Origin of the sequence: Aeromonas sp. R4-1 (genome assembly GCF_040908325.1) — a bacterium.
Classification (GTDB): domain Bacteria; phylum Pseudomonadota; class Gammaproteobacteria; order Enterobacterales; family Aeromonadaceae; genus Aeromonas; species Aeromonas veronii.
Map to the genome: position 1 here is coordinate 1 of NZ_JBFODM010000075.1, position 55,021 is coordinate 55,021.

At 58.8% G+C, this 55,021-nt stretch carries 53 protein-coding genes and 7 tRNA genes (1 of these 60 cut by a window edge); 29 read left to right on the top strand and 31 right to left on the bottom strand.

Going from position 1 to position 55,021, the window contains the following annotated elements; all coding sequences use genetic code 11:
• Positions 1 to 1,027: ISAs1-like element ISAs1 family transposase (locus tag AB5Y90_RS13195; RefSeq protein ID WP_368166602.1), on the bottom strand; the 1,027-nt coding region annotated here is incomplete at its 3' end.
• Between the two features lie 88 nt (positions 1,028 to 1,115).
• Between AB5Y90_RS13195 and AB5Y90_RS13200 the strand changes: the two genes are divergently transcribed.
• Positions 1,116 to 1,292 (top strand): DUF2065 domain-containing protein, encoded by a 177-nt coding sequence (locus tag AB5Y90_RS13200; RefSeq protein WP_368167005.1) that lies wholly within the window; start codon positions 1,116 to 1,118, stop codon positions 1,290 to 1,292.
• 81 nt (positions 1,293 to 1,373) lie between these two features.
• On the opposite strand, the gene ispB is transcribed toward AB5Y90_RS13200, so the two are convergent.
• Complete coding sequence (ispB, locus tag AB5Y90_RS13205) at positions 1,374 to 2,345, bottom strand: octaprenyl diphosphate synthase (protein WP_019444890.1); 972 nt, start codon at positions 2,343 to 2,345, stop codon at positions 1,374 to 1,376.
• 242 nt (positions 2,346 to 2,587) lie between these two features.
• Here ispB and rplU point away from each other — a divergent pair, with 242 nt between their 5' ends.
• The 4 genes from rplU (at position 2,588) to AB5Y90_RS13225 (ending at position 6,314) form a co-directional block, all read left to right on the top strand.
• On the top strand, positions 2,588 to 2,899 hold the full coding sequence (rplU, locus tag AB5Y90_RS13210; RefSeq protein WP_005304210.1) for a 50S ribosomal protein L21: 312 nt from the start codon (positions 2,588 to 2,590) through the stop codon (positions 2,897 to 2,899).
• A 17-nt stretch (positions 2,900 to 2,916) separates the two neighbouring features.
• Positions 2,917 to 3,174, top strand: coding sequence for a 50S ribosomal protein L27 (gene rpmA, locus AB5Y90_RS13215; protein WP_005339028.1), 258 nt, complete (start codon positions 2,917 to 2,919; stop codon positions 3,172 to 3,174).
• Between the two features lie 200 nt (positions 3,175 to 3,374).
• Complete coding sequence (gene cgtA, locus AB5Y90_RS13220) at positions 3,375 to 4,577, top strand: Obg family GTPase CgtA (RefSeq protein ID WP_005339026.1); 1,203 nt, start codon at positions 3,375 to 3,377, stop codon at positions 4,575 to 4,577.
• Positions 4,578 to 4,943: 366 nt separating this feature from the next.
• Positions 4,944 to 6,314, top strand: a complete 1,371-nt coding sequence (locus AB5Y90_RS13225) for a YjiH family protein (protein ID WP_005339025.1) — start codon at positions 4,944 to 4,946, stop codon at positions 6,312 to 6,314.
• Positions 6,315 to 6,398: 84 nt separating this feature from the next.
• Here the strand turns inward: AB5Y90_RS13225 and AB5Y90_RS13230 are convergent, their stop codons facing one another.
• A complete protein-coding gene (locus AB5Y90_RS13230; RefSeq protein WP_368166957.1) occupies positions 6,399 to 6,737 on the bottom strand; it encodes a hypothetical protein in 339 nt (112 codons plus the stop codon).
• Positions 6,738 to 7,041: 304 nt separating this feature from the next.
• Here AB5Y90_RS13230 and AB5Y90_RS13235 point away from each other — a divergent pair, with 304 nt between their 5' ends.
• From AB5Y90_RS13235 to AB5Y90_RS13245, 3 genes are all read left to right on the top strand, one after another.
• Positions 7,042 to 8,031, top strand: coding sequence for a luciferase-like monooxygenase (locus tag AB5Y90_RS13235; RefSeq protein ID WP_100646708.1), 990 nt, complete (start codon positions 7,042 to 7,044; stop codon positions 8,029 to 8,031).
• A 3-nt stretch (positions 8,032 to 8,034) separates the two neighbouring features.
• On the top strand, positions 8,035 to 8,481 hold the full coding sequence (locus AB5Y90_RS13240) for a VOC family protein (RefSeq protein WP_307895426.1): 447 nt from the start codon (positions 8,035 to 8,037) through the stop codon (positions 8,479 to 8,481).
• Between the two features lie 123 nt (positions 8,482 to 8,604).
• Positions 8,605 to 9,105, top strand: a complete 501-nt coding sequence (locus tag AB5Y90_RS13245) for a 2TM domain-containing protein (protein WP_201945831.1) — start codon at positions 8,605 to 8,607, stop codon at positions 9,103 to 9,105.
• Positions 9,106 to 9,230: 125 nt separating this feature from the next.
• On the opposite strand, the gene AB5Y90_RS13250 is transcribed toward AB5Y90_RS13245, so the two are convergent.
• The 6 genes from AB5Y90_RS13250 to lptD are packed head-to-tail and all read right to left on the bottom strand — an operon-like array spanning position 9,231 to position 16,013.
• Entirely contained in the window at positions 9,231 to 10,052 is an 822-nt protein-coding gene (locus AB5Y90_RS13250) for a symmetrical bis(5'-nucleosyl)-tetraphosphatase (RefSeq protein ID WP_307895425.1), read from the bottom strand.
• Positions 10,053 to 10,058: 6 nt separating this feature from the next.
• A complete protein-coding gene (gene apaG / locus AB5Y90_RS13255; protein ID WP_158111936.1) occupies positions 10,059 to 10,421 on the bottom strand; it encodes a Co2+/Mg2+ efflux protein ApaG in 363 nt (120 codons plus the stop codon).
• 4 nt (positions 10,422 to 10,425) lie between these two features.
• Entirely contained in the window at positions 10,426 to 11,238 is an 813-nt protein-coding gene (gene rsmA / locus AB5Y90_RS13260) for a 16S rRNA (adenine(1518)-N(6)/adenine(1519)-N(6))-dimethyltransferase RsmA (RefSeq protein ID WP_040065075.1), read from the bottom strand.
• On the bottom strand, positions 11,228 to 12,223 hold the full coding sequence (gene pdxA, locus AB5Y90_RS13265; protein ID WP_158111937.1) for a 4-hydroxythreonine-4-phosphate dehydrogenase PdxA: 996 nt from the start codon (positions 12,221 to 12,223) through the stop codon (positions 11,228 to 11,230). The genes rsmA and pdxA overlap by 11 nt, the downstream gene beginning before the upstream one ends.
• Positions 12,223 to 13,521, bottom strand: a complete 1,299-nt coding sequence (gene surA / locus AB5Y90_RS13270) for a peptidylprolyl isomerase SurA (protein ID WP_005349338.1) — start codon at positions 13,519 to 13,521, stop codon at positions 12,223 to 12,225. Before surA ends, pdxA begins: the two co-directional genes overlap by 1 nt.
• Positions 13,522 to 13,547: 26 nt before the next feature.
• Positions 13,548 to 16,013, bottom strand: a complete 2,466-nt coding sequence (lptD, locus tag AB5Y90_RS13275) for an LPS assembly protein LptD (RefSeq protein WP_368166959.1) — start codon at positions 16,011 to 16,013, stop codon at positions 13,548 to 13,550.
• Positions 16,014 to 16,187: 174 nt separating this feature from the next.
• Between lptD and AB5Y90_RS13280 the strand changes: the two genes are divergently transcribed.
• Genes AB5Y90_RS13280 through djlA form a run of 3 tightly spaced genes read left to right on the top strand, consistent with a single transcriptional unit; the run spans position 16,188 to position 18,716 of the window.
• Entirely contained in the window at positions 16,188 to 17,198 is a 1,011-nt protein-coding gene (locus tag AB5Y90_RS13280) for an aminoglycoside phosphotransferase family protein (RefSeq protein ID WP_368166961.1), read from the top strand.
• Entirely contained in the window at positions 17,195 to 17,863 is a 669-nt protein-coding gene (gene murU / locus AB5Y90_RS13285; RefSeq protein ID WP_120414851.1) for an N-acetylmuramate alpha-1-phosphate uridylyltransferase MurU, read from the top strand. The genes AB5Y90_RS13280 and murU overlap by 4 nt, the downstream gene beginning before the upstream one ends.
• A 19-nt stretch (positions 17,864 to 17,882) precedes the next feature.
• On the top strand, positions 17,883 to 18,716 hold the full coding sequence (djlA, locus tag AB5Y90_RS13290) for a co-chaperone DjlA (protein ID WP_201952633.1): 834 nt from the start codon (positions 17,883 to 17,885) through the stop codon (positions 18,714 to 18,716).
• 81 nt (positions 18,717 to 18,797) lie between these two features.
• Here the strand turns inward: djlA and AB5Y90_RS13295 are convergent, their stop codons facing one another.
• On the bottom strand, positions 18,798 to 20,249 hold the full coding sequence (locus tag AB5Y90_RS13295; protein ID WP_368166962.1) for an aminoacyl-histidine dipeptidase: 1,452 nt from the start codon (positions 20,247 to 20,249) through the stop codon (positions 18,798 to 18,800).
• Positions 20,250 to 21,195: 946 nt separating this feature from the next.
• On the opposite strand from AB5Y90_RS13295, the gene gpt reads away from it, so the two are divergent.
• From gpt to AB5Y90_RS13320, 5 genes are all read left to right on the top strand, one after another.
• Positions 21,196 to 21,663, top strand: a complete 468-nt coding sequence (gene gpt / locus AB5Y90_RS13300) for a xanthine phosphoribosyltransferase (protein ID WP_005339007.1) — start codon at positions 21,196 to 21,198, stop codon at positions 21,661 to 21,663.
• Positions 21,664 to 21,835: 172 nt separating this feature from the next.
• The gene (gene frsA / locus AB5Y90_RS13305; RefSeq protein WP_005349360.1) at positions 21,836 to 23,104 is read left to right on the top strand and encodes an esterase FrsA; all 1,269 of its coding nucleotides are present in this window, start codon (positions 21,836 to 21,838) and stop codon (positions 23,102 to 23,104) included.
• A 62-nt stretch (positions 23,105 to 23,166) separates the two neighbouring features.
• On the top strand, positions 23,167 to 23,559 hold the full coding sequence (gene crl / locus AB5Y90_RS13310) for a sigma factor-binding protein Crl (RefSeq protein WP_005339003.1): 393 nt from the start codon (positions 23,167 to 23,169) through the stop codon (positions 23,557 to 23,559).
• A gap of 179 nt (positions 23,560 to 23,738) precedes the next feature.
• Entirely contained in the window at positions 23,739 to 24,842 is a 1,104-nt protein-coding gene (gene proB / locus AB5Y90_RS13315) for a glutamate 5-kinase (RefSeq protein ID WP_236367563.1), read from the top strand.
• A gap of 34 nt (positions 24,843 to 24,876) precedes the next feature.
• Positions 24,877 to 26,130, top strand: coding sequence for a glutamate-5-semialdehyde dehydrogenase (locus AB5Y90_RS13320; protein WP_307895420.1), 1,254 nt, complete (start codon positions 24,877 to 24,879; stop codon positions 26,128 to 26,130).
• 97 nt (positions 26,131 to 26,227) lie between these two features.
• Here the strand turns inward: AB5Y90_RS13320 and AB5Y90_RS13325 are convergent, their stop codons facing one another.
• The 5 genes from AB5Y90_RS13325 to rsgA are packed head-to-tail and all read right to left on the bottom strand — an operon-like array spanning position 26,228 to position 29,062.
• On the bottom strand, positions 26,228 to 26,617 hold the full coding sequence (locus tag AB5Y90_RS13325) for a hypothetical protein (RefSeq protein WP_368166963.1): 390 nt from the start codon (positions 26,615 to 26,617) through the stop codon (positions 26,228 to 26,230).
• Positions 26,618 to 26,619: 2 nt separating this feature from the next.
• Positions 26,620 to 26,871 carry a DUF2960 domain-containing protein gene (locus tag AB5Y90_RS13330; protein ID WP_201952613.1) on the bottom strand — a complete coding sequence of 84 codons (252 nt, stop codon included), beginning with the start codon at positions 26,869 to 26,871 and terminating at the stop codon, positions 26,620 to 26,622.
• Entirely contained in the window at positions 26,861 to 27,130 is a 270-nt protein-coding gene (locus tag AB5Y90_RS13335; protein WP_005349372.1) for a VF530 family DNA-binding protein, read from the bottom strand. The genes AB5Y90_RS13330 and AB5Y90_RS13335 overlap by 11 nt, the downstream gene beginning before the upstream one ends.
• On the bottom strand, positions 27,127 to 27,999 hold the full coding sequence (gene asd / locus AB5Y90_RS13340) for an archaetidylserine decarboxylase (protein ID WP_026034874.1): 873 nt from the start codon (positions 27,997 to 27,999) through the stop codon (positions 27,127 to 27,129). Before asd ends, AB5Y90_RS13335 begins: the two co-directional genes overlap by 4 nt.
• Before the next feature lie 28 nt (positions 28,000 to 28,027).
• The gene (gene rsgA / locus AB5Y90_RS13345) at positions 28,028 to 29,062 is read right to left on the bottom strand and encodes a small ribosomal subunit biogenesis GTPase RsgA (protein ID WP_041202348.1); all 1,035 of its coding nucleotides are present in this window, start codon (positions 29,060 to 29,062) and stop codon (positions 28,028 to 28,030) included.
• A 91-nt stretch (positions 29,063 to 29,153) separates the two neighbouring features.
• On the opposite strand from rsgA, the gene orn reads away from it, so the two are divergent.
• From orn to AB5Y90_RS13385, 8 genes are all read left to right on the top strand, one after another.
• Positions 29,154 to 29,699, top strand: coding sequence for an oligoribonuclease (gene orn / locus AB5Y90_RS13350; RefSeq protein ID WP_368166965.1), 546 nt, complete (start codon positions 29,154 to 29,156; stop codon positions 29,697 to 29,699).
• A 178-nt stretch (positions 29,700 to 29,877) separates the two neighbouring features.
• A tRNA-Gly gene (locus AB5Y90_RS13355) sits at positions 29,878 to 29,953 on the top strand.
• Between the two features lie 37 nt (positions 29,954 to 29,990).
• Positions 29,991 to 30,066: transfer RNA gene (locus AB5Y90_RS13360), tRNA-Gly, on the top strand.
• A gap of 33 nt (positions 30,067 to 30,099) precedes the next feature.
• A tRNA-Gly gene (locus AB5Y90_RS13365) sits at positions 30,100 to 30,175 on the top strand.
• A 25-nt stretch (positions 30,176 to 30,200) separates the two neighbouring features.
• Positions 30,201 to 30,276: transfer RNA gene (locus tag AB5Y90_RS13370), tRNA-Gly, on the top strand.
• A gap of 24 nt (positions 30,277 to 30,300) precedes the next feature.
• Positions 30,301 to 30,376 (top strand) — tRNA-Gly (locus AB5Y90_RS13375).
• 24 nt (positions 30,377 to 30,400) lie between these two features.
• Positions 30,401 to 30,476: transfer RNA gene (locus AB5Y90_RS13380), tRNA-Gly, on the top strand.
• A gap of 24 nt (positions 30,477 to 30,500) precedes the next feature.
• Positions 30,501 to 30,576: transfer RNA gene (locus tag AB5Y90_RS13385), tRNA-Gly, on the top strand.
• 381 nt (positions 30,577 to 30,957) lie between these two features.
• Here AB5Y90_RS13385 and AB5Y90_RS13390 read toward each other — a convergent pair.
• From AB5Y90_RS13390 to AB5Y90_RS13400, 3 genes are all read right to left on the bottom strand, one after another.
• Positions 30,958 to 31,167, bottom strand: a complete 210-nt coding sequence (locus AB5Y90_RS13390) for a cold-shock protein (protein WP_005338972.1) — start codon at positions 31,165 to 31,167, stop codon at positions 30,958 to 30,960.
• 274 nt (positions 31,168 to 31,441) lie between these two features.
• The gene (locus tag AB5Y90_RS13395) at positions 31,442 to 32,110 is read right to left on the bottom strand and encodes a LysM-like peptidoglycan-binding domain-containing protein (RefSeq protein ID WP_307895418.1); all 669 of its coding nucleotides are present in this window, start codon (positions 32,108 to 32,110) and stop codon (positions 31,442 to 31,444) included.
• A 99-nt stretch (positions 32,111 to 32,209) separates the two neighbouring features.
• Positions 32,210 to 34,312 carry a methyl-accepting chemotaxis protein gene (locus AB5Y90_RS13400; protein ID WP_201952605.1) on the bottom strand — a complete coding sequence of 701 codons (2,103 nt, stop codon included), beginning with the start codon at positions 34,310 to 34,312 and terminating at the stop codon, positions 32,210 to 32,212.
• 276 nt (positions 34,313 to 34,588) lie between these two features.
• Here AB5Y90_RS13400 and gltX point away from each other — a divergent pair, with 276 nt between their 5' ends.
• Positions 34,589 to 36,004, top strand: a complete 1,416-nt coding sequence (gene gltX, locus AB5Y90_RS13405) for a glutamate--tRNA ligase (protein WP_368166967.1) — start codon at positions 34,589 to 34,591, stop codon at positions 36,002 to 36,004.
• Between the two features lie 172 nt (positions 36,005 to 36,176).
• Here the strand turns inward: gltX and AB5Y90_RS13410 are convergent, their stop codons facing one another.
• The 3 genes from AB5Y90_RS13410 to ettA form a co-directional block, all read right to left on the bottom strand.
• The gene (locus tag AB5Y90_RS13410; protein WP_005343409.1) at positions 36,177 to 37,520 is read right to left on the bottom strand and encodes an NCS2 family permease; all 1,344 of its coding nucleotides are present in this window, start codon (positions 37,518 to 37,520) and stop codon (positions 36,177 to 36,179) included.
• 264 nt (positions 37,521 to 37,784) lie between these two features.
• Entirely contained in the window at positions 37,785 to 38,114 is a 330-nt protein-coding gene (locus AB5Y90_RS13415; RefSeq protein ID WP_005343410.1) for a hypothetical protein, read from the bottom strand.
• A gap of 93 nt (positions 38,115 to 38,207) precedes the next feature.
• A complete protein-coding gene (gene ettA / locus AB5Y90_RS13420) occupies positions 38,208 to 39,875 on the bottom strand; it encodes an energy-dependent translational throttle protein EttA (protein WP_160881513.1) in 1,668 nt (555 codons plus the stop codon).
• 242 nt (positions 39,876 to 40,117) lie between these two features.
• On the opposite strand from ettA, the gene AB5Y90_RS13425 reads away from it, so the two are divergent.
• Positions 40,118 to 40,693 carry a Crp/Fnr family transcriptional regulator gene (locus AB5Y90_RS13425; protein ID WP_368166968.1) on the top strand — a complete coding sequence of 192 codons (576 nt, stop codon included), beginning with the start codon at positions 40,118 to 40,120 and terminating at the stop codon, positions 40,691 to 40,693.
• A 57-nt stretch (positions 40,694 to 40,750) separates the two neighbouring features.
• Entirely contained in the window at positions 40,751 to 41,314 is a 564-nt protein-coding gene (locus AB5Y90_RS13430) for a YgjV family protein (protein ID WP_307895417.1), read from the top strand.
• 8 nt (positions 41,315 to 41,322) lie between these two features.
• Here the strand turns inward: AB5Y90_RS13430 and AB5Y90_RS13435 are convergent, their stop codons facing one another.
• The 5 genes from AB5Y90_RS13435 to AB5Y90_RS13455 all read right to left on the bottom strand — a co-directional run bounded on the left by AB5Y90_RS13435 (position 41,323) and on the right by AB5Y90_RS13455 (position 45,828).
• On the bottom strand, positions 41,323 to 42,174 hold the full coding sequence (locus AB5Y90_RS13435) for a lytic transglycosylase domain-containing protein (protein ID WP_201992298.1): 852 nt from the start codon (positions 42,172 to 42,174) through the stop codon (positions 41,323 to 41,325).
• 155 nt (positions 42,175 to 42,329) lie between these two features.
• Positions 42,330 to 42,518, bottom strand: a complete 189-nt coding sequence (locus AB5Y90_RS13440) for a hypothetical protein (RefSeq protein ID WP_201992297.1) — start codon at positions 42,516 to 42,518, stop codon at positions 42,330 to 42,332.
• Positions 42,519 to 42,722: 204 nt separating this feature from the next.
• On the bottom strand, positions 42,723 to 43,328 hold the full coding sequence (locus AB5Y90_RS13445) for a DUF2076 domain-containing protein (protein WP_307895415.1): 606 nt from the start codon (positions 43,326 to 43,328) through the stop codon (positions 42,723 to 42,725).
• A gap of 110 nt (positions 43,329 to 43,438) precedes the next feature.
• Complete coding sequence (locus AB5Y90_RS13450) at positions 43,439 to 44,452, bottom strand: NAD-dependent epimerase (RefSeq protein ID WP_368166971.1); 1,014 nt, start codon at positions 44,450 to 44,452, stop codon at positions 43,439 to 43,441.
• Complete coding sequence (locus tag AB5Y90_RS13455) at positions 44,449 to 45,828, bottom strand: UDP-glucose/GDP-mannose dehydrogenase family protein (protein WP_368166972.1); 1,380 nt, start codon at positions 45,826 to 45,828, stop codon at positions 44,449 to 44,451. Before AB5Y90_RS13455 ends, AB5Y90_RS13450 begins: the two co-directional genes overlap by 4 nt.
• A gap of 243 nt (positions 45,829 to 46,071) precedes the next feature.
• On the opposite strand from AB5Y90_RS13455, the gene AB5Y90_RS13460 reads away from it, so the two are divergent.
• Positions 46,072 to 46,683: a YitT family protein gene (locus AB5Y90_RS13460; RefSeq protein WP_005349421.1), complete on the top strand. Its 612-nt coding sequence runs from the start codon at positions 46,072 to 46,074 to the stop codon at positions 46,681 to 46,683.
• A gap of 101 nt (positions 46,684 to 46,784) precedes the next feature.
• On the opposite strand, the gene AB5Y90_RS13465 is transcribed toward AB5Y90_RS13460, so the two are convergent.
• The 5 genes from AB5Y90_RS13465 to AB5Y90_RS13485 all read right to left on the bottom strand — a co-directional run bounded on the left by AB5Y90_RS13465 (position 46,785) and on the right by AB5Y90_RS13485 (position 52,941).
• Positions 46,785 to 47,816: an ABC transporter ATP-binding protein gene (locus AB5Y90_RS13465; protein ID WP_307895412.1), complete on the bottom strand. Its 1,032-nt coding sequence runs from the start codon at positions 47,814 to 47,816 to the stop codon at positions 46,785 to 46,787.
• Positions 47,813 to 48,871 carry an ABC transporter ATP-binding protein gene (locus AB5Y90_RS13470; RefSeq protein ID WP_368166974.1) on the bottom strand — a complete coding sequence of 353 codons (1,059 nt, stop codon included), beginning with the start codon at positions 48,869 to 48,871 and terminating at the stop codon, positions 47,813 to 47,815. The genes AB5Y90_RS13465 and AB5Y90_RS13470 overlap by 4 nt, the downstream gene beginning before the upstream one ends.
• Before the next feature lie 31 nt (positions 48,872 to 48,902).
• On the bottom strand, positions 48,903 to 50,720 hold the full coding sequence (locus AB5Y90_RS13475; protein ID WP_368166975.1) for an extracellular solute-binding protein: 1,818 nt from the start codon (positions 50,718 to 50,720) through the stop codon (positions 48,903 to 48,905).
• 149 nt (positions 50,721 to 50,869) lie between these two features.
• The gene (locus tag AB5Y90_RS13480) at positions 50,870 to 51,913 is read right to left on the bottom strand and encodes an ABC transporter permease (RefSeq protein ID WP_368166977.1); all 1,044 of its coding nucleotides are present in this window, start codon (positions 51,911 to 51,913) and stop codon (positions 50,870 to 50,872) included.
• A gap of 2 nt (positions 51,914 to 51,915) precedes the next feature.
• Positions 51,916 to 52,941, bottom strand: coding sequence for an ABC transporter permease subunit (locus tag AB5Y90_RS13485; RefSeq protein WP_031227629.1), 1,026 nt, complete (start codon positions 52,939 to 52,941; stop codon positions 51,916 to 51,918).
• A 739-nt stretch (positions 52,942 to 53,680) separates the two neighbouring features.
• Here AB5Y90_RS13485 and AB5Y90_RS13490 point away from each other — a divergent pair.
• Positions 53,681 to 55,021, top strand: the 5' portion of a protein-coding gene (locus AB5Y90_RS13490) for a TonB-dependent receptor (protein WP_058057271.1). Its footprint extends 1,185 nt past the window's final position; the window shows 1,341 of its 2,526 coding nt (coding positions 1–1,341); it begins with the start codon at positions 53,681 to 53,683; its stop codon lies off the right edge, out of view.

The following is a 55,021-nucleotide window of genomic DNA, read 5'->3' on the forward strand; positions in this document are numbered from 1 at the left end:
GAGCACCACAATTGCTCTGTTTTACGATATTCAATACGAACCGCCGGAATAGCGCCATATTCTCGACCGCATCCTCCATCGCTATCCTGGAAGCATCCTCGTTGAACACCACATCAAGAATGTAATGCTGGCTGTTCTCTATCCGCCAGTGCTGCCGTATATAGTGCCCTAGCAGCTTGTGCTTGGGGGATAACGAGCTGACATAGTAAGAGGTATCTACCGTTCCTTTTCCGTTGGCGCTGCGGTGACGCTCAACGGCAATGATGCTGCGGATTGTCGGCCATTTCTCCGTCAACTCTGGCGGTAATTTGGCTTTTAATTGAAACACATAACGCTCTTCCTGGCGGCCATGTCCACTCTCTTTGTGCTCGACGACAATCTTCTCTTTCTGGGCGTCAAACAGTGACTGGAATTGCGATTGAACCGCTTGATACAGCTTCGGTTGATTATTCTTGACCTGTACCACTACATGAGCCTTCTTCTCGCTGATTTTCTCCAGTGTCTCACGCTGACAATGCAACGCATCGAGTGTGACAACGGCTCCTTTTAGCTCAAGAATGTCCAGCATATCTTTGACGGTTTCGATTTCCCCCTTCTTGTTAGGGGTTGCTTTCTGGCTTAACACCAGCCCATTTTCGGTATCGTAAGCCGTGACCAACTGAAGCGCATCCTTGGCATTTCCCCGAAAGGAGCCGCGTAACACCTTGCCATCAAAGGCAATGATGGGTTTGCCCTGATGAGTGCGCTGTTCATTGACCCAGCACAGCAACGCTTCAAGCAAGGTATCGATGACAATGCAGCGCAGAATGCGGGCAACCGTGTGACGCCGCGGGATGCCGTTGGCAAAGGGGCGATGCTGACGGAGCCAATCGATCTTTGAATCGCCATAGGTTTCGATGTCATTCCAGCCCTCGGCACCACTCATGATGGCACTGATGACAAGGAACATGACATCAACCAGGTTATGTTTACGATTGATCTCAGAGCGAGTTTCTTCGACAAGGGTAAGGTGTTCAATCAACGTCATAGCGCGTGCCTCCTGCATGGAGACGCGATTAGATCACAGACGATCTGCCTGTTCAAATTTCATTAACAAAGTGCGATCCCGCCCTGCCATGCTGATGGGGTTGGGATTGCTGTTGTTGTTCGAGGGGCTCGGCCCGCTGTTGATGCCCAGGGCATGGCAGCAGATGTTGCGGTTGCTGAGCGATCAGCCACCGGAGCAGTTGCGCCGTATCGGCGGCTCGCTAGTGGTGGCTGGTAGCGTGATCCTCTGGATGCTGAGTCGCTGAGTCTGTCGCAATGAACAGTTCAGCAGATAGTAGACAATAAAAAAGAGGCCGAAGGCCTCTTTTTTCATGCATCTCGTTTACTCAGGCACTGCGCTGCACAGCCATGTGGGCCAGTGTTTCCAGCGCCTGTTTGTGCGGGGAGTCCGGCAGGATGGCGAGGGCGGCAATGGCCTTGTCGGCCTCTTCTCTGGCACGCATGCGGGAGTACTCCAGCGCGCCAGTGCGGTCGAGAATGCCGAGGATTTGCTCAAGATGCTCCATGCCGTTGCGGTGCTCGATGGCATCGCGCACCAGCTGGCGCTCTTCCGGCGTGCCCACTTCCATGGCGCGCAGCAGCGGCAGGGTCGGTTTGCCTTCGGCTAGATCGTCGCCGACGTTCTTGCCCATCTCTTCGCTCTGGGAGCAGTAGTCCATCACGTCATCGATGATTTGGAACGCGGTGCCCAGATACTTGCCGTAATCGGTCATGGCCTGTTCGACGGGCTCCGGCTGATGGGTCAGCACGGCGGCGAGTCGGGTAGCGGCCTCGAACAGCTTGGCGGTCTTGCAGTAGATGACCGTCATGTAGCTCTCTTCGGTGGTGTCCGGATCGTTGCAGTTCATCAGCTGCAACACTTCCCCTTCGGCGATGGTGTTGGTGGCATCCGAGAGGATCTCCATCACCCGCAGGTTGGAGAGTTCGGCCATCATCTGGAAGGAGCGGCTATAGAGGTAGTCACCGACCAGCACGCTGGCGGCATTGCCAAACATGGCGTTGGCGGTCTCCCGGCCGCGGCGCAGGTCGGATTCGTCGACCACGTCGTCATGCAGCAGGGTAGAGGTGTGAATGAATTCGATGATGGCGGCCAGTTTCAGGTGATCCTCACCCTCATAGCCCAGCGCACGCGCAGCCATCACGGTCAGCATGGGGCGCATCCGTTTCCCGCCGGCGCTGACAATGTAGAAACCCAGCTGATTAATCAGACTAACGTCGGACTGGAGTCGGGCCAGGATCAGTTCATTGACCGCCGTCATGTCGGCGGCACAGAGCGCACGGATAGTCTGTTGGTCCATAAGTCTCGTAACGTGACAGCAGCAATAACTGCGATTTTAGTAATGGCAGGGATTCTACACGATTTCACAATGGGTTACAGTTAGGCGTTTATCCACGGCGGCAGATATGCGCACAAAATAAACTTTTTGCTAAATTGGCCTTGCCTGAGCAGATCGATTTGCGTAGAATGCCCGCCCATTGTTATAGGTTTTTGCGCATGTCTAGCCTTGAGCAAAAGACATGCCTTTACGGAGTTAATCAAATGTACGCGGTATTCCAAAGCGGCGGAAAACAACACCGTGTGGCCGAAGGTCAAATCGTTCGTCTGGAAAAGTTGAACGTTGAGACTGGCGCTACCATCGACTTCAACGAAGTTCTGATGGTTGCTGCAGGCGACACTTTTAAAGTAGGTGCTCCTTTCGTTGAAGGTGGCAAGGTTGTAGCTGAAGTTGTGGCTCACGGCCGTGGCGAGAAAGTGACTATCGTCAAGTTCCGTCGTCGTAAGCACCATCGTAAGCAAGCGGGCCACCGTCAGTGGTTCACTGAAGTCAAAATCACTGGCATCAGCGCTTAATTAGAGGAGTCCGATAAATGGCACACAAAAAAGCTGGCGGTTCATCCCGCAACGGTCGCGATTCTGAAGCTAAACGCCTGGGCGTGAAGCGTTTCGGCGGCGAAACAGTTCTGGCTGGCAGCATCATCGTTCGTCAACGTGGTACCAAGTTCCACGCTGGCACCAACGTTGGTCTGGGCAAGGATCACACCCTGTTCGCTACCGCGACTGGTAAAATCCTGTTCGAAGTTAAAGGTCCGCTGAATCGTAAGTACGTTAGCATCGTTGCTGAGTAATTACGGACCGCAAGGATCCGAAGCCCCGCCAACAGGCGGGGCTTTTGTTTTTCTGACGTCTTTCTGATGTCGTTGACGAAAAAACGGAACGCAGCTGACTTTGGCTCTGACGGGCATGATTGGCAAGATGCGTATCGCCCGCAGGGGTCTGTACCACTATAATTGCGTATCGGTTTTTCGAATTAAGGTGACGGTTACCTATGAAGTTTGTTGATGAAGTCCAGATTCGAGTCGATGCCGGTGACGGTGGTAACGGTTGTGTAAGCTTTCGCCGTGAAAAATATATTCCCAACGGTGGTCCGGACGGCGGTGACGGCGGTGACGGTGGCGACGTATATCTGATCGCCGACGAGAACCTCAATACCCTGATCGACTACCGTTTCGAGCGTTTCCATGCTGCCGAGCGCGGTGAGAATGGCCAGAGCGCCAACTGTACCGGTCGCCGCGGCAAGGACAAGATCCTGCGTGTGCCGGTCGGTACCCGAGCGACCGATGAAGATACCGGTGAACTGCTGGGGGATCTGACCCACCACGAGCAGAAGCTGCTGGTTGCCAAAGGTGGTTTCCACGGTCTGGGCAACACCCGCTTCAAGAGCTCCGTCAACCGTGCTCCCCGCCAGAAGAGTAACGGTACTCCGGGTGAAGTGCGTACCCTGAAGCTGGAGCTGCTGCTGCTGGCCGATGTCGGCATGCTGGGTCTGCCCAACGCAGGCAAGTCTACCTTTATTCGCGCCGTTTCTGCGGCTCGCCCGAAAGTGGCTGATTACCCCTTCACTACCCTGGTACCGAACCTGGGTGTGGTGCGTGGTGAAAACTCCCGCTCCTTCGTGATCGCCGATATCCCGGGTCTGATCGAAGGTGCTGCCGAAGGCGCAGGTCTGGGTATCCGCTTCCTGAAACACCTCGAGCGTTGCCGCGTGCTGATCCACCTGGTGGATATCTGCCCGGTTGATGGCTCCGATCCTGCTGAAAATGCCGTGACCATCGTCAAGGAGCTGGAGAAGTACAGCCCGGAACTGGCTGGCAAGCCGCGCTGGTTGGTGTTTAACAAGATGGATCTGATCCTGGAAGAAGAAGCCCAGGAGGTGATGGATCGCGTCAAGGCGGCCCTGAACCACGAAGGTCCGGTCTATGCCATCACTGCCATCAGCAAGGAAGGCACCAAGAAGGTCTGCTACGACATTCTGGATCTGCTGGATACCATGCCCCGTCAGCTGGCGGAAGATGCCAAAGACGCCATCGAGAAGGTGGAGTTTAAGTGGGACGACTACCACAAGAACCAGCTGGCCAAGGCTGAAGCGGAAGCACTGGCTGCCTCTCTTGCCTTCGATGAAGGGCTTGATGATGACGATTGGGATGACGACGAAGATGATGGCGTTGAAGTCATCTACGTCCGTGACTGATCCCCGTCACTCTCATTGAAAACCGGAGCCTGAACAGGCTCCGGTTTTTTTATGTCTATCGAGCAGCAACTCATTAGATATATTTATGATGTCACTTATTGCCTGCCACTGATAACCGATTATACTGCCCACCAAAATTAACAATAACGAAACAATCATCTGGCGATGTCGATTGAATCGATATGCGCAGCTGTATCTTATTGTTTTAATGGAAGGTTTGCCTGTGGAGATATTTATGCGCAGATTTCTGCCTTAAGGGCTTGTTTGTGCATTTTTTTAGAGTATTCTTGCGCCCGTTTTGCCGGTTAATGCATGAATACGCAGGTTGGCCTGGCTAGGGAAAAGTAACATTAGGGCAGTTATATCATGTTGGAAAAGAGTCTCGAAGCACCTGCGGTCAATACTCGCCGTAACTTGTTGATGTTTCTGGTTCCGTCACTTATCGGGATCCTGTTGTTCATGACGCCGGTCGTCTATGACGGTAACGTCACCATCCCGGTGGCCGTGCTGGCCAAGCTGGTGCAGCGTGTTTTTGCCGATTATCTGGTCGCCATGGTCAGTGCGGTGATCACCACCACCATGCTGATGACGGTGATTGCCTGGTTGTTCAAGCCGGCGATTCTGGTGCGTCGTCCTTTCCTCAACAGCTTGTTCAATGTCTCCCCTTTCTGGGCCTGCGTGCGGGTATTGGGCGGTATCTTCGTGCTGCTGACCTTCTTCCAGGTGGGGCCAGAGGTGCTTTACTCCGGCGCAACCGGTGGACTGGTGCTCAACGATCTGCTGCCGGTGCTGTTTTCGGTCTTCATTTTTGCCGGCCTGCTGCTGCCGTTGCTGCTCGATTTCGGGCTGCTGGAATTTGTCGGCACCATGATGACCCGCATCATGCGTCCGGTCTTCCGGTTGCCGGGCCGCTCCGCAGTGGACTGCTTTGCCTCCTGGCTTGGCGATGGCAGCGTCGGCATCCTGCTGACCAGCAAGCAGTACGAAGGGAAGTTCTATACCCAGCGTGAAGCCGCGGTGATTGGCACCACTTTCTCTGCGGTCTCCATCACCTTCTGTCTGGTGGTGATCTCCCAGGTGAAGCTGGAGCACATGTTCGTCCCCTTCTACCTGACCGTCTGTCTGGCGGGCGTGGTTGCCGCCATCGTGGTGCCGCGTCTGCCGCCGCTCTGCTGGAAGAAGGACATCTATGCCGATGGCACTCCCCTGTGCCGCAAGCAGGAAGCAGTGCCGCACCAGCACAGCGTGATGAGCTATGGCTTCGAGCGGGCGCTGACCAAGGCTGACAGCATGACTGATCTCGGCGCAGTCGCACGGGAAGGGGTGAAGAATGCACTGGATATGGTGTTTGGCGTGCTGCCGGTGGTGATGGCGATCGGTACCTGTGCCCTGATGCTGGCCGAGCACACCCCTATCTTCAACTGGCTTGGCGCCCCGTTTGTCCCCTTGCTGGAGCTGCTGCAACTGCCGGAGGCGGAAGCGGCTTCCAAGACCATCATGGTCGGTTTTGCCGATATGTTCATTCCGGCGGTGCTGGCCTCGACCATCGAGAGTGACATGACCCGCTTCGTGATTGCCGCCATGTCGGTAACCCAGCTGATCTATATGTCGGAAGTGGGCGCCCTGCTGCTGGGCAGCAAGATCCCGGTCAAGTTGTGGGAGCTGTTCGTTATCTTCCTGCTGCGCACTCTGGTTACCTTGCCGGTTATTGCCGGGGTGGCACACCTGCTGTTCTAAGGGCGCAGCGCAGTGAAAAACGGTCAACCTCGGTTGACCGTTTTCTTTTTCGCAGTAACGGGAGAGAGTACCCCTTCGGTTGGCTCAGCCTGTAGTGACGGGACACTGGATGGTCAGCGAGTGAATTGTGTTGGCGATGCGATAGGGCTTGGCTGCCTTGTAGACCTTCTTCTCGTCGTCATAGCTTCCCCCCAGATACTGGGTGCTGTAGAGCGTCTGCTGGCGACGGTCGGTCTCCTTGTAACCTTGCGGGCAGGTCTGGTTGGCCTGCTGGAAGCAGGCTTTCATGCTGCTGCACTCGATGTAGAAGCCGCGCTGGCTGGTATCGGTAAGGTGCACCGGGGTGACGGTAGGGGCGGGGGGAGACAACAGGGCGCAACCGGAGAGCGTCAGCACGCCCAGCAGAACGAGATGTTTTGACATAGATAACCTGAACAGTGTGGTGTGACAAAGAGTGAGGGGGAGTCTATTGCTCCCCCTTCGCTATAGGGGCACCGTTATAACCAGCCAGGGGCGCTCAGGCCAGCCCGCAAATGTAAGAAAATATGACGCCCCCTGGGCATGCGCGGCCAGCAGGATGAGCGTTCAAACAATACTTGCCTGAGATTTGTTCCGTTCGATTGCTGCCGCTTGGCAGGCAGAGTGTGGCAGGAGATAGTGATTCATTCAGGTATCCCGTGCTACATTGCCCCACTTGTTACTGGCCTGTAAATCAATGGAGTGACCCATGTCTGCCATCCCCTATTCCGTGCTCGATCTGGTGCCTGTTGCCGAGGGTTCCGTGCCTGCCGAGTCGTTTCGCCGTTCACGGGATCTTGCCTGCCATGCCGAGGGTTGGGGTTACCAGCGCTACTGGCTGGCCGAACATCACAACATGCCGGGCATTGCCAGTGCCGCCACCTCGGTGCTGATCGGTCATCTGGCCGAAGCCACCACCACTCTGCGGATCGGGGCGGGTGGCATCATGCTGCCGAACCACTCGCCGCTGGTGATTGCCGAGCAGTTTGGCACCTTGGCTTCGCTCTATCCCGACCGCATCGATTTGGGCCTTGGTCGCGCCCCCGGTACTGATCAGCGCACCATGCGGGCGCTGCGACGTATGCGCAGTGGCGAGGTGGATGATTTCCCAGCCGATGTGCGCGAGCTGATGAGCTACTTTGGCGACGATATTGGCGCCGTGCAGGCGGTGCCCGGCCAGGGGCTGCATCTGCCTATCTGGCTGCTGGGTTCCAGCCTTTACAGCGCGCAACTGGCGGCGGTGATGGGCTTGCCGTTCGGTTTTGCCTCCCATTTCGCGCCCGCCATGCTGCTGCAGGCGCTGGAGATCTACCGCAGCCAGTATCGCCCCTCTGCGCGCTGGCCCAAGCCCCATGCGGTGGTCTGCATCAACATGATCGCCGCCGACAGCGAGCGGGAGGCCCGCTTCCAGTTCACTACCGTGCAGCAGCAGTTCTTGCGCCTTCATCGCGGTGATGCGGGCAAGCTGCCCGCGCCGGTCGTCCAGCTTGGCGACGAGTGGGCGCCCCGTGAGCTGATTGCGATGGAGCAGACCTTGGCCCGCTCGCTAGTGGGCAACCCGGAGCAGGTTCGTCATGGCCTCAAGGCGCTGCTGGCGGAAACCCGCGCCGATGAGCTGATGTTCAATGGGCCCATCGTCGATCATCAGGCCCGGCTGCGCTCCTTTGAAATTGCCGCCGAGCTGATGCAGAGCCTGTAAGCCATGACGAACCCTACTGTCGCGGTGGATGAGGTGTATTGGAATCCCATGGTACCAGAGCTGTCGGTTACCGATCTGGCTCGATCTCTGGTTTTCTATACCGGTTTGTTGGGCTTCTCGGTCCGCTATCGGCGCGATGACCCTCCTTTTGCTTATCTTGAACAGCAACAGGTACAACTGATGCTGGAGCAGGTACATCCGGCGGGTTGGCAGGTCGGGGCGCTGGAGCCACCGTTCGGTAGGGGGATCAATCTGCAGATGGAGCTTACCGAGATCCCGCCGCTACTCGACCGATTGCAGGCCGCCGAGATTGCACTTTTCCGGCAGCCCACTGAGGTCTGGTATCCAGTGGGCGAGATGCTGGCCGGGCAGCGCGAATTTTTGCTGCAGGATCCCGATGGTTATCTGTTACGGTTTGTGCAATCTCTGGGGGAACGAGCGGCTGGCTGACAAGATCAAAATCTTAACCATCTGATTTTAAAGGACTGTCAGATGTATGTCGGCTATCTGTCGTGTCACCTTTCGCGGCGTAAGCCCTATGCTGGCCCTGTCAATTACCACAAGGAGTTCGAGATGATCGTCAGGAAGTTGAGATTGCAACGGGGTTGGTCTCAGGATCAGTTGGCAACGTTGACTGGTTTGAGTGTCCGCACTATCCAGCGGATCGAGCAGGGGCAGCAACCCGGACTGGAATCTCTCAAGGCCCTGGCCGCAGTCTTTGAACTCGATGTGGCTCAACTGGATGGGTCAGAGCAACAGGAGCGCGAGATGAGAGGAAGTGACACTATGGGGCAGGATGCGGTGCAGGTATCGGCAGAGGAGCGGGCGGCAATGCGCTATGTGGAGGCGCTCAAGGGCTTCTATCACCATGTTGCCAGCTACGTGGTGGTGATCTGCGGGCTGTTTGTCATCAACTACCTGAGCAATCCGGAGTACATCTGGGCCTGGTGGCCGGCGCTGGGGTGGGGACTGGGGTTGGCGTCCCATGCTGTTCGGGTGTTTCAGCCCTTCAAACTGTTTGGCCCGGAGTGGGAGCGGCGCCAGATCGAGAAGCGGCTGGGGCGCAAGTTGTAACTTCATTCGCCGGAAAACAGGGAACCTAAAACAGCAAGCCCGGCAGATTGCCGGGCTTTGTTCTTGGAGCGGGTTGTAGCCATCCGTGCGGCAGCGATCGCGACCGCCTGATTGCAGTGCTACCCCTAGCTGGCGTGAACCGGGCAGGGGGTGGTGATCAGGGCATCATCCTCGTAGCGCCACAGGGTCAAGTTGTTGCCCCAGACACAGCCGGTATCGAGCGCTTTGATGTCGCTCTTGCCGGTGTTGCCCATCAGGGCTGCCCAGTGGCCGAACACCAGAATGGGGTCATCCACGTGGTGTTCGCGCTGTTCGAACCAGGGACGCAGCCCCGGGGTCGACTCCTTGGGCCCCTTCTTGCATTTGAAGTCGAGTCGGCCATCGAAGTAGCAGAAGCGCATCCGGGTGAAGGTGTTGATGATGTAGCGGTAGCGGTCGATCCCGACCAGATCATCTTTCCAGCCATCGGGCTGGTCGCCGTACATGTTGTGCAGCAGCCAGCTGTACTGGTCACCGCGCAGCAGGCTCTCTACCTCGCGGGCGCAGTTGCGGGCGGTGCGGACATCCCATGCGGGGGAGATCCCGGCATGCACCATCATGATGGGGAGATCCGGATGTTCGGCCAGCAGCGGGCGGTGGCGCAGCCACTCCAGCAGTTCATCCCGATCAGGGGCATCCATCAGGCTTTGCAGCTTGTCTTTCTTCTTGAGCGGTGCAACGCCATCAGCGACAGCCAGCAGGTGCAGGTCGTGGTTGCCGAGCACGCTGACGGCACGGTTGCCCAGCCCTTTGACAAAACGCAGGGTATTGAGGGAGTCCGGGCCGCGGGCGACCAGATCGCCGCAGAGCCAGAGCACGTCATTTTCGGGATCGAACGCGGCAAGATCCAGCAGACGGCGTAAGTCGTCGTAACAGCCCTGGATGTCACCGACAAAACAGTTCGCCATGAAACCTCAGTTGATAATATTGGGGATGGCCAGCGTGAAGGGGGCGATGGGCGCCTCAAACTGCTGACCAGAGCCATCTTGCAGGGTATAGCTCCCTTCCATCACCCCAAGTGGGGTCGCCAGCGGCACGCCGCTCTGGTAGCGGTAGGTCTCACCTTCGGCAATGACGGGTTGTTCCCCGACCACGCCCGAGCCTGCCACTTCCAGCATCTTGCCATTGGCATCGGTGATGAGCCAGCGCCGATGCAGCAGTTGCACCGGGCCAGGCCCCAGATTCTCAATCTCGATCAGATAGTGAAACTGGTAAGGGTCTTTGGAGCCCGCCACATACAGGGGGTATGGACGGATCTCGATGTGCGGGAGTGCCACCGGATCAGGCCTGTTGCTGATCCGCCAGCCAGTTGGCGATCATGACAAACTGCTCGAGGGAGAGATTCTCAGGGCGCAGGTTGCCATCGATACCAAGCTCGGTCAGCTGGGCGTCGGTGATGAAGTTGGAGAAGCTGTTGCGGATGGTCTTGCGACGCTGGCCAAAGCCTTCGGTACAGACGCGATTCAGACAACGAATGTCTTTTGCGACTATGGTCGGATTCTTGTGCGGGATCAGGCGAACTACGGCCGAGTCCACCTTTGGCGCCGGTTTGAAGGCGCCCGGACCCACTTCTAGCACAGGCACCACCTGGCAGTAGTACTGGGTCATCACGCTCAGCCGGCCATAAGCCTTGCTGCCCGGGCCTGCGGCCAGACGCAACACCACTTCCTTTTGCAGCATGAAGTGCATGTCTTCTACCCGATCAGCGAACTCGCACAGGTGGAAGATGAGCGGGGTGGAGATGTTGTAGGGCAGGTTGCCGAAGATGCGCAGCGGCCCCTTGCCTTCACCCATCAGGGTACTGAAGTCGAAGCGCATGGCGTCCGCTTCGATGACGGTCAGCTTGTCTTTGAGAGTCGGGTGCTCGCGCAGGCGAGCTGCCAGGTCCCGGTCAAGCTCGACCACGGTCATTTTGTCCATCTGGGCGGCGACCGGCTCGGTCAGCGCGGCCAGACCCGGACCGATCTCCACCAGATTCTGACCCGGCTGTGGGTTGATGGCGGCGACGATCTGATCGATCACATACCGGTCGTGCAAGAAGTTCTGACCGAAACGCTTACGGGCTGTGTGGCCCATGTGCACCTTACTGCTCATATCTTTTTTTCTCTACCATCTTGATGGCGTGGTTAATCGCGGTGACAAGGCTGCCCGGATCAGCCAGGCCCTTGCCTGCCAGATCCAGCGCGGTGCCGTGATCCACCGAAGTGCGGATGAAGGGAAGCCCCAGGGTGATATTGACCGAACTGCCGAAGCCCTTGTATTTGAGCACAGGCAGCCCCTGGTCGTGGTACATGGCGAGTACCGCATCCGCATCCTTGAGGTATTTCTCCTGGAACAGGGTGTCGGCCGGCAACGGGCCGACCAGATCGATCCCTTCCTGGCGCAGGGTGGCTAGGGCGGGTTCGATCACGTCAATTTCTTCACGTCCGAGATGGCCACCTTCCCCTGCATGGGGGTTGAGGCCGCAGACGTAAATACGGGGTTTGGCGATGCCAAACTTGGTGGCGAGATCCTCGTTGAGGATCCGGATCACCTTGCCGAGGCGATCCTCGGTGATGGCCATCGCCACATAGGCCAGCGGAATATGGGTGGTCGCCAGTGCGACCCGCAGCCCCTCGGTTGCCAGCATCATCACCACATCGGCGGTGTTGGATTGCTGGGCAAAGAACTCGGTGTGGCCGCTGAACGAGACCCCGGCCTGGTTGATGATCCCCTTGTGCACCGGCCCGGTCACTACGGCGGCAAATTCGCCGCTCATGTTGCCATCGCAGGCACGCTGCAGGGTCGCCAGCACATAGGCGCCATTGCCTTCGTTCAGCTCGCCCGGCACCACGGGGGCGCCGAGGGTGACCGGACAGACGGTCAGGGTGCCCGCCCGCTGCGGATGAGCAGGGGCGGTTGCGTCATAGGGCTCAAGCTCGATGCTGAGCCCCAGCAGGGCGGCCCGCTCGCGCAGCAGCGCCGGATCGGCGATCACCACCAACTGGTGGGGCCAATCCTGCCGGGCAATCTGCAGCACCAGATCCGGGCCGATCCCGGCCGGTTCGCCCGGGGTAACGGCAAGGCGACGGCAGCTCATCAGCTACCGGCTCCTTCGATCTGGATGTAGGCCTCATCACGCAGCTCATCCAGCCACGCCTGGGACTCTTCCACGAAGCGGCGATTGTAGATCAGCTGGTAGGCGCGCTGCTCCTGAGCCTTGTCGGTCGCATCCTGGCTGCGGCGATCTTCCACCTGCACGATGTGCCAGCCGTGGCTGGTACGGAACGGGGCACTGATCTGGCCCGGTTGCAGACGGTTGACCATGTCGCGGAACTCGGGGACATAGACGTTGGGATCAGACCAGCCCAGTTCGCCACCCTGCACCGCAGAGCCCGGATCTTCGGAGTACTTCTCCGCCATGCTGGCGAAGCTTGCCTTGCCGCTCTTGATGTCGTGCAGAATGCCATCCAGCATCCCCTTGGCTTTCTCTTCGCTCAGGATAATGGACGGCTTGATCAGGATGTGGCGGGCTTTCACCTCGGTCTGCATCACTTGCTGCTGACCCTTGGTGTCGAACACCTTGACGATGTGCAGGCCGGCACCGGAGCGCAGCGGGCCGACGATGTCGCCCTTCTTGGCACCCTGTACCGCTTCCGCCATCAGGGTCGGCATCTCTTGCGGGCTCATCCAGCCCCAGTCGCCCCCTTCCAGCGCCTTGGGTCCGTTACTCTCGGCAATGGCCAGTTTGCGGAAGTCGGCACCTTGCTTGAGGGCGGCCAGAATGCGCTCGATCTTGCTCTTGGCGGCATCCAGCTGGGCGGCAGTGGGGTTGTCCGGCAGGGCAATCTGGATATGGCCGACGTGGTATTCGTTCTGCTGTTGACCCTGTTTCTTCAGGATCTCCACCACCTGCTTCACCTCCTGCTCGGAGATGTTGATACGGCGGCGCACCTGGTTGCGGCGCACCTCGTTCATCAGGATCTCGCGGCGAACCTCTTCCCGATACTGGGCATAGGTCATCCCTTCACGGGCGAGCTGAGCGCGCAGCTGATCCAGGGTCATCTTGTTGTCGGCAGCGATGCCCTGAATAGCCTGTTCCAGCTGGGTATCGCTGATCTTCAGCCCCTGGCGCTCTGCCAGTTGCAGCTGCAGGCTCTCCTGGATCAGCCGATCCAGCGCCTGCTTGCGCAGGGTGGCATCGTCAGGCAGGGACTGGCCGCTCTCCTGGGCGGAGAGTTTTACCTTGTTGACCAGTGCGTCCTGTTGGCTGGACAGCACCACATCCTTGTTGACCACGGCCAGAACCTTGTCCATCAGCTCGGGCGCAGCCAGTGCGGCTTGGCTCATGGCACCGAACATTCCCGCGGTCAGCAGGGCAATCAGGGTCTTTTTCATATCCATCTCTCAAGGCTGGGCCAGCATCATTGCTGGCCTTTCAGATTAAACGGGCGAACATAGGGCAACAGCTCGGTATCCAGTGTGACGCTGCGGCCACCGGTACCCACGCTGCCAAGTCCCTTCATTTCAAACTGCAGACCAATGACTCTTTCCGAAGTGGGCTTCAGAGTGATGTTGTCCGGCTGATTGTGCCACTCCAGGCTCATGTTGATGCTCCAGCAGCAGGAGTCGTATTTGACACCGATCTTGCGGTCAATGTTCACATCCTGTTTGATGTCACGGTAGTAACCGCCATACATCTGCCACTGGTCGGCGATCGGCGCCATCATCACCAGACCCGCCTGGCTCAGATCTTCTGCCAGCGCCGTGTTGGTCGGATAGCGATAGTCCAGGTTGCCATCCTTGATGTAGCGGTAGTTGGCCTGAGTGGTCAGCTTGCCGGTCCGGTACTCGACCGCACCATTGCCAGCTGTAAATTCACCCTCTGAGGTATCGTATTGGGTCCCCGCGTGGGCAAACCACTCATCGGTGATCCGTGCATCCCCCTCAAACGAGAGCAGGGAGCGGGCGTTGGTGCTTTCCGGATTTGAAGGGTAGAGGCGCACCTTGGGTGGCGTCATTTCGAAGGCTTGGGCTACTGCCAGACGCAACCGTTCATCACCCACATTGTCATAGACCCGGCTGGTCAGGCCAACGGTGACCCGGTTGGCATCGCTGATGCGGTCAAGACCGGCAAAGCGGCGATCACTGAACAGGCTGTAGTAATCCTGACGGGTGGTGGTGGTGTCGTAGATCCCGATCTCGTCCTGATTTTTGTAAGGGATATAGAGGTACTGGAACTCGGGCTCCAGGGTCTGGGTGCCCTTGCCATCATACCAGTCGAGCGGCCGATCGAAGTTAACGCCCCCCTTGAGGCGGAAGGACGGTAGAGTACGGGTAATAGTGCCCTCTTTCAGAGTCAGCTGTTTGCTGTCTGCATCGGTGAAGCGGCTGCGGTCCTGGCTAACCAGATCCTTGGGTACCTCCTGGTTGTAGGAGGTAAACATCAATTTGTACTGACTGGTCAGGTAGTAACCCGGTGCATCCACCAGGGGCACAGTCAGGGTGGGTGCCAGATGAAGGCGGGTGGCGGTATAGCGCTCACCGGCCTGCTGGATGGTGGCACTGCCGCTGTTATAGCCAAACTTGGTCAGTTCACTGTTCCAGGCCAGATCGAACCACTTGCCCTGCTGGAAGTAGTTGTAGTCGATACGCGGCAGCATCTCGTGGGGTAGCAGCGCATACGGACTCAGGATCTGGTAGCGGCGCACCTCGGAGGTGAGGTTCCAGTTGTGCTGGTAGTAGCCGGCGGTAAAGGATTGCTGCAACTGGCTGTCGACCTGAGTGCCCACTTGCGGGCTGAAGTCGTTGAAATAGTTGTAATCCTTGTCGCGCACCTGGGTGTAGTCGATGCCTAGACGCAGGCTGCCATCCATCAGGGTGGAACTGTGGCGGACGTTCATCAGGTAACGATGGCCATCGGAGAGGTAAGGGGTACCGGTCGACGGGTTGATGAAGCTGGGGTTGCCGGCATCATACTGCTTGTCGTCAGCCAGGTTTTCAAAGTAGAGGATGCCTGCGTGGGCGGGGTCCGGCATGTAGCGGAACTCCACCTGCTCCATCAGGCCGCGTTTATCCATAAAACGGGAGGTGATGGTGGCATCATAGTTGGGGGCAATGTTCCAGTAGAAGGGCTGGGTGATATCCATGCCGTTGCTGGAGCTTTGCTTGTAACCCGGGTAAAGCAGACCGGTCTTCCGCTCATCCTTGATGGGGAAGTTGATATAGGGGAAGTAGAACACCGGGTAGTCATAGAGCCAGAGGCTAGCGTTCCAAGCTTCGCCGAACACCTCTTTCTGGTCGATGTCGATACTGCCCGCCTTGAGGGTCCACACTTCCTGACCGGGGGGGCAGGTGGTGTACTGGGCCCCCTCCATGGTGATGTTCTGGTTGTTGTTGGTCATCACCACGCGCTTGGCAAAGCCGCGCACCGGTGAGCCATGCACCTGATACTTGCCCTCTTCCAGTTCGGAGTTCTTGGTATCCAGGTTGGATTTGAGGGTCTTGTCGCTGGTGACGGTCACCTGACCGTCGTTGTAATAGATGTTGCCGATGGCGATGACATCCCGGCTCTTCTGATCGAGCTGGGCATAGTCGGAGTCAAACTTGCGAACACCCTGACGAACCTTGACGTCGCCTTCATAGACGGCAGTGCCGCCCTGTTTGGCCTCGAGACGGTCAGCATCAACCTCGACCGGCTGTGCGTTGGCATCCTGATCCGATGCAGGCTTCTCTATCTTGGGAACATAGTCATAGCAGAGACTATCGAGAATGCCGGTGGCTGGAGGCGCTTCAAACGGGGCCGACTGCACCATCATAGGGGTGAGTGCGGGGGCCAGGCTGATAGTCAGGGCGATGGGATAGAGGTACCCCAGTGTCCATTTTGTCATGTGAAAGACTCGTGCAATCCGTGATAGATACGGTTGATCCAAGGCATGCATTTTACGACAGGTTTCATCGAGTTGACATTGCATGTCATTGCTTTATGTTAGCCGACAATGATAAAGCATTATTGCGGCCAGGGCTAACAGCCAAGTGCTGCTTTCCACCTTGGTCCTCTATTTATGCACGATCGCGATTCCCTGCTATTGCAGTGGGCACGCCGTATTTCCGGTGATGCCAATCTTCAGTTGACCCTCATTTCCGGTGATGCCAGCTTCCGCCGCTACTATCGCGGTGGTGGTCTGGTTTGGGTGGATGCCAATCCGAAAACCGAAAAAAATCATGAGTTTGTTCGTAACGCGGCCGCCTTGCTGGCGCGTCAGCTGCTGGCGCCAGAGGTGAAGGCGGTGGACTACGAACAGGGGCTGCTGGCGGTCAGTGACCTGGGCGATACCCAGCTTATCAGCCGCCTGAACGAGCACAACGTGCTGGCCTGGTATGGCAAGGCGATTGATTTGCTGCCCCGCCTGGGGGCGGTTGAACTGGCGCTTGAACCCTTCGATGCCGCCTTTATGGCACGGGAGAACAGCATTTTTCCCGAGTGGCTGCTGGGTCATCATCTGCAACTGACCCTGAGCCATGAAGAGCAGCAACTGCTGGACGAGACCTTTGCCTGTCTCACCGCCTGCAATCTGGCCCAGCCGCAGGGGGTGATGCATAGAGATTTTCACAGTCGCAACCTGATGGTATGTGGCGGGGATACCCCCGAGAGCAGCCGGCTGGCCATCATCGATTTTCAGGATATGGTCATCGGGCCGCTTACCTATGATCTGGTTTCCCTGCTGAAAGATTGCTACGTACGCTGGCCTGACGAGGTGATCGATGAAGGGATGCGCCACGGCTTTGCCACCCTGCAACAGGTGGGTCTGCTTGGCGAGCTCGATTATGCCAGTTTCCGTCGTGATGCCGACCTGACCGGCATGCAGCGCCACCTCAAAGCGGCGGGGATCTTCACCCGGCTCTATCATCGCGACGGCAAGTCCGGCTATCTCAAGGATATTCCCCGTACCCTCGGCTATGTGGTGGATGTCTGTCGCACTCATGGTCGTGCCTATCCGGTACTGGCCCGTTTTGGTCAGTGGCTGGAGCAGGTGGTGTTGCCGGGGATCGCCAACGCTGGGGTTAAACCATGAAGGCGATGATCCTGGCCGCTGGCCGTGGCGAGCGGATGCGCCCGCTGACCGACCTGTTGCCCAAGCCGCTGCTAGCGGTGGGGGGCAAGCCGCTCATCGTTCATCACATCGAAAAACTCAAAGCTGCCGGTGTGACCGAGTTGGTCATCAACCACGCCTGGCTTGGCCACAAGCTGGTTGAGAGCCTGGGTGATGGCCGTGCGCTTGGTGTGACCATCCACTGGTCAGCCGAGGAGAGCGCACTGGAGACCGCGGGCGGCATCGTGCAGGCGCTGCCACTACTGGGCGCAGACCCTTTTCTGGTGATCAACGGCGATACCTGGCTCGATCTCGATTATCACACTCTGGTCAGCCAGCCCCTTGGCGATGATCTGGCCCACCTCTGGTTGGTGCCCAATCCGCCCCAGCACCCGAGCGGGGACTTTGCCCTGCAAGGGGGGCGAGTCATGGATACGCCAGCGTTTACCTTCAGCGGGGTCGGACTATATGATCCGGCGGCCTTTGCTGGTCTCGCGGGCGGCGCCCGCAAGCTGGCGCCCCTGCTCCGTGACTGGATGGCGCAAGGGCGGGTAGGCGGCAGCCTGCTCGCTGGCGAGTGGCGCGATATCGGCACGGTCGATCGACTGCGCGAGCTGGATGACCAGCTCCAGGCCCGCACTCATTAACTTCAAGAGGTCTTGAACCATGCGTATTTGGGGTAAGGTGCTGGGCGCCTTCTTCGGTTTTCTGCTCGGCAATATTATCGGCGCCCTGATTGGCCTCTGGATAGGCCACCGTTTCGACCGTGGCATGGGGCTGCAGGGGGCGTTTCGTCGCGGCCCTAGTCAGGCGCAGCAAGCCGTTTTCTTCCACGCCACCTTCTCGGTGATGGGTCACATCGCCAAGTCGAGCGGTCAGGTGACCGAACAGGAGATCCGGGTTGCCTCCAACCTGATGGATCGGATGCGGCTGGCGGGCGAACTGCGTGCCCGGGCGCAGGAGTCGTTTCGTCTCGGTAAAGAGGCCGACTTTCCGCTGCGTGAGACCCTGGCCGAGTTCCGCCGTGCCAGTCTGGGGCAGCGCGATATTCTGCGCTTCTTCCTCGAAGTGCAGTTGCAGGCGGCCTTTGCCGACGGGCGGGTAGAGGAGGGCGAGCGCGCCATTCTGCACACCATTGCCGACGAACTGGGCTTCAGCCGCATCGAGCTGGCTCGCATTCTGGCAATGGCCGAGGCGCAGATGAACTTCTTCAATCAGGCTCATGGCCAGTATCAGGGGGGCCATTCCGGTGGTCAGCAGTATCGGCAGGCGGCACCCTCTGCGGATCGGCTCAAGAATGCCTACCAGTTGCTGGGAGTGAGCGAGAGCGACAGCGATCAGGATATCAAGCGCGCCTACCGCAAGGAGATGAGCAAACATCACCCGGACAAGCTGGCCGCCAAAGGGTTGCCGCCGGAGATGATGGAGATGGCCAAGGAGAAGACCCAGGAGATCCAGCAAGCCTGGGAGTGGATCCGCGAGGCCCGCGGCATCCGGTAAGCGCCAAAATCTGGCTGTAACAGACAATAAAAAGCCCCGCAGCAGTGCGGGGCTTTGTTTTGTTGTTTTATCCGGGCTGGCTTACTTGGCCGGAATCGCTTCCAGTACGTGCACCAGCAGTTGCCAGAAACGTTCGACCGCCGGGATATGTACCTTCTCGTCAGGGGAGTGGGCACCGCGGATGGTCGGGCCGAAGGAGACCATGTCCCACTCCGGATAGGCGCTCTTGAACAGACCGCACTCGAGACCAGCGTGGATCACCATGACGTTGGGCATGGTGCCAAACAGGGTCTGGTAGCTGTTGCGTACCAGCGCCATGACGGGGGAGTCCACGTTCGGCGCCCAACCCGGATAGGCACCGGTGAATTCGCAGCTGGCGCCTGCCAGGGTGAACAGGGAGCGGGTCATCTGCTCGATGCTCTCGCGGCCGGAGTCAATCAGGGAGCGGATCAGGCACTGGACGTACACTTCGCCATCCTGAGTCTTGATGACCCCCAGGTTGGTAGAGGTTTCGGTCACGCCGGGCATGGCATCGCTCATGCGCATCACGCCGTTCGGGCAGGCCATCAGGGCATCCAGCAGGCGCTGCTGCAGGGAGACGCTCATCAGCTTGGCCGGTTTGGCGGCGCTGTTGACCTGCACGGTCAGGTTTGGCTCGGTGGCGGCCAATTCGGTCTGGTAGATCCCGGTGTAGCGGTCAACCAGCGCCTTGAACTCGTTTACGCTGGCAGCAGGCACCAGCAGGGTGGCACGGGCTTCGCGCGGGATGGCGTTGCGCAGGGTGCCGCCGTGGATCTCGGCCAGACGAACACCCAGCGGCTCGGCTGCTTTGAGCAGACGCACCAGCAGCTTGTTGGCGTTGCCACGGCCGCGATGGATATCGCAACCGGAGTGGCCGCCACGCAGCCCTTTGACCGCCAGCTCGAACGCTTCACCTTCAGCAGCATCAACCAGCTCGAGCGGGAAGCGGATATTGGCATCCACACCGCCAGCGCAGCCCATATAGACCTCGCCATCCTCTTCGGAGTCGGTGTTGAGCAGAATTTCGCCCTCCAGCCAGCCCGCTTCCAGACCGAATGCGCCGGTCATGCCGGTCTCTTCGTCTGTGGTCAGCAGCACTTCCAGCGGGCCGTGCTTGATGGTCTTGTCAGCCAGCACAGCCAGACAACCGGCCATGCCGATGCCGTTGTCGGCACCCAGGGTGGTGCCACGGGCCGTGACCCACTCGCCATCGACATAGGCATCGATGGGATCGTTGGCGAAGTCGTGTTTGGTGTCGGCGTTGGCCTGCGGCACCATGTCGATGTGGGCCTGCAGTACCACGGCTTTGCGGTTTTCCATCCCCGGGGTGGCCGGTTTCTTGATGATGATGTTGCCGACCTTGTCCTGCTTGACTGCCAGACCTTCCCCTTGAGCCCATTGGATGATCCAGGCGCTCAGTTTGGCTTCATGTTTGGAAGGGTGGGGGATGGAGCAGATCTGTTCGAAGAAATGCCAAATCAGTTTGGGAGAGAGAGAGCTAAGCTGTGCCACGTCGGGACTCCTTACCAGCACGGAATTAACAGGGCCCCATCAGCGGGCCGGGGAAGAGGATAACGATAATACAGTCAATCACACAAAAATGTGAGCAATCAGCGCAAATCGCAGGCAGCTTGTGCTGGCTGATGGCAACCAGGCAGTACGATCGTCAGGTTCGGACGACGCTGACCGATAGAAAAGAAAATGTGTGACCGATCTCACAAAAATATTGAATTTAACGCACCGACTGGTAAATTAGCTCCCGTGGTTAGCCACCCGTCAGGATGACGATGAAAGCCTCCAGGGAACCGAAGCAAAGCAAGTGCGCCTCCATGGAACCGAGTGTTCGTTCAAGGATTTGAGCCCGCATTAAAGGTACGTAACTTGTTAAGCAATCAGGAGTTTCAATATGCCAGGCAGCAACTCAACCTATTGGTTTGCCCCCTCTTTGTATACCCAGGGTTTCAGCTACCCTAATCCCTTCGTCACTCGTCGCTAAGACGAGCTGCCCAACCAGGCAGAGGCGAGAAAGCAGCAGGTGCGTGAGGTAAATCCTCCCCCTGCTATTTTTTTATCTGCGATTTGCCGCACAGCTATTAGGACTCGGCAGCAGGGACGGCAGGTTAGTCGTTTGGCGCTCGAGATGGGCCGAATGGAGAGGGTGATGCCGATTTTTCCTGTTTTTGGCATACGTTTGCCAGGCATTTTCTCTGCAAACGGTGCTATCATATCGGCCCAACAGCCTGTCCGCGGTTTGGACACATCATCTAACCGATCGCCGGATAAGCCCATCTTGCTTCCATTGTTATCAGATTTGCTGCCGAGGCTTAGCCCTGAGGCAGCCGAAGTGCAATCTGAATTCAGTCGGGCAAGGGCCGCCATTTACTGGCATCCGCAGGGATAATTGCGGGTGTTGTTATTTTAAGTGATTGTTTTTAAATAACTATTCGAGATCGATAACATGCCGAAAAAGTTCTATGTGTCGTGGGACAACCTGCAACGTGAAGCTCGCCGTCTGGCCCGTCGTCAGCTGCCTGTCAGCCAGTGGAAAGGTATCATTGCGGTCAGCCGTGGTGGTCTGGTGCCCGCAGCCCTGATGGCCCGTGAACTTGGCATTCGTAATGTGGAAACCCTCTGCATCTCCAGCTATGACCATGACAGCCAGCGCGAGCTGGTGGTCGTGAAGGCTGCCACCACCGCCGGTGACGGCGAAGGTTGGCTGGTGGTGGAAGATCTGGTAGACACCGGCACTACCGCCAAGGCGATCCGCGAGCTCTATCCGAAAGCCAAGTTCATCGCGATTTTCGCCAAGCCGATGGGCGAAGCGCTGCTGGACGATTTCGAAGTGGCGATCCCGCAGGATACCTGGATTGAACAGCCGTGGGATATGGCACTGGAGTTCGCCACACCGATCTGCGACGAAAAGTAACGGAATCGGGATGTGACGCTCGCTGCGTCCATTGGTCGCAACCGGCAATAATGGTTTCACAGGGCTCCAATTTGGAGCCCTGTTTTTTTGTGTATCAATCTGTTGCAGGGTGGCTGATGGGCAGTAAAAGTGGTTAAGATGAGCTATTGCCTGATATGAATGGGACACTATCTTGGACTTGAACGAAGACCTAAACCTGACCGAGCAGCTCTTTACCCGCGTCAAGAAGGTATTGGAAACATCCGAGATCTCCAACTCCAGTGCGGCTGATCTGGCGCAAGCCGAGTCAGACGAGATGTTTATCGACGGCTCCATGTCAAAGAGCTGGTATCGCCTGCTGCGCCGCCCCTCCTGGACTTGGCAGGGGGCAGATCCCATCGAAGTGGAGCAGACCCTGGCCCGTATCGCCATGGCGACCGGCGAGCGTACCCACGATTGCTATCTCGATACCATCAAGGGCTATGTGCCCGGCAACTGGATCTACGAGTGGAGCCAAGTGGCTGGTAACTATTTCAAGCAGGGCCGCGAACTGCGCGAGAAGGGTGATCCTTCTGGCGCCTTGAAACAGCTGCTCAAGGCGGTGCGCTACTACTCCATCGCCAGCTATCCCCATCTCAAGGATGACGAGCTGGCGGATCAGGCCCAGCTGCTCGGTAACATGGCCTATCGCGAGGCGGGTCGCCTGTTCAAGGTGCCGCTCAAAGAGATCCAGGTGCCTTTTCGCGGCAAGCATATTCAGGGTTATCTCCACCTGCCGACGACCGAAAAACCAGTGCCGCTGGTGATCATCAGCGGCGGGATCGACTCCTTGCAGCTCGATTTCCTCAACTTCTATCTCAAGCGGCTCGAGCCCAACGGTATCGGCATGCTCTCCCTCGATATGCCCGGGGTTGGCTATGCCGAGCATTGGCCGCTGGTGCAGGATACCAGCCGTCTCCATCAGGCGGTGCTCCATTATCTCTCCGAAGTGGCCTGGGTCGATCATCAGCGTATCGCCATGGTGGGGATGCGTCTGGCGGGTAATATCGCAGCCAGACTGGCCTTTATCGAGCCGTTCAAGCTGCGCACCGTGGTCTGTGTCGGCGCCGGGGTCAATCAGGTGTTTACCAATCAGGAGCTGTTTGCCAAGTGCCCGCGCATGATGCGGGATAGTCTGGCCAACCGGTTGGGGGCGGATGCGGCGCAGTGGGACGGCATGCGTACCAAGTGCCAGGTATTTTCACTTAAAACACAAGGATTACTGGGGACTCGCACCTCTGTGCCGATATTGAGTATTGGACACAAGCGAGATTTTATTTGTCCCGAGCAGGATGTACGGGCATTGGCGGCGGCCAGTCGTAACGGCAAGGCCATCGTATTCGACAAACAGCCTTTGCTGGAGGTGTATGACAAGGCGCTGGACGAAATCGTCGAGTGGCTGAAACAGCATTTGTGTACCTGACATTGCGCTAAAGAACTGACGCCATCCCGAGGTGGCGCGGCTTGTTTAACAGGGAGGTTAACATGTCTGAAAGAGTGACCTACAAGCGACTGCTGAGGCAGTTTGCTGCCATTGGCCCCTATTTACGCGAAGATCTCTGCGAAGAGGGGCGTTATCGTTTCGACTGCCTGTCGGTCTGTGTCAGCGCCAAGCCGGCGCCGGACAAACGGGAGTTCTGGGGCTGGTGGCTGGTGCTGGAGCAGGACGATCACCACTTCCGTTACCACTATCAGCTCGGTTTCTACAATGCTGATGGTGAGTGGCTGGACAAGCCGATCCCCAAGAAGCACCAGGTAGAAGTGGAACGGACCCTCAACCGTTTCTACAAGCTCATCAGCGACAAACTGACGGCTCTGGAGTGTCAGTTAGCGCCAGCGGATCAGGTCACCAATGAGTTGACCGTGACCGCCGCTTGATCCCTGATGCCCGGCGAGCAGCATCCCGCTGTTTGCCGGGCCATCAGTCAGCCATCTCCCCTTCCGACCGCAATCATCCGGGCTTTTGCTTCATCTCCTCGCCCCGGCGTTAATTGCCTTGCAGGGCTCCATAGCCGTGGGTATAAAGATATTCCTTACTTTTTAGCCTTTATGCTCCCATGGAAAACAGAACCATAGTCGTCAAGTTGGGCACCAGCGTGCTCACAGGGGGGTCTTCCCAGCTCAATCGTGCCCATATGGTCGAGCTGGTCAGACAGTGTGCGGCCTTGCACCGTCACGGCCATCGGGTCGTGGTCGTCACATCAGGAGCTATCGCCGCCGGGCGTGAACATCTGGGTCACCCGCCACTGGCGCCAACCCTTCCCAACAAGCAGATGCTGGCGGCGGTTGGTCAGACCCAGCTGATTCGGGTATGGCAGGATCTGTTCAACCTCTACGGTCTGCATATCGGCCAGATGCTGCTGACCCGCGCCGATCTGGAAGATCGGGAGCGCTACCTCAACGCCCGCGACACCATGCGCACCCTGCTCGATCACCGCATTATTCCGGTGATCAACGAAAACGATGCGGTGGCGACCGCCGAGATCAAGGTCGGCGACAACGACAACCTCTCCGCACGGGCCGCCATTCTGGCGGATGCTGATCTGCTGATCCTGCTGACTGACCAGAAGGGGCTCTTTACCGCCGATCCGCGTACCAATCCCGACGCCCAGCTTATTGAAGAGGTGCAGACCATCGACGATACCCTGCGCTCACTGGCGGGTGACAGTGTCAGCGGCCTCGGCACCGGCGGCATGGCTACCAAGCTGCAGGCCGCCGATGTGGCGCGCCGCGCCGGCGTCAACGTGGTGATCGCGACCGGCCAGATGCCGGAGGTGATTGGCCGTCTTGCCAAGGGTGAGCGGATTGGCACCCTGTTTCCCGCGCTGGCGTCCCCGCTGGAAGGACGCAAGAGCTGGATCCTGGCAGGCCCACCTCCTCACGGCGAAGTGCATGTGGATCCGGGCGCAGTGGCCGCCATGAAGGAGAAAGGCTCCAGCCTGCTGCCCAAGGGGATTGTGGCAGTCAAGGGCGATTTCATTCGGGGCGATGTGGTGCGTATTCTTGATCCCAAAGGCGCCGAGTTGGCGCGCGGTATCTGCCGTTACGACCATCTGGAGCTGGAGAAGCTGCGCGGCGTCCACTCGGATCAGATTGAGCAGGTACTGGGCTATGGATATGGTTCAGTAGCCATCCATCGAGACGATATGGTGCTGCTCTAATCAGGGCGGCACAGCATGAACAAAGGGAACCGAGATGAGTCTGGAGAAAATGGGGCAGGCGGCCCGTGAAGCCGCCTATCAGCTGGCTACCATCAGCACAGCGCAGAAGAATCGGGCGCTGGCCGCCATCGCTGACGAGCTGGAGGCGCGCAGTGAACAGATCCTCGCGGCCAACGACAAGGATATCGCGGCAGGGCATGAGGCTGGCTTGTCAGAAGCCATGCTGGATCGCCTGCTGCTCAATCCGGCCCGGCTGGCCGGGATTGTGGCGGATGTGCGCAAGGTGATCACGCTGGATGATCCGGTCGGTGCTGAAATGGATAGCCGGGTGCTGGAAAATGGCCTGCGGCTCTCCCGTCGTCGGGTGCCCATCGGGGTTATCGGCGTCATCTACGAGGCGCGCCCCAACGTCACCATCGACATCGCCAGCCTCTGCCTCAAGACCGGCAACGCCAGCATACTGCGTGGCGGGCGCGAGACCTTTCACTCCAATCTGGAGCTGGTGCGGGTGATCCAGCATGCCTTGGCGGCCTCCGGCCTGCCCGAGGCGGCGGTGCAGTACATCGACAACCCGGATCGGGCGCTGGTCGGCGAGTTGCTGCGCCTCGACCGCTATGTGGACATGATCATCCCCCGCGGCGGTGCCGGCCTGCACAAGATGTGCAAGGAGAACAGCTCCATTCCGGTCATCATTGGCGGCTTTGGCATCAGCCACATCTTCGTCGACGAGAGTGCTGATCTGGTGCGCTCTCTGGCGGTTATCGACAACGCCAAGGTGCAACGCCCCTCCGCCTGCAATGCCCTCGATACCCTGTTGGTACACGAGAAAGTCGCTTCGGCTTTCCTGCCGCAGCTGGTGACGCTGATGAACGAGCGCAAGGTGACGCTGGTGGCCGCGCCCAACGCCATGACGCTGCTGACTGGCGCCGACAACTTGTGCGAGGCAGGGCCGGAGGATTTCGATACCGAGTGGCTCGGGCTGACGCTGGCGGTCAAGTTGGTGGCAGACGTCAACGAAGCGCTGGCCCATATGCGCGAGCATAACGCCGGCCACTCCGATGCCATCCTGACCAACGATCTGGCCAACGCCGAGCGTTTCGTCAATGGCGCCGGTTCGGCGGCTGTCTATGTGAACGCCTCCACCCGTTTCACCGATGGTGGCCAGTTTGGTTTGGGGGCCGAGGTGGCGGTGTCGACCCAGATGCTGCATGCCCGTGGCCCCATGGGGTTGACCGAGCTCACCAGCTACAAGTGGGTAGGGCAGGCCGATTACCTCAGCCGCGCCTGATAACCGGTTGTGTCAGATACAAAAATGCCGACCCCTTGGGTCGGCATTTTTTTCGCGGGTATCGCGCCGATACCACGCAGTGCGCTATTCCTCGGGGTTATTCCCCGTGATAGAGCACCTTGTCACCGGACTTGAGCACATAACCCTTCCAGATGAAGAGGGTGTAGCCGCTGCCCTGCCACGACCAGTTGCCCTCCGCACCTTGACGGGTCAGCCGGTGCTGCTCGCCGCTTGGCAGATGCAATTCGGCCTGCGTCTGGTCGGCATTGAACATCACGAAGGCGCTGCTGGTCTGGCTGGCATCGGTCGGATTGAGCCGTACACCCTCTTCAAACAGGCGCACACATTTGCCAGTCAGCGCTGACCACTGATAGCCCGCACTGCCGATACAGCCGTGGCTGTCGCGATCGCTGCCAACCAGATGTTGTTCCGGTGTACTGCATGCCGCCAGTAGCAGAGAGGCGGCCATCAGAGTCAAGGTGCGCATGGTTACTCCTGAAGATCCCGTTCGATGACGATGTTGGAGAATCCCAACTCTTTGAAGTAGTTCTCCTGATAATCTTTCACGCTCTTTTTGTCACGGCGGCAAACCTGAGCCAGCTGGGCCTCCATTGCGTGAAAACTGGTGAGATCCAGCCCTTCGGCAGCGGCGATGGCGTCGAAGATGCTGCGGAACTTATCGTTCGCGTAGCCGATCTCTTTGGCCTGTTTTTTATAGGTGTACGTAATCTTAAAGGCCATCTTGCCCTTCCTTCTTCGATTTGGCTTGCTTGCGCTGGACGTAGAGGTAGAGGCTTTCGACCTTCTCCCGAGCCCAGGGGGTCTTGCGCAAGAACTTCAGGCTGGACTTGATGCTGGGATTATCGGTGAAGCAGCGGATATTGATCTGCTGCCCCAGCTCTTCCCAGCCGTAGTGTTCGACCAGCGCAGTGACGATGGCTTCCAGCGTCAGCCCGTGCAGCGGGTTGTTCTTCTGCGAGGCGTTCGGTTGCTCGCTCATGCCTGCTCCGCCAGCTTGGCAAAGGGCTGACCCATGCGGGTGGTGACCCCGTTGGCCAAGTGAGGTTCGAAACCGGCCAGCATACCCGGGCCAAACAGGCAGACCACGGTGCTGCCCAGCTTGAACAGGCCCATCTCGGCACCTTTCTGCAGGGTAATGGCCTCGTCGCCGGTGTAGTCCCAGCGCACAACCTTCTTCTCTTTGGTCGGCGCAATGTTGCCGGCCCAGATGGTCTCGATGCTGGCCACGATAGTGGCACCAACCAGTACCAGCGCCATCGGGCCGTGCGGGGTGCGGAAGGTGGCTACCACCCGCTCGTTGCGGGCAAACAGGTTTGGCACGTTCTCGGCGGTGAGCGGGTTGACGGAGAAGAGATCACCCGGCACGAACACCATGCTCTCCAGTACGCCATCCAGCGGCATGTGGATGCGGTGGTAATCCTTGGGCGCCAGATAGATGGTGGCGAAGTCGCCATCCTTGAACGGCGCAACCAGATCCTCATAGCCGCCCAGCAGCTCGCGAGCACTGTAGTCGTGGCCCTTGGCCTGAATGATGCGACCCTGCTGGATCGGGCCGAGCTGGCTGACGGTGCCATCGACCGGCAGCGCCAGAGTCATGGCATCCTCTACCACGGGTCGGATGCCGGGCTTGAGCTCGCGGGTGAAGAACTCGTTGAAGCTCTTGTAGTGGGCCGGGCTCTCGTGCAGCGCCTCACTCATATCGACCTGGTACTGCTTGATAAAAGCCTCGATCACCTTGGTAGTGATGTTGCCCGCTTCGGCGGCGGCAAACTTGCCGATCAGACGGGAGAGGGCGTGCTTGGGCAGACAGTATTGACCGGCAATTTTCAGGTTGTCAGTAATGCTCATGTTCATCATCAACGTAGGTTAAACAGGGTCACAGGCGCGCCTGTTGGCGACCGTGACGGGCTTCCTGCATGGTTTCCAGGATGCGGTGATAGTTATGGAAGCGATCGGCGCTGATGGCGCCCGCGTCGACCGCGGCGCGCAGGGCACAGCCGGGATCGTCCTTGTGGGTACAGTCGCGGAACTTGCAGCCACCCAGGTAGTCGCGGAATTCGACGAAGCACCAGGTGATGCGGTCGGCTTCCAGATGCCAGAGGGCAAACTCGCGGATCCCGGGGGAGTCGATGAGATCGCCACCGCTCGGGAAGTGGTAGAGCCGCGCCGTGGTGGTGGTGTGCTGGCCGAGCCCCGAGTTTTCGGAGATCTCGCCGGTCAGTACATCCAGCCCCGGCATCAGGGCGTTGGTGAGGGACGACTTGCCCACTCCGGACTGGCCAACGAAGATGCTGATCTTGTCGGTCAGAGCAGCTTTAAGCTCATCCAGCCCTTCGCCGCTCTCGCAGCTCACCAGCAGCACCTCGTAATTGAGTTTGCGGTAAGTTTCGAGCTGGCTTTCGATGCGCGCTCTGGCGGCATCATCGAGCATGTCGACCTTGTTCAGCACGATGAGGGGGCGGATCTCCACATCCTCGGCTGCCACCAGATAGCGGTCGACAATGTTGGTGGAGAACTCGGGCATCACCGCCGAGACGATGATGATCTGGTCGATATTGGCGGCGATGGGTTTGACCCCGTCGTAGAAGTCCGGCCGGGTCAGTACCGAGTGGCGCGGATGCACCGCCTCGATGACGCCCGCTGTCGCGGCATTGAGGCCGGGACGCCACACCACCTTGTCGCCGCAGACCAGACTGCTGATGCTGCTGCGCCGCAGGTTGCTGCGGTGGATGGTGCCATCGACCGCTTCCACGTCTGCGTGCTGACCAAAACGACTGATCACCACCCCTTCGATGGCGGGGCCAAACAGGGTGTCATCCACCACTGTGGTGTGATCTTTTTGCAGCCGCCGTTCGCGGTTGGCCTGGACGCGCCTTTGTTGACCCAGATTGAGTTTTGCTTTCTTTGCCACTCGATTCGCCAGTTTATGAACAGATCCAAAGCCAGTATGATACATGTAAATTGGCAAAATTCCGCCATTCCTCCCAATAGAGAGAGCAATCATGACAGTCAGCGCGCAGAACCTGGTATGGATCGACATGGAGATGACGGGTCTGGACCCCGAACAGAACGTGGTACTGGAGATTGCCACCATAGTCACCGACAAGGATCTGAACGTACTGGCCGAAGGGCCGGTGATCGCCATCCACCAGAGCGATGCAGAGCTGGCCAAGATGGACGAGTGGAACGTCAACACCCATACCAAGAGCGGTCTGGTGGCCCGGGTCAAGGCTAGCCAGCACGACGAGGCGAAAGCCATTGCCGAGACCCTCGACTTCATTCGCCAATGGGTGCCGGAGCGCACCAGCCCGCTGTGCGGCAACAGCATCGGTCAGGATCGCCGCTTCATGGTCAAGCACATGGCCGAGCTGGAAGCCTTCTTCCACTACCGCAACGTCGATGTCAGCACCATCAAGGAGCTGGTACGCCGCTGGCAGCCGGAACTGCTGGATCAGTTCAAGAAGAGCGGCACCCACCAGGCGCTGGACGATATCCGCGAATCCATCGCAGAGCTGCAGTTCTATCGCAGCCACGTCTTCAAGATCTGATTCCCCGGCAAGGGTTTGTCATGCGCTGGCTGCTAAAATCGACAGTTCGGCCAGCTTTTGAGCGAACGCGCGCAACCAGACAAAAAAGCCCTTGCAATTGGAATGACTGCTCTTATAATTCGGCTCCCGTACAGTAGCGCAAGCAACCAAATGCTGTACGGCCTGTTTTAAGGTAGTTGCGGGAATAGCTCAGTTGGTAGAGCACGACCTTGCCAAGGTCGGGGTCGCGAGTTCGAGTCTCGTTTCCCGCTCCAAAAATCTGATGATGACACTGGTGCAAACCAGCCCGATGCGGGAATAGCTCAGTTGGTAGAGCACGACCTTGCCAAGGTCGGGGTCGCGAGTTCGAGTCTCGTTTCCCGCTCCAATCATCAGCCAGCCTCAAGACAACCAAATTGTTGCGGGAATAGCTCAGTTGGTAGAGCACGACCTTGCCAAGGTCGGGGTCGCGAGTTCGAGTCTCGTTTCCCGCTCCAAAAAATTTGTAAGTGATATTCCGATGCGGGAATAGCTCAGTTGGTAGAGCACGACCTTGCCAAGGTCGGGGTCGCGAGTTCGAGTCTCGTTTCCCGCTCCAATCACTTGCAGATGACATTCTGTTGCGGGAATAGCTCAGTTGGTAGAGCACGACCTTGCCAAGGTCGGGGTCGCGAGTTCGAGTCTCGTTTCCCGCTCCAAACATTTGTAAGTGACATTCCGTTGCGGGAATAGCTCAGTTGGTAGAGCACGACCTTGCCAAGGTCGGGGTCGCGAGTTCGAGTCTCGTTTCCCGCTCCAATCACTTGTAAATGACATTCTGTTGCGGGAATAGCTCAGTTGGTAGAGCACGACCTTGCCAAGGTCGGGGTCGCGAGTTCGAGTCTCGTTTCCCGCTCCAATCTCTCTTCAAATTCAGTATCTTTCCCCCCAAGCTCACAAATTAAGTTTCTCCATACAATCGCAGCCACATTCAGTTGGTAGAGCATGATCCGCGCTTGCCAAGGCTGGGGTCGCGAGTTCGAGTCTCGTTTCCCGCTCCAATCTCTCTTCGAAGTCTTCATAATCCCTCTGAATTGCCCCTCACATCGCACTGCGATGCTTTGTCGTATCTGGCGTTTACTAGGCGCGTCTCTACCACCTCCTGCCAACAGGAAGGGGATGTGGGCTCATGGTGCGGATTGTACGAGGCAAGCGGTTGTAACAGGTGGTGGGAGGCGAGAATTGCGGGCAAAAAAGAGGAGGGGCCTTGGCTCCTCCTGCATGATTCACTGGCGCGGGCTTAGACCAGAGTAACGTTCTCAGCCTGAGGGCCTTTTTTGCCCTGGGTCACAGTGAACTGGACTTTTTGACCTTCAGCCAGGGTTTTGAAACCGGTGCTCTGGATGGAGGAGAAGTGAACGAATACGTCCGGACCCTGGGATTGTTCAATAAAGCCAAAACCCTTGGTTTCGTTGAACCATTTTACCTGGCCGGTGCGAATGTCAGACATGTGCTAAATCCTATCAATAACAAAATGAAACTAAGCCCGTGCTGGGCTGCATTTGCCTTGCAAGCAGGGGTTGGCTCATGACTGACCACGTCTCTTTGTCCCAGTAGCACGTAGAACAATCCCTGTCTAAAGCACAAACGATTGTACGTTAGCGCCGATCCTTGTCAATTTGACCCCTTTCGTTTTTTGAACAAGCTAAAAATATTGTGAAGTCAGTAGCTTATTTGAAGATATTTGACTGAAAAAAACGGGAGGCCAGCGCCTCCCGTTTTTGTTATTCCTTGAGGACGAACCCTTCGCCCTGCCGGTCGTAGCGGTAAACCGCCTGACCATAGGAGCGGATCTCCACCCGCTGGATGCGGCGGGTGTCGTCCACCAGGATGAAGATAGAGCGGCCCGATTGCAGGCGGGTCAGGGGGCGATCCGGCCCCTCGATGGCGATCAGGCGGCTCAGCTCGGCACCCGGCAACTCGAATTTACGCCAGATGGAGTAGAGGGTCTCACCCGCCTGCACATCGTGTTGCAGCCAGGTGCCGTTGACCTTCTCTTCGATCGGCTTGGCAGCCGCGGGGGCACTGCCTGCTGCGCCACTGCCGACAGTTAGAGCTTGAGCAGGTACGGCCAGCGGCACTTCCAGCGAGCCGGAAGGGGCTGCTTTGGGAGCGGATGGTGCTGGCTCCCAGGCCAGCACCAGCAACCAGAGCGGGATCAGGATCAGCAGACCTATGGTGTTTTTGCGGGGCAGCGGGCTGGACAGCTTGAATTTGCCTGCTTTGGCATCCTGGCGGCGTTGGCCGAGGTTGCTTATCCCTTGGCCAAAACGTTGGCGCAGGGACAGGGTCGCGGCATTGATGCGATGGAGCAGGGATCCTTGTGATTCGTCTTGGCGACGCTGTTGGGCTCGTCTGTTATGGCCTCGTGGGCGACGGTCCGGGGTGGGCACGGCATTTACCTCTCACTACATTGCCTGCCATCAGGCAAATTCGTCGCCTATGGTAAACGGACTCGCCCCCGAGGGGGAGAGTCCTGATGCGGAAAATTATCAGCTGAGACGAAATTGACCCAATAATTGCTGCAATTTGTCGGCCGCCTGACGTAATGCCTGACTGGCTTTGGCCGTTTCGGTCGCATCCTGAGCAATGTCGTTGGCCAGTGCGTTGGTTTTTGACAGGTTGCCGGAGACGGTTTCTGAGACCGAGCTCTGCTCTTCGGCGGCGGAGGCGATCTGATAGGTCATGTCGTTGATGGTGGAGATGGCCTGGTAGATGCTGCCTAGCGCCTCTTCCGCCAGATCCGCCTCGCCCACCGCCTGATGGGTCAGCTGCTGGCTCTGGGTGATAGCGTTGACTGCATTGGTGGAGCTGAGGCGGATCTTCTCTATCAACTCTTGGGTGTTCTGTACCGCCTGCTGGGTATTGCCCGCCAGTTTGCGCACCTCGTCGGCCACCACCGCAAAGCCGCGGCCCTGTTCGCCAGCCCGTGCAGCCTCGATGGCGGCGTTGAGAGCCAGCAGGTTGGTCTGATCGGCAATCCCCTGAATGACGGTGAGGATGCTGGTGATCTGGGCGCTGTCGTGAGCCAGCCCTTCCACCACTTCGGCCCCTTTACCGGCTTCTGCCGCGACCTTGTGCATCGACTGGATCACCTGCTGGAAGCGCTCCTTGCCCTGATCGGCGGCGCCTTGCGCCTGTTTGGCCGAGTCGGCGGTATTGTTGGCGTGGGTGGCGACCTCCTGACTGACGTAGGACATCTCCTGTACCGCGGTCAGCATCTGCTCCATCTCGGCCTGATGGTGCTGCAGGTTGTTGTCGGTCTGACCGGCGATGCGGTCGGTATCACCGGCATAACGGTTCACCTCGCTGGCAGTCTTGAGCACATCCCCGAGCAGCCCTTGCAGCTTGTCGATAAAGCGGTTGATCCCCTTGGCGAGATCCCCCAGCTCGTCGACAGATCGGGTTGCGAGGCGCTTGGTGAGATCCCCTTCACCATCGGCGATGTCATCCACCAGGCTGACCATCTGACGGATGGGGCCAGTGATGCTGCGGGCAATCACCAGCATGGTGGCCAGCGCCAGCACCAGTACGATAACGGCGCCCACCAATTGCTGGGTCATGGCGGCCTGGTTCATGTCGCTCAGCTGGCTTTCCAGTTGATCGGCGCCCGCCAGTACCACCTTGTAGGGCAGGGTGACGATGATGGCCCAGTTGCGGCTCATTCCCGGCACCATGATGGGGACGGAAATGCGGAATGACTCGTCCAGCTCCTGACGCTGAACTTCCGGTTTCAGGTACTGCTGCCACTGGCTGCCCAGCACCTTCTCGGCGCTGCTGCCAAGCAGGCTGGCATCGCCGCTGGTGCCGGTGATAACGCCGGCGGCGCTGACGATCAGGGTTTCCCCCTTGCCGTCATAGATGTTGCTGTTGAGGGACTGGGCCTGACGGCTGATGGAGTCCACCGCCAGATCGAGCGCGGCGATCCCCCTGAACTGGCCATCTACCATGATGGGAGTGGTGATGGTGCTCACCAGCACCTGCTGGCCGTTGATATCCACCTTGAAGGGATCGATGAGGCAGGAGCGTCCCTCCCGTTTCGGGCAGGCGTAGTAGTCGTTGGCCGGGTTGCCGAAGCTGTCGGTCTCGCTCTTCTCGATGGAGAGCAGCAGATCTGTGCCGACCTTGTCCTTGTCGCGATAGAAGTAGGGGACAAAGCGCCCCTTGCTGTCGCTGCCGAGCGCGGTCTGGCCGGCAAAGCTGGCATCCTGACTGTCGAAGCCGTTGGGCTCGAAGCCGGCGAAGGCGCCGTAGAGCTGGGGCTCAAGGGCGAGCTGGGCCTTGAGCAGGTCGGTGGCCTGCTGACGATCGAGCGGCAGCTTGCCCTGCTGTTGCTGGGCGAAGACGCTGGCCATCTGCTGGGTGTAGGAGAGCCCTTTTTGCAACAGCTGGGTGATGGTGGCCGCTTCGGCGCGGGCGTTGGCACTGACCTTCTGCCATGCCTCCTGCTGCAGGGCGGCGCGGCTGGAGCTGATGGTCAGCTTCTGGGTCTGTTGACCGGAGTACTGGTTGAGCAGGATCAGGATGACCAGGGCTGTCGTCATGGCGATCCCGGCCATGACCAGTATTCGGGTCTGGATTGAACGGAACTGCATCGTCTCTTCCTTGTTCTTGTTGCGTGGGGCGTTGAGAGTTGTCTGGATATCGGCAGGAGGAGGCAGCTCTCCAGCGCTATGCATAGCAAATCGGAAATGGGAATTTTGTTCTGCGATCCCCTTCAAAGATCAGGGGGGGCAGGGCGGCGTTGCGCACATTAAACCCGCTACTTTGCCCTTTGCGGCTTCATGGTTTTCCCATCCGTGATTGTCGGTGCTAAAATGCGACGGTTTTTTTAACGAATTGGCCCAAGGCCCTCTACACAAGGCTTAAAGATGAAAGTCAAAACCCGTTTTGCTCCCAGCCCGACCGGCTTTTTGCATGTCGGCGGTGCCCGTACCGCACTCTATTCCTGGTTGTTTGCAAAGAACCAGGGGGGGGAGTTTGTGCTGCGTATCGAGGATACCGATCTGGAACGTTCCACTCAGGAGGCCATCGACGCCATCATTGAGGGCATGGAATGGCTGGAGCTGAACTGGGATGAGGGCCCCTACTACCAGACCAAGCGCTTCGATCGCTACAACGCGCTGATCGACGAGATGCTGGCTGACGGCCGTGCCTACAAGTGCTACTGCTCCAAAGAGCGTCTGGAAGCGCTGCGCGAAGGTCAGATGGCCAACGGCGAGAAGCCCCGTTATGACGGCAAGTGCCGCGACCACGCCCACGATCACCCGGCCGATGCGCCGCACGTGATCCGTTTCCGCAACCCGACCGAAGGTTCCGTGGTGTTCGACGACCACGTCCGTGGCCGCATCGAGTTCGCCAACACCGAGCTGGACGATCTGATCATTCGCCGTACCGACGGTGCGCCGACCTACAACTTCTGTGTTGTAGTCGATGACTGGGATATGGAGATCACCCACGTGGTGCGTGGCGAAGACCATATCAACAACACCCCGCGCCAGATCAACATCTACAAGGCGCTGAACGCGCCGGTACCGGAATTTGCCCACGTATCCATGATCCTGGGTGACGACGGTACCAAGCTCTCCAAGCGCCACGGTGCAGTCTCCGTGATGCAGTACCGCGACGACGGCTACCTGCCGGAAGCGCTGCTGAACTATCTGGTGCGTCTGGGCTGGTCCCACGGCGATCAGGAGATCTTCAGCCTGGAAGAGATGATCAAGCTGTTCAGCCTGGATGCCATCTCCAAGTCTGCCTCAGCGTTTAACACCGACAAGCTGCTGTGGCTGAACAACCACTACATGCGCAGCCTGGAGCCGGCTTATGTTGCCAAGCATCTGGCATGGCACATGGAAAACCAGAAGATCGACACCAGCAATGGCCCGGCGCTGGCCGACGTGGTCACCCTGCTGGCCGAGCGTTGCAACACCCTGGTCGAGATGGCCGCCCAGAGCCGCTACCTGTTCGAAGAGTACGAGGCCATCGACGAGGCGGCTGCCAAGAAGCACCTGCGTGGCGTTGCCGCCGAGCCGCTCACCCTGGCCAAGGCCAAGCTGGCTGCCCTGGAAACCTGGACCACCGAAGCGCTGCACGAGCTGATTGAAGCGACCGCCGCCGAGCTGGGTCAGGGCATGGGCAAGGTTGGTATGCCGCTGCGTGTGGCCGTCACCGGTCTGGGCCAATCTCCAGCCATCGACGCGGTGATGGCACTGGTCGGCAAGGAGCGCGTGCTGGCGCGCATTGACCGCGCACTGGCTTACATCGAAGCCCGCATGGCTGCCGAGTAAGTTCTGCCGACGTGGCAGGCGAGGGGATAACCCCGCTCTGCCACATGCTGAATAGCAAAAATCCGAAACCACAGGTTTCGGATTTTTTTATGGCCAGCGCACAGGCCGAAAATACTTTGGATAAAAAAATGCCAGTCAGCTGACTGGCATTTTTATTGGGACAGAGTGCCGCTTAGTGACTGTCGACCCAGACAAACTTGAGCACGAACAGCAGGGCCACCACCAGCACGCAGGGGTTGATCTCGCGCCAGCGGCCGGTACCCGCCTTCATCACGCAGTAGGAGATAAAGCCCACGGCGATCCCCTCGGTGATGGAGAAGCTGAACGGCATCATCACCGCAGTCATAAAGGCCGGTACCGCTTCGGTCAGATCTTCCCACTTCACCCGGGTCAGCTCGGAGCACATCAGCACGCCCACATAGATAAGGGCGCCAGCGGCGGCATAGGCCGGCACCATGGCGGCGACCGGAGAGAAGAAGATCGCCAGCAGGAACAGCAGGCCGACCACGATGGCGGTCAGACCGGTACGGCCGCCGACGGCGACGCCGGAGCTGCTCTCGATAAAGGCGGTAACCGAGGAGGTGCCCATGAAAGCGCCGCCGACGGAGCTTACGCTATCCACCATCAGCGCCTGTTTCATGCGTGGGAAGTGGCCCTTGTCATCGGCCAGCTTGGCGCGGTTGGTGACACCGATCAGGGTGCCGGAAGAGTCGAACAGGTTGACCAGCATAAAGGAGAAGATGATCCCGGCGAGGCTGATATCGAGCGATCCCATCAGATCCAGCTGGCCGAACACCGGTTCGATGCTGGGGGGCATGGAGACAAAGCCCTTGAAGGTGACATCGCCAAACAGCCAGCCCAGACCCGTGGTGACCACGATGGCGATCAGCACGGCGGAGTGGACGCCGCGAGCGGAGAAGATGCAGATCAGGAAGAAACCGAGCAGACCCAGCAGGCAGGGCAGGGAGGTGAGGTTGCCCACGGTCACCATAGTCGCGGGGCTGGCCACGACGATCCCGGCGTTGTGCAGGCCGAGCAGGGCGATCAGCAGACCGATACCGGCGGTGATGCCAACCCGCAGGGTGAGCGGAATGTTGCCGATCAGCCAGTAACGCACCCGCAGCAGGGTGAGGATCAACAGACCCATGGCGCCCCAGAAGATGGTGCCCATGCCCACTTGCCAGGAGTAGCCCATACCTGCCACCACCACGAAGGCGAAGAAGGCGTTGAGGCCCATGGCGGGGGCCAGCGCGATGGGCAGGTTGGCCAACAGGCCCATCAGGATGCTGCCGATACCGGCGATGAGGCAGGTAGTGACGAACACGGCCTGGGTGTCCATGCCCGCCGCAGAGAGGATCTGCGGGTTGACGAACACGATGTAGACCATGGTCAGGAAGGTGGTGATACCGGCGATCACTTCGGTGCGGGCGGTAGTGCCATGGCCTTGCAGGGCAAACAGGCGCTCAAGCAATCCTTGCCCGGCGGCCTGATTGGCAGCTTGGTGTTGTTGATTCATGTTGGATTCCAATAGGTGACGTGAAATAAGCAGCAGGGGAACGGGCTATCCCATCCATGCGGGGTAAATTGCCCTGTTTCTGGTGGAGAAGTAACCAGACTCGTCCTGATACCGTGACAGCGCGCACATTTTTACACAGGCGGCGCCGTTTACAAACCCCGGATCTGCGAAGCAGATCAATGAATAGAGTAAAAATTCAAACGTTTGCTTTTTGAGCGTGAAAAAAGGTTCTCAGCAGAGAACCTTTTATCGAAAATTGGGGGCTTACAGGGTTTTGAAGTAGCGCTCGACCAGCTGGGCCAGTACCGAGTCGAGCCGGTCTTGTACCTCACCCAGCTCGCGGCCGAAGCGGCGCAGAAAGAGGCTGGCCTGCTCTTCGGTCAGCTTGCGCCCCTCGATAAAGAACTCCTGCTCCGGCAGTTGCTTGTCGTAGCGGGGGATCAGCACCCAGCTCACCAGCTCGGGCTCCACGGCGGCAAAAATCTTGGCGGCAGCAGCACAGAAGGTCTCTATGTGCTCCTTGCCATCCGGCCCGAGGCAACCCGGTTCAACCCGGATCTGGATGGTGAGTTTTTTCTCTATGGGGGTCGTCATCGTGCTACATCCATGCAAAGGCATCCGTCTAGGATTGTAAGTCAAAAGGCAAGAGAAAGGGGAGCCGAAGCTCCCCTCAACACGCAGTCAGCCTTATTTGGCGATGCGCTTGTACTTGGCGCGATGGGGCTGGATCGCCTCGGCGCCGTAGGTCTTCTTCTTCCACTCTTCGTATTCGGTAAAGTTACCTTCGAAGAACTCGATCTTGCCCTCATCCTGATAGTCGAGGATGTGAGTGGCGATACGGTCGAGGAACCAGCGGTCGTGGGAGATGACCATGGCACAACCCGGGAACTCCAGCAGGGCGTTCTCGAGGGCGCGCAGGGTTTCGATATCCAGATCGTTGGTCGGTTCATCCAGCAGCAGCACGTTGCCGCCGGTCTGCAGCAGCTTGGCCAGATGCAGACGACCGCGCTCACCACCGGAGAGCTCGCCAACCCGCTTCTGCTGATCGGAACCCTTGAAGTTGAAGCGGCCGATGTAGGCGCGGCTCGGGAACTCGTAGTTGCCGATGCGCAGGATATCCTGACCGTCAGCGACCTCTTCGAATACCGTCTTCTTGTCATCCATGCTGTCGCGGAACTGATCGACAGAGGCCAGTACCACGGTGTCACCCAGGGTGATGGAGCCGGAATCCGGCTGCTCCTGACCCGACATCATGCGGAACAGGGTCGACTTACCGGCACCGTTCGGACCGATGATGCCGACGATGGCACCCTTTGGAATGGCAAACGACAGATCGTCGATCAGCACCCGATCACCATAGGATTTGCGCAGGTTGGCCACTTCCACCACCTTGTCACCGAGGCGCGGTCCGGGCGGAATGAACAGCTCGTTGGTCTCGTTGCGCTTCTGGTAGTCGTTGGTGTTGAGCTCTTCGAAGCGAGCCATACGGGCCTTGGACTTGGCCTGACGCCCTTTCGGGTTTTGACGAACCCACTCCAGCTCTTTCTCGATGGACTTGCGACGGGCCGCTTCGGAACTTGCTTCCTGCGCCAGACGGGCGTCCTTCTGTTCCAGCCAGGAGGAGTAGTTGCCTTCCCACGGGATACCTTCGCCGCGGTCCAGCTCCAGGATCCAGCCCGCCACGTTGTCGAGGAAGTAACGGTCGTGGGTGATGGCCACTACAGTGCCTTCGTAGTCGTGCAGGAAGCGCTCCAGCCAGGCCACGGATTCCGCATCCAGGTGGTTGGTCGGTTCGTCCAGCAGCAGCATGTCAGGCTTTTCCAGCAGCAGACGGCACAGTGCCACACGGCGGCGCTCACCACCGGAGAGGTGCTTGATCTTGGCATCCCAGGCCGGCAAGCGCAGGGCATCGGCCGCACGCTCCAGCTGGTTTTCCATGTTGTGACCGCCCTGGGCCTGGATAATGGCCTCCAGCTCGCCCTGTTCGCGGGCCAGCTTGTCAAAATCGGCATCCGGGTCGGCGTAGGCCGCATAGACCTCGTCCAGGCGGGCCATGGCGCGCTTCACCTCGCCAACGGCCTCTTCGACCGCTTCGCGTACGGTCTGCTCCGGCTCCAGCTTCGGCTCCTGTGGCAGGTAGCCGATCTTGATGCCGGGCTGCGGACGGGCTTCCCCTTCGATCTCGGTATCGATGCCCGCCATGATGCGCAGCAGGGTCGATTTACCGGCACCGTTGAGACCTAGCACGCCAATCTTGGCGCCCGGGAAGAAGCTCAAGGAGATGTTCTTGAGAATATGACGCTTGGGCGGCACTACCTTGCCGACCCGGTTCATGGTGTAAATAAATTGAGCCATTGGCTAATTCTCTTCCTTTTCAGCAGGTTAATGTCTTGGCATTAACAGACTGATGTCGTGGTGGGGCCAGGTCGACACAGGTCAACCGGGTTCCAAAAAACCCGTCGATTGTAAACCAACGGACGAGGGGGGGCAAAGGTGGTACCCGGCTATGTCCCCCCTTTGCCGCAGCGGTCACGCCTTGCTGCATCAGCCGTGCAATTTGGGCATGATGTGGGCTGCCGTTTTGTTCCGGAGCCGTCATGAACCCATCTCCTCAAGCCCCTTCACTGGCCGCCTTTCTCTGCACAATGGGATTGGACGCCGCGCTGAGCGAAGCCATCAGCCTGCGCTTGCCACGGCAGACGCTGCGCGCCGGTCAGGCACTGTTGGCGCAAGGGGCAGAGCAGGAAGCTGCCTTCTATATCGAAGCGGGCATCGCTCGCGCCTGCCACTACACCCGGGACGGACAGGAGCGCAGCAAGGAGTTCTACTTCGAGGGGGAGCTCTGCCTGCTCTATGACAGCTGGCTCACGGGGGCGCCTGCCCGCTACCAGCTGGAGGCGCTGACGGAGCTGCAGGTGGTGCGGGTGCCGCTCGCCCTGCTGGATGAGCCCGCCTGGCAGTCGGTCTGCATGGCCCTGTTGCGCCAGCAGCTCGGTTACAAGGAGCGAAAGGAGGCGTTTTTGCTGCTCCACTCCCCCGAAGAGCGTTATCGGGAGCTCTGCCACACCTTCCCCCACTGGCCGATGCGGCTCACTCAGGTGCAGCTCGCCAACTATATCGGTATCAGCCCGGTCACTCTGTCACGGATCCGCAGGCGCATTAACACGGGTTAATGCCGCTCTCCGACCATCCCCTCATGCTGCGCCATCCAAATGACGGACGAGGGGTGGATGATGTCGCTGTTTCTGTGGTCGCAGCTGGTGGTGAGCCTGGCCTTGTTGCTCGATCTGTTGTCGTTTCAGTTGCGGGATCGCCGCAGGATCCTGGCCTGTCTGGCCCTCTCCTGTGCCCTCAATGCCGGTCACTTTGCCCTGCTCGGGCAGTGGTCGGCCGCCTGCCTGTTACTGCTGGCCAGCGTGCGCTTTCTGGTGAGTATCTGGCTGGTTAGGCGCATCTTGATGTGGTTTTTCATGGGGTTGGCCTGTGCGGCGGCGCTGGCGACCTATCAGGGCTTGCTCTCATGGATCGGGCTGCTGGCGAGCTTGCTGCAAACCCGGGCCGCGTTTTGCCCGGATGATCGCCTTTTGCGGCGCTGGATGCTGCTCGGTACCCTCTGCTGGCTGGGTAACAACCTGCTGGTGGGCTCACCGGTCGCCGCGCTGATGGAGGGGCTGTTTCTGGTCAGCAATCTGGTTGGCTACTATCGCCACTATGGCTTCGATTATTGGGGGCGTGGCCGCCGCCGTGGCCGCAGAAAGAGGCGTGTGCCGCCTTCCGAACGGGCGAGCTCCTGATTTTCCGCTCAGGGCTGTTTGTGGCCAGCGAAGTAGAGCACCCGTTTCACATACTCCTGTGTTTCGTCATAGGGGGGGATCCCGCCATAGCGCTCAACCGCCTTTTCACCTGCGTTGTAGGCTGCCGAGATCAGTACCCAGTCGCCATCGAAGCGGCGATCCAGCCACTTGAGATAACTGACGCCACCCTTGATGTTCTGTGCCGGATCAAAGGGTTGAGTGACACCAAAACGCTGCTGGGTTTCGGGGATCAGCTGCATCACCCCCTGCGCATTCTTGGCGGAGACGGCGCGGCTTTCGAGGTTGGATTCGGCAATGGCGATGGCCAGCACCAGCCGCACATCGACCTGATGGCGCTTTGCTGCGTGGCGCAGCATGGTGGCCAGCTTCTGTTTGCCCGGTGACTGGCGCGCCAGATATGCCTCGACATTGAACGGTGTGCTGGGCAGGGCGAAATAACTCCCTTGTCCGCCGCGCATGCCGACACCGCACTGATCGCCCATGGGGGCATTGCCGACCCGCGGGTTGTAGTAGCGGCTGGCCTGCTGGTTGCCAAGGCGCATCGCCATGGCGAGATAGCTGTTGGCCATTTTCGCGCTGCGCACCGAGGCGGGGCCGGTGGCGAGCAGACGCCCGATCCGGAAGTAACCTTCGGGATTGCCGGTGCTGGCGGCTACACAGTAGAGGGCAATCGCCTTTTGCAGATTGCCGCTGTGCTGGGCTGCCTGCCCCTGCCTGAGTGCCGTCATTGCCCTGGGGGCTTGTCTGAAATCCCTGCCCTGTGCCGTCTGCGGTATGCCCGCCAGTAGCGACGACAAAAAAAGCAGCAAAAACAGTCCGTTTTCGCTGATCTTCCCCATCGTTTATCTCCTGCTTGAGTAGAGAAGATATAGAGGAACATGGCTGCCATCGCCATGAAAGCAGTGGATCCTGTTGTTATAGCGGGGGGATTTCAGAGAGCAAAATGGTATGGAACTAACGGCATTGCGAGAGTTTCATACCATTTTTCATCGGGTTAGAAGTCGTGGTGATACTCATGCTCATCTAGGTCGGCGGGAGGAAGCGCGCGATAGAAGCTGCCAATTTCGCTGACAACCCAGAGCGAAAGCAGGGCCAGCAGGCTGAGCAGGGGAAGCAGGGTGTGGTTCTGGGTCAGGGCATAGGCCGCGATGGCGGCGCCAATCAGGAGAAGGGTTCGGATCATGAGGTGGCTCCTTGTCGTCATGGGGGTGTTGCGTGGCCACGGACAGAGCGCCTGGGGTCGGGAGTGTCTCCCGGGTGGCACGAAGCGAAGTGATTATATCGCGTCATGCCGCTGCCGGTCCGTGGTGTCATCACACTTTCCATAGTCATGGGTTTCGTATCGAGTTGGGCCCCGCCAGATGCGGGGCCAGTAATGGTTTGACGGTTAGAAGAAACCGCCGTTGTTATCGTCACTGTCGGTCCAGCCGCCACTCTGGCTATCGTCGTCGAGAAAACTGCTGCCAACATCGGGAGGTGAATCCCAGCCGTCCCAGCGTACCGGTTCCGCATCGACCGGATTGACGATGGGCGCTGGCTCTATGATGTCGATGATCTCCTCGGGCCGGTTGCTGTGAAACAGTCCGCCGATCATGTCGGCCAGCATCACGCCACCGGCCACACCGGCGGCGGTTTGCAGGGTGCCGCCCAAAAAGGAGCTGGTACGGGATGCTGGCTGGGCAGGAGCGGATGCCGGTGGCGGCGTAAAGCGCGGAGGAGGGCTGCTTTCGCTACCAAACAAGCCGGAGAGATAACTGCCGCCACTTGGGGCGCTCTGGCTGGCTTCCAGCTCCTTGACCCGCTCGTTGAGGCGAGTAAGGGCTGCCTGCTGGATCAGCAGCGCCTGGGCCATGTAGTAGGGGGCATCGGGCTGCTCTGCCAGATGCTGGCGGATCAGCTGATCCGCTTGTGGGTCTCGCTTGCTATCCCTGGCTTGCGCTTGCTTGAGGCGGTCGAACAGTCCATCGATCAGACCCTGTTCCTGTTGTTGCATCTCAAATCCTCGCTATGGTGCGCAGACAGTGCGTTCAGCCATCCTAAAACCCGCGGGGCATCAGTGGTATCTGATTAACTCATCAATGACCGAGGGGCTACCCGCGCTCGTCAGCGGTCGGGCTGGTAGTAGTCGAGATACCAGCGGACAAACTCGGCAACACCTTGCTTGAGGGGCGTAGCGGGGCGCAGACCGGTGAGGGTGTGTAGCGGTTCGCTGTCGGACCAGGTGGCGTGCATGTCGCCTGCCTGCATTGGCAGCATCCGCTTGATAGCGGGTTTGCCGATGGCCTCTTCCAGCGCCTCGATAAAATCGAGCAGCCGCACCGGCTGGCCGTTGCCGATATTGAGGATGCGGTAGGGGGCGGCGCTCTCGGCCGCGCTCTGCTCGCTGGCGTGCCAATCGGGATTGGGGCGGGGCGGCTGGTCGGCCACGGCGAGGATCCCCGCGACGATGTCGTCGATAAAGGTGAAGTCGCGGCTGAGATCGCCGTAGTTATAGACGTCGATAGGCTCGCCCGCCAGAATGGCGCGGGTGAACTTGATGATGGCCATGTCGGGGCGACCCCAGGGGCCGTAGACGGTAAAGAAGCGCAACCCTGTGGTGGGCAGGCCATAGAGCGCCGAATAGGCGTGGGCCATCAGCTCGCCGCTCTTTTTGGTCGCAGCGTAGAGGGAGACCGGATGATCCACCTGCTGCGCGGTGGAGTAAGGCATCTGATCCCCCATGCCATAGACCGAGCTGGAGGAAGCGTAGATGAGGTGCTGAATCCCGTGGTGACGACACCCCTCCAGCACCGTCAGCATGCCGGTGAGGTTGCTGTCGGCGTAGGCGAACGGATTGTCGATGGAGTAACGCACCCCCGCCTGCGCCCCCAGATGGATCACCCGCTCGAAACCATGACGGGCAAACAGGTCCCCCATCGCCTCGCGATCTGCCAGATCCAGCCGCTCGAAGCGAAAATGGGGGAAACTGGCCAGTTGGGCCAGCCGCGCCTCTTTCAGACTCATCTCGTAGTAGTCGTTGAGGTTGTCGATCCCCACCACCCGATGACCAGCGGCGCACAGCTGGCTGGCTACATGAAAACCGATAAAACCGGCGACGCCGGTGACCAGATAGATCATGGTTGAGTCTCCGGGTTGCAGCTGGTGTTGGCAGGCTGCTTTTTGGCGGGAAGATGTGGTCGCCCGATGGCGTGATAGTCAAACCCGAGTTCGCTGAGCTGGCGCGGCTCATAGAGGTTGCGGCCATCGATGATGACAGGCTGGTTGAGCAGCGCTTTCAGCTGCTGGAAATCGGGGGCGCGAAACGCCTGCCACTCGGTACAGATCAGCAGAGCATCGGCCCCTTCCAGTGCCGCTTCCTGAGTCGGGCAGAGCAGCAGATCCGGCCGCTGGCCGTAGATCTGGCGGGCGCGCTCCATCGCCTTGGGATCAAAGGCCTGCACCCGGCCACCGGCAGCCCAGATGGCGGCCAGCAGCGGGCGGCTCGACGCATCGCGCATGTCGTCGGTGCCGGGTTTGAACGCCAGCCCCCACAGGGCGAAGGTGCGGCCGCGCAGATCCGGTCCGAAGCGGGTCAGCAGGGTTTGCGCCATCTTCTGTTGCTGGCGCTGGTTGACCCACTCGACCGCCGCTAAAAGCGGGGCGTCGCAGCCGACACTCGCCGCGGTATGGCGCAACGACCTGATATCCTTGGGGAAGCAGGAGCCGCCGTAGCCGCAGCCCGGGTAGATAAAGTGGTAACCGATGCGGGGATCGGCTCCCATCCCCTGACGCACCGCCTCGATATCGGCCCCCAGTTGCTCGGCGAGGGCCGCCATCTCGTTCATAAAGGAGATCTTGGTGGCCAGCATGGCGTTGGCGGCGTATTTGGTGAGCTCGGCGCTGCGCAGATCCATCACCACGATCCGGTCGTGATTGCGGTTGAAGGGGGCGTAGAGGGCACGCAACTGCTCAAGCGCCCGCTCGCTGTCACAGCCGATGATGATGCGGTCCGGCCGCATGCAGTCGTTGACCGCCGCTCCCTCCTTGAGAAACTCGGGATTGGCCGCCACCTCACAGGTGAGGGTCCGTCCACGCATAGCCAACTGCTGCTCAATGTGTTCCCTTACTTGCTGTGCCGTGCCGACCGGTACTGTGCTCTTGATCACCACCAGCTTGGGGCGGCTCATCAGTCGGCCTATGGTGTCGGCCACCGCCAGCACATGTTGCAGGTCGGCCGAGCCATCCTCGTCAGCCGGGGTGCCCACGGCGATCAGCAGTAGCTCGGCGTGTGCCACGCCAATGGCGGGATCGACCGTGAAGCTCAAGCGGCCGCTGGCCAGATGGCTCTCGACCAACGGGGCCAGCCCTGGCTCGTAGAAGGGGATCTGCCCCAGCCTGAGGGCGGCGATCCGTTCATCATCCACATCCACGCAGCAGACCTGATGGCCCACCTCGGCCAGAACGGCGGCCTGTACCAGCCCGACATAGCCTGTGCCAAAAATGGTGACCTTCATGAAAAGTGCCTCGTGCTGTGAATGGAGTGATGGCGCGCTTAAACCGCGGCATGCTGCATCTTGGTGCAGCGGGTGTCAATGCCAGATGACAGGCACCAGAATGGGGCGTTCAGCCTGACTGTTGTGATCCTTTTCACAAAAAATAGACTGGACCCCATAACGAAGCCCTGTGGACAGGGCTCGCAGCCCGCCCGCAACGGCAGGCGACAGACACTCTCTCTTTACTTCGCTTGGATACAGGTTATGGACAACACCTCGATTCGCACTGCCCATCCTATTTATGAGGATGTGCTGGCCCTGCTGACGGCGGCCGGCTTTGTTTCCCTCGGCATCTTTCTGTTTCATCAGGTTGGCCTGCTTACCGGCGGCACCGCCGGGCTGGCACTGCTGCTGCAAAAGGTGACTGGCATCAGCTTCGGCCTGCTGTTTTTCGGCATCAACCTGCCCTTCTATGCGCTGGCATGGCTGCGGATGGGGCCACGTTTTACCTTCAACACCTTTGTCTCGGTGGCGGCGGTCTCCTACATGACCGATCACCTCAACGGGGTGTTGCAGATCGGCAAGATAGAGCCCCTCTATGCGGCGCTGATCGGCGGTACTCTGATTGGCATGGGTCTGCTCATTATGTTCCGTCACAAGTCGAGTCTGGGGGGCTTCAACATTCTGGCGCTCTTTATTCAGGATCGCTTTGGCATCCGGGCGGGTAAGCTGCAGATGGGGCTCGATTGCGCCATTGTTGTCGCCTCGTTTTTCGTGGTGCAGCCCTGGATCCTGGCGCTCTCCATCGTGGCGGCGGTTATCTGTAATCTGGTGTTGACACTCAACCACAAGCCCGGCCGTTACCAGATTGCCTGACAAGCTGCGGCAGTGGCTCGATATTGCAAGAGTGACCCGATAGCACGAGGCGGCCTGATGGCCGCCTCGTCTGTTTCTACCCTGGGGTTTGTTCGCTGCGCCTAGCTTGCCTGCTCCAGCCTGCTGTCGCCGCTCATGGCGTTGTCACTGATGGCGTGACTACCAACAGCGAGCGGGGTGTGACAGGCCACCTGATGATGGGCCTCATCACACGCCTCAAGCTTGGGCGCCTTGCTTTTGCACAGCTCGGTCGCATGTGGGCAGCGCTGGTGGAAGTGGCAGCCGCTTGGCGGCGAGATGGGGGAGGGCACATCGCCGGTCAGCAGAATGCGCTGGCTGCGCCTGCGCGGGTCCGGTACCGGAATGGCGGAGATCAGCGCCTGGGTGTAAGGGTGGCGCGGCGCCAGATAGAGCGACTGGGCATCCGCCAGTTCGACGATCCGTCCCAGATACATCACTGCAATCCGATCCGAGATATGTTTGACCACCGACAGATCGTGGGCGATGAAAATGATGGAGAGGTTCATCTCCCGCTGCAGGCTGAGCAGCAGGTTGACAATCTGCGACTGCACCGAGACATCGAGGGCCGAGACCGCCTCGTCGCACACCAGCAGCTTGGGCTTGAGGGCGATGGCGCGGGCGATGCCGATCCGCTGGCGCTGACCGCCGGAAAACTCGTGGGGGTAGCGATCCACCGCGCTGCCCGGCAGGCCCACTTTTGCCAGCAGATCCTGCACCCAGCCGCGGCGCTGCTCAGTGTTGCCTTTACCGTGGATGATAAAGGGCTCCTCCAAAATTTGGCCCACGGTGTGGCGGCTGTTGAGGGATTCTGCAGGGTCCTGAAACACCATCTGCATCTCCTGACGCAGGGAGCGCATCTCCTTCGGGCTGAGGGCGGTGATGTCGCGCCCCTCGAAGGTGATGGTGCCCGCGGTCGGCTCGAACAGCTTGAGCAGGCTGCGCCCGAGGGTGGACTTGCCGCAGCCCGATTCACCCACCAGCCCCAGCGTCTCCCCCTGTTTCAGGTCGAAGCTGATGCCATCCACCGCGTGAACCGTATATTGCTTGCGCAGGAACCCGCCTCCCAGCCGGAAGTGCTGTTTCAGATCCCTGACCGATAACAGAGTGCTCATACGTTCAACTCCTTCCAGTAGTGACAGGCGACATGGTGGCGCAGATTTAACTGCTCCACCGCCGGAATGGCGCTGATGCAGAGATCGGTCGCATGGGGGCAGCGGTTGGAGAAGCGGCAGCCTGCGGGCATCTCGTGCAGGGCCGGTACCTGTCCCTTGATGGTCTTGAGCAGGCTCTTGGGCTCATCCTCAAGGCGCGGGATTGAGCTCATCAAGCCGTGGGTATAGGGGTGACGGGGATGGTCAAACAGCTCGAACACGTCGGCCTGCTCTACCGCCCGCCCGGCGTACATCACCACCACTTCGTCGCACAGCTCCGCCACTACCCCCAGATCGTGGGTGATAAAGATGATGGCCATCCCGGTCTGGGCCTGCAGCTCTTTCATCAGTTCGAGGATCTGGGCCTGAATGGTGACATCCAGCGCCGTGGTCGGCTCGTCACAGATAAGCAGGTCCGGCTCGCAGGAGAGCGCCATGGCGATCATCACTCGCTGGCGCATACCGCCGGAGAGGTTGTGGGGATAGACCGCAAAGCGCTGGGCCGGTTCCGGGATCCCCACCTTCTGCAGCATGGCGATGGCCGCGGCTTTGCGCTGGGCCTTGTCGTAGTCGGGGCGATGAAGGCGAAACACCTCCATCAGCTGCTCACCGACCGTCTGCACCGGGTTGAGGGCCGTCATCGGCTCCTGAAAGATCATAGAGATGCGGTTGCCGCGCACCTTGTACATCTGATCTGGCGCAAGCGACAGCAGCTCCTCCCCCTGAAAGCGGATGGAGCCTGCTACCACCTGACCATGGGGCTTGGGCAAGAGCCCCATGATGGCGAGCGAAGTGACACTTTTGCCACAGCCAGACTCGCCGACGATCCCCAGCGTCTGACCCGGTGCCACCTTGAAGCTGACCCCGTCGAGCACCTTGATCTTGCCGTCGTCGACGGCGAACTCCACCTCGAGATCGCGTACTTCGAGGATTGGGGCTGGGTGCTGGCCGTTATCAACGGCGAACTCCCCCCCGTTATCCGGTACGTCAAGAATGGGGGCCTGAGTGTTGGGCATAACGGCTGCTCCCTTCGCAATGGCCTGAATATCAATGACGTGCATAGGTCTTGTCGAGCAGGTTGATGGGCGCCAGCGCCTCCCCTGCCTCCTTGGCGTTGCGGGTCTCTTCCTTCACCTTGGGATCAAGCCAGAGCAGACCGCCACTACTGTGAGGATAACCGTCCATCGGCCAGTAGAGCAGATCCGGCGTGTTCTTGGTGGCAGGTACGTCCGGCAGCATCACATAACGCCAACTGCTGGCCCGCACATAGTTGAGCTGCACCCCAGGCACGAAGATGGCGAGGTCATAGATGCGCTGCTGGATCTGCTGGGAGAGCTTGGCCCGTTTGGCCATGTCGAATTCGACGTTGTAGGCGTCGATCAGCGCGTCTAGCTCCTTGTCCGCAACGTTGAACAGGTTGTTGGTCTGCGGCTTGTTGGCGTTGGCGGAGTGGAAAAACTCCCAATATTGCGGATAGAGACCGCCGCCGCCCCAGCCGAGCCAGGCCGCTTCGTGTTTCTTCTCCAGCATCACCTTGAAACCGGTCGCGCCATCCACCAGATTGAGCTCCAGATCCAGTCCCGCCTTCTTGGCCTCCTCTTTCAGCACGGTCAGTCGCTTGGAGTGCTCCTGACTGGTGTAGGTGAGCGCCAGCGTCAGCCGCTCCCCTTTCTCATTTTGCAGGATGCCGTCCGGCCCCGGCTTGTTATAGCCGCCCTTGGCAAAGTACTCCCGAGCCTTGTCGATGTCATAAGCCCGCTCCGGCAAAGTGATGTCAGTGAACTCGCCAAAGCCCGAGTCGAAGGTGGTGGCTCTGTCATAGTCGCCGCGCAGCACGGTCTCTATCATCTTGTCGATATTGAAGGCGTGCTGGATGCCGAGGCGCACGTTTACGTCCGCCAGCTTGGGGTTGGCCACATTGAGGTGAACCCCCTGACCGCCCTGTTTGGTGTCGGTCATGGCCATTACCTTCTGCACATAGCCTTTTTTGTACTCCGGGGTGACCGCTTTTTCATGCCACCAGTTGGGCAGGATCATCTCGAAGGTATCGATCTCCCCTTTCAGGAAGTGGCGGAAGGCGATGTTGTGGTCACGGATCACCTGCACCTTGATGGTGTCGATGTTGAATCTGTGCTGGTTGTAGCGATCGTCTTTTGCCCACCAATCCTTCTGCTTGCTGAAGGTGACCGACTTGCCCTTCTTGACGTCGCTGATCACGTAGGGGCCTGTGGTGGGCACCACGGCCCAGTTGTACTGCTTCACCCAGTTGGGGGTCAGCTTGTAGTAGTGCTTGGGCTGGGGCCACAGCTCGGTGGTGTTGAGCAGGTCCATCTTGGCTTTGCGGTTGCCCGCCTTGACCATAATGGTGTGATCATCGATCTTCTCTACCGCTACCACTTCAGTGGTGTAGTAGTTGTTGAACCAGGGCCCCTTGATGTGTTTGGAGCGCATCATCTCGTAGCCGAAGGTGTAGTCATCGGCATTGACCGGCTTGCCATCCGACCATTTGGCGCGGGGATCCAGCTTGAAGTAGACGGTCTGGCTGTCTGGCGCGATGGCCCAGTGGGTCGCCAGCGAGGGAATGGGGTTGCCGGTATTGGGGTGGAAGCTGATAAGTCGCAACTGGTTATCGAGAATAAAGGAGCGGAACGAACCGTTGGAGTCTGGCCCCACGGTGCGGAACGTCAGCGGAAAGCTCTCCACAAACATATTGAGGCTGCCGCCCGACAGCGCCTTGGGGGAGGCGAACACCGGATCCGTGTCGTTGGTCTCCCATTTGAGATCCGCGGGCAGGCTGGCCGCCCAGACCCAGGATCCGTTTACCAGCACAAAGAGAGCACCTATCCATTTGATTTTATTTTTCATGTTTGACTTCCAGGTCTGGCCCCTGCACTGGGGGTCTTGATTGATAACGGGATTATCCCTTGCTCCCGGGACCGCCGATGGCGGCGGCCCGTCCTTCATTTATCACTGTTCGTTATCTGGCGCCTGCCGATGCGCTGGCATCGGCTGGCTTATTGGTAACGGGTAAATTTGCGCGGATCAAACGCCTCGCGGATCGCCTCGCCGATAAAGGAGACCATGATCAGCACCAGACTCACCGCTGCCACCACCGAACTGACGATCCAGATGGCATCCAGATTGTTGATGCCCTGGGAGAGCAGCTCCCCCCAGCTCGGGGTCGGCGGCGCAAGGCCAAAGCCCAGATAGTCGAGCGCCGTCAGGGTCGAGATATTGCCCACCACGGCGAACGGCGCCAGTGTGACGATCATCATCAGGGTGTTGGGCAGGATGTGGTTGAAGATGATCCGCCCGGTGGTCGCCCCTTGCGCACGCGCCGCCATCACATAGTCCCGCGCCCGCTCCTTGTAGGTGAGGGTGCGCATATACCAGGTGATCCCCATCCAGCCGAACAGCACGTTGATGGCGACAAACAGGCCGAAGTTGGGCTTGGCAAGCGACACCAGGATCATGATGACGTAGAGAAACGGCACCTGGGACCAGATCTCGATAAAGCGTTGCAGAATGAGGTCGAAGCGGCCGCCGAGAAAGCCCATCAGACAGCCGATGGTGACGCCGATGGCGTAACTGGCCGCCAGCGCGATAAAGGCAAAGCCGATAGCGATGCGAAAGCCGTAAACCAGTCGCGCCAGTACGTCGCGGCCGCTGGTGTCGGTGCCGAGGAAGTGGCGCTCGGCTGCGCTGGGGGCGTAAGGCGGGTAGGCATCCTCCTTGAAATCCTGCTCGTAGGGGTTCCAGGGCACCGGCGGCAGCAGTACCCAGTCGCCCTGGTCCTCTGCGGCAAACTTGGCCTTGAGCTGGCGGTAGTTGGTTTCGTACTCGTAATCGAGCCCGAACTGCTGACCGGGGATCACATCGCCATAGGTGGGAAAGTGCAGCTGGCCCTGATAGCTCACCATCAGTGCCCGGCTGTTGACCAGCAGCTCCGCCAGCAGGGAGAGCAGCACCAGGGTGGTGAAGATGATGAAGGAGTAGTAACCGCGCTTGATCGACTTGAAGCGCTTGAGTTTTTTCAAGGTAACCGGATTGAGCTTCATGGTCAGTCTCCAAACCGCACGCGCGGATCAACGAGGGCAACACAGATATCGGAGACGATATTGCCAATCAGCATCAGCATGGAGGTGATGGCCAGAATGCCCATTACGGTGGGGTAGTCCCGCTCGACGATAGCCTCGTAACCGAGCAGGCCGATGCCGTCGATGTTGAAGATGGTCTCGATGAGGAAGGAGCCGCCAAAGAAAACGGTGAGTACAGACCCCAGGTGACTGGCGATGGGGATCAGGCTGTTGCGCATGGCGTGGTCGGTGACCGCCTTGCGAAACGGCAACCCCTTGGCCACCGCAGTACGCACATAATCGGCCGACAGGTTCTCCATCAGGCTGTTTTTCATAGTCATGGTGAGGATGGCGAAATCACCGATGGCGTAGGCGATAAGCGGCAGCAGGGCGTGGGCAAAGACAGTGCGGATCTGATCCCAGCTGCTCTCCATGTATTCAAAGTCGTCCCCCGGAAAACCGCCCATCGGCAGCCACTCCAGATGGAAGGCGAAGACGGTGATGAGGAAGATCCCCACCACGTAGGCGGGCAGGGCATAGGCCATGTAGATAAGCATGGAGCTCAACGAGTCGAAGCGGCTGTTGTGCCTGAGCGCTTTCGCCACCCCCAGCGGAATGGAGACCGCATAGCTCAGCAGAAAGGTCGCCAGCCCGAAGAAGGCGGTGACCGGGAGCCGCTCCTTGATGAGATCCCACACCGGTTCGTAGTAGCGGGTCGATTCGCCCAGATCCAGCACCGCCAACTTCTGCAGCCACTCCCAGTAGGCGACCAGCATCGGCTTGTCGAGGCCATAGAAGGCCTTGAGCTCCTCGATCTGTTCATCGGAGAGGGCCTGCGCCCCCTTGCTGCCACTGGAGCGGCCAGATTCATTCTGGGAAACCTGGGCTTGCAGCAGCATGCGTTCGACCGGACCGCCCGGCACGAAACGGGTGATGGTGAAGACGAGCAGGGTGATACCGAGAAACGTCGGAATGATCAAAAGCATCCGGCGTAGGAAATACGACAGCATGGTGGAACCTCGTCCTTGTTGTTCTTTTTTGCGGCCAGTCAAATCCGGTGACGGGCCTGTCCTTCCTGGCATTACGCGCTGGATTGGTTGCCAAACAGCAGACAATCCGCTTGGCCACTGTAAAAGCTCTGCAACAAAAATCAAGTACAAGGAAATGGAAAACTGGGACAAATGACCCGCTGAGACCAAAAGCACCGAAAAATGACGTTTTTTATCTGAAAAGTGAAAATCAAAACAAAACGCTACTGCTCAACATTATTTTAAAAAATATAAGCAGCTGTTTATTTGAGTTTTTTGTGTTTTTAAGTTGTTGATTAATAGCGTTTTTGTTTGAGCGGTGAAATTGAAGGAAAACGATATCATCTCAACGATCTTATCTGTTATCCCCATGAGAACCGTCAGGTGAAACCCTCATGAAGTTAGTGTTTTATTCTTATTAAGGCCGATAAATCAAAATAAGATATAAACGGACAGCACGTTAACTAATAAGTTCATCAAATTTTAATTCAGCGCCATTTACGCCAATTAACAATATTTTTACATTGTGAGGGTTATTTTTGGCAGAATTATTCACTAATTATGCCGGTCAAAATTAATACACTCCGCTTATTCTACGCCTGACCTCGCCACACCCCTGCTCCATTGACGTCGCTAGTCAAAGATTGATAAGCCTTACACATCGCTCCAAAGAGGGCGGTATCAGGAAGCAAACAATAAACAACCAGGAAGGATATAAGCGATGCTTAGGAAGAGCAGAATCTCTGCTGCGATTGCGTTCGCCTTGGCGAGCCTTGCGGCGGCCCCATCCGTATCTGCCGAAGAAGGGCAGAACGTCGAAAAACTGCAGAAAATCAAAGTCACTGGTTCCCGTATCTCCCGTGTTGATGTTGAGGGGGCGACTCCGGTCGTCTCTGTCAGCAAGGCCCAAATTGAACAGTCTGGTCAGCAGACTGTGGCGGATTATCTGAAACAGGCCTCCTACAACTCTTTTGGTGGTTTCTCCCCATCCTCCGGTAGTTCTGCCCAGTCACAAGCCACAGTAGGGCTGCGTGGCTTGGGCTCAGAACGTACCCTGGTGCTTCTCAATGGCAAACGTGTTGCTGGATCCCCCTCCATGGGGGGCACTTCCATCAACCTTAACACCATCCCCATGGCTGCTGTTGAGCGGGTGGAAGTGAACCTGGACGGCGGCTCCGCACTCTATGGTTCTGATGCTATCGGAGGTGTTATCAACGTGATCCTCAAGGAGGGTTTCGAAGGGTTGACATTCCAAGGGCGTCTTGGCTCACCAACCGAAGAGGGCGGTGATGAGAAGAGTGGCTCTGTGGTTGCGGGCGTCAATGGGGAGAAAGGGTCCCTGATGATGGTTTACGAGCACGATGAGAAGGACGTGATCTACTATCGTGACCGTGACTATCTGGCTTTACAAGGTGCAATGTCCCCCAGCGTGGCTGGCCGTAACATCATGGATTTAGATACAGGTGATCTGAAGCAGCTTGCAGGTATCAACTGTGCCAATGTCGGGACCGGCTTTGTTGAACAGGATGGTTTATGCAACTTTGATTTCGCCAAGGTTGCTGCTAAAACAGCCTCTCGTTCTCGCGATACTGTCTATGTGAATGGTCGCTATCACATCAATGACAGTGTGGATTTTGTTCCTCAGTTTATTGGCTCTCGGGTGACCAGTTTTGGCCGCTTTGCCCCTGCTGCGGGCTCATTTGTGAGTGATGATCCTGCGTTGTTGGCTGCGAACGGAATCACTGGCGGTCAGGCTGCAATTTTCTATCGATTCAACAATATTGGTCCCCGTGATAACGATGTGACTGACTTTACCGGCAGCATGAACCTGGGCTTTGACGGTGTACTACCTACCGAGGCCGTTGGGGATGTTGAATGGAACGCCGGTTACATGTACTCCAAGACTGACAATACCAGCGATGGTAGCGGTTATATCCTCAAAAGTGCTGCCCGTAATGCAATCAAAGATGGCAAGTTCACCAATGGTGAGTTTGATAAGTCAGTAAATGATCTGTTGTCCTACGATACCTCGCGTACTTCCAAGATGGACTTTTTCCAGTGG

Excerpts from the sequence above, each read along its gene's own strand:
- AB5Y90_RS13200 (WP_368167005.1), top strand. The coding sequence starts at position 1,116 with ATGCTGATGGGGTTGGGATTGCTGTTGTTGTTCGAGGGGCTCGGCCCG.
- ispB (WP_019444890.1), bottom strand. The coding sequence starts at position 2,345 with ATGGACCAACAGACTATCCGTGCGCTCTGTGCCGCCGACATGACGGCG.
- rplU (WP_005304210.1), top strand. The coding sequence starts at position 2,588 with ATGTACGCGGTATTCCAAAGCGGCGGAAAACAACACCGTGTGGCCGAA.
- rpmA (WP_005339028.1), top strand. The coding sequence starts at position 2,917 with ATGGCACACAAAAAAGCTGGCGGTTCATCCCGCAACGGTCGCGATTCT.
- cgtA (WP_005339026.1), top strand. The coding sequence starts at position 3,375 with ATGAAGTTTGTTGATGAAGTCCAGATTCGAGTCGATGCCGGTGACGGT.
- AB5Y90_RS13225 (WP_005339025.1), top strand. The coding sequence starts at position 4,944 with ATGTTGGAAAAGAGTCTCGAAGCACCTGCGGTCAATACTCGCCGTAAC.
- AB5Y90_RS13230 (WP_368166957.1), bottom strand. The coding sequence starts at position 6,737 with ATGTCAAAACATCTCGTTCTGCTGGGCGTGCTGACGCTCTCCGGTTGC.
- AB5Y90_RS13235 (WP_100646708.1), top strand. The coding sequence starts at position 7,042 with ATGTCTGCCATCCCCTATTCCGTGCTCGATCTGGTGCCTGTTGCCGAG.
- AB5Y90_RS13240 (WP_307895426.1), top strand. The coding sequence starts at position 8,035 with ATGACGAACCCTACTGTCGCGGTGGATGAGGTGTATTGGAATCCCATG.
- AB5Y90_RS13245 (WP_201945831.1), top strand. The coding sequence starts at position 8,605 with ATGATCGTCAGGAAGTTGAGATTGCAACGGGGTTGGTCTCAGGATCAG.
- AB5Y90_RS13250 (WP_307895425.1), bottom strand. The coding sequence starts at position 10,052 with ATGGCGAACTGTTTTGTCGGTGACATCCAGGGCTGTTACGACGACTTA.
- rsmA (WP_040065075.1), bottom strand. The coding sequence starts at position 11,238 with ATGAGCAGTAAGGTGCACATGGGCCACACAGCCCGTAAGCGTTTCGGT.
- pdxA (WP_158111937.1), bottom strand. The coding sequence starts at position 12,223 with ATGAGCTGCCGTCGCCTTGCCGTTACCCCGGGCGAACCGGCCGGGATC.
- surA (WP_005349338.1), bottom strand. The coding sequence starts at position 13,521 with ATGAAAAAGACCCTGATTGCCCTGCTGACCGCGGGAATGTTCGGTGCC.
- lptD (WP_368166959.1), bottom strand. The coding sequence starts at position 16,013 with ATGACAAAATGGACACTGGGGTACCTCTATCCCATCGCCCTGACTATC.
- AB5Y90_RS13280 (WP_368166961.1), top strand. The coding sequence starts at position 16,188 with ATGCACGATCGCGATTCCCTGCTATTGCAGTGGGCACGCCGTATTTCC.
- murU (WP_120414851.1), top strand. The coding sequence starts at position 17,195 with ATGAAGGCGATGATCCTGGCCGCTGGCCGTGGCGAGCGGATGCGCCCG.
- djlA (WP_201952633.1), top strand. The coding sequence starts at position 17,883 with ATGCGTATTTGGGGTAAGGTGCTGGGCGCCTTCTTCGGTTTTCTGCTC.
- gpt (WP_005339007.1), top strand. The coding sequence starts at position 21,196 with ATGCCGAAAAAGTTCTATGTGTCGTGGGACAACCTGCAACGTGAAGCT.
- crl (WP_005339003.1), top strand. The coding sequence starts at position 23,167 with ATGTCTGAAAGAGTGACCTACAAGCGACTGCTGAGGCAGTTTGCTGCC.
- proB (WP_236367563.1), top strand. The coding sequence starts at position 23,739 with ATGGAAAACAGAACCATAGTCGTCAAGTTGGGCACCAGCGTGCTCACA.
- AB5Y90_RS13320 (WP_307895420.1), top strand. The coding sequence starts at position 24,877 with ATGAGTCTGGAGAAAATGGGGCAGGCGGCCCGTGAAGCCGCCTATCAG.
- AB5Y90_RS13325 (WP_368166963.1), bottom strand. The coding sequence starts at position 26,617 with ATGCGCACCTTGACTCTGATGGCCGCCTCTCTGCTACTGGCGGCATGC.
- AB5Y90_RS13330 (WP_201952613.1), bottom strand. The coding sequence starts at position 26,871 with ATGGCCTTTAAGATTACGTACACCTATAAAAAACAGGCCAAAGAGATC.
- AB5Y90_RS13335 (WP_005349372.1), bottom strand. The coding sequence starts at position 27,130 with ATGAGCGAGCAACCGAACGCCTCGCAGAAGAACAACCCGCTGCACGGG.
- asd (WP_026034874.1), bottom strand. The coding sequence starts at position 27,999 with ATGAGCATTACTGACAACCTGAAAATTGCCGGTCAATACTGTCTGCCC.
- orn (WP_368166965.1), top strand. The coding sequence starts at position 29,154 with ATGACAGTCAGCGCGCAGAACCTGGTATGGATCGACATGGAGATGACG.
- AB5Y90_RS13390 (WP_005338972.1), bottom strand. The coding sequence starts at position 31,167 with ATGTCTGACATTCGCACCGGCCAGGTAAAATGGTTCAACGAAACCAAG.
- AB5Y90_RS13400 (WP_201952605.1), bottom strand. The coding sequence starts at position 34,312 with ATGCAGTTCCGTTCAATCCAGACCCGAATACTGGTCATGGCCGGGATC.
- gltX (WP_368166967.1), top strand. The coding sequence starts at position 34,589 with ATGAAAGTCAAAACCCGTTTTGCTCCCAGCCCGACCGGCTTTTTGCAT.
- AB5Y90_RS13410 (WP_005343409.1), bottom strand. The coding sequence starts at position 37,520 with ATGAATCAACAACACCAAGCTGCCAATCAGGCCGCCGGGCAAGGATTG.
- AB5Y90_RS13415 (WP_005343410.1), bottom strand. The coding sequence starts at position 38,114 with ATGACGACCCCCATAGAGAAAAAACTCACCATCCAGATCCGGGTTGAA.
- ettA (WP_160881513.1), bottom strand. The coding sequence starts at position 39,875 with ATGGCTCAATTTATTTACACCATGAACCGGGTCGGCAAGGTAGTGCCG.
- AB5Y90_RS13425 (WP_368166968.1), top strand. The coding sequence starts at position 40,118 with ATGAACCCATCTCCTCAAGCCCCTTCACTGGCCGCCTTTCTCTGCACA.
- AB5Y90_RS13430 (WP_307895417.1), top strand. The coding sequence starts at position 40,751 with ATGATGTCGCTGTTTCTGTGGTCGCAGCTGGTGGTGAGCCTGGCCTTG.
- AB5Y90_RS13435 (WP_201992298.1), bottom strand. The coding sequence starts at position 42,174 with ATGGGGAAGATCAGCGAAAACGGACTGTTTTTGCTGCTTTTTTTGTCG.
- AB5Y90_RS13440 (WP_201992297.1), bottom strand. The coding sequence starts at position 42,518 with ATGATCCGAACCCTTCTCCTGATTGGCGCCGCCATCGCGGCCTATGCC.
- AB5Y90_RS13445 (WP_307895415.1), bottom strand. The coding sequence starts at position 43,328 with ATGCAACAACAGGAACAGGGTCTGATCGATGGACTGTTCGACCGCCTC.
- AB5Y90_RS13450 (WP_368166971.1), bottom strand. The coding sequence starts at position 44,452 with ATGATCTATCTGGTCACCGGCGTCGCCGGTTTTATCGGTTTTCATGTA.
- AB5Y90_RS13455 (WP_368166972.1), bottom strand. The coding sequence starts at position 45,828 with ATGAAGGTCACCATTTTTGGCACAGGCTATGTCGGGCTGGTACAGGCC.
- AB5Y90_RS13460 (WP_005349421.1), top strand. The coding sequence starts at position 46,072 with ATGGACAACACCTCGATTCGCACTGCCCATCCTATTTATGAGGATGTG.
- AB5Y90_RS13465 (WP_307895412.1), bottom strand. The coding sequence starts at position 47,816 with ATGAGCACTCTGTTATCGGTCAGGGATCTGAAACAGCACTTCCGGCTG.
- AB5Y90_RS13470 (WP_368166974.1), bottom strand. The coding sequence starts at position 48,871 with ATGCCCAACACTCAGGCCCCCATTCTTGACGTACCGGATAACGGGGGG.
- AB5Y90_RS13475 (WP_368166975.1), bottom strand. The coding sequence starts at position 50,720 with ATGAAAAATAAAATCAAATGGATAGGTGCTCTCTTTGTGCTGGTAAAC.
- AB5Y90_RS13480 (WP_368166977.1), bottom strand. The coding sequence starts at position 51,913 with ATGAAGCTCAATCCGGTTACCTTGAAAAAACTCAAGCGCTTCAAGTCG.
- AB5Y90_RS13485 (WP_031227629.1), bottom strand. The coding sequence starts at position 52,941 with ATGCTGTCGTATTTCCTACGCCGGATGCTTTTGATCATTCCGACGTTT.